Origin of the sequence: Streptomyces sp. WAC05374 (genome assembly GCF_004353505.1) — a bacterium.
Lineage (GTDB): Bacteria > Actinomycetota > Actinomycetes > Streptomycetales > Streptomycetaceae > Streptomyces.
In genome coordinates this window covers 506020-560764 of sequence record NZ_SMNQ01000003.1, presented here as the reverse complement: position 1 = coordinate 560764, position 54745 = coordinate 506020, and the positions used below count along the sequence as shown (strand labels likewise).

The window sequence follows — 54745 nt, the reverse complement described above, 5'->3', positions numbered from 1 at the left end:
GCCGGCCCGGTGCCGTCCTCCGTGACCGGAAGGCCGGCCGCCTCGGTGGTCGTCATCGCGTCCTCCCGTTGTCCGTAAGGGCTGCTATACCCCTCGTGGGTATAGGGTACCGATCCTGTGCCGAAGGTGGCGGGGCCCGGTTCTGTTCACTGTGCCTGATGGGCGACACTGAATGACGCCGGTTAGCCGTGGCCGGATGATGCGCCTAGCATCAGCCTGACCGAACCCATGCACCTAGAGGACCCCACGTGCGCTTTCGTCTGACCCCCAGGGAGACGAGCTTCTACGACATGTTCTCCGCTTCCGCGGACAACATCGTCACGGGCTCCAAGCTCCTGATGGAACTGCTCGGAGCGGAGCCTTCCGCCCGGGCCGAGATCGCGGAGCGGATGCGGGCAGCGGAGCACGCGGGCGACGACGCGACCCACGCGATCTTCCACCAGCTCAACTCCTCTTTCATCACGCCGTTCGACCGTGAGGACATCTACTCCCTCGCGTCGTCGCTCGACGACATCATGGACTTCATGGAGGAGGCCGTCGACCTCGTCGTCCTCTACAACGTGGAGGAGCTGCCGAAGGGTGTCGAGCAGCAGATCGAGGTGCTGGCGCGGGCTGCCGAGCTGACCGCCGAGGCGATGCCGCACCTGCGCACGATGGAGAACCTCACCGAGTACTGGATCGAGGTCAACCGGCTGGAGAACCAGGCGGACCAGATCCACCGCAAGCTGCTCGCCCACCTCTTCAACGGCAAGTACGACGCCATCGAGGTGCTCAAGCTGAAGCAGATCGTGGACGTGCTGGAAGAGGCCGCCGACGCGTTCGAGCACGTGGCCAACACGGTGGAGACCATCGCGGTCAAGGAGTCCTGAGCTTCGTGGACACCTTCGCACTGGTCGTGACCATCGGTGTCGCGCTCGGTTTCACGTATACCAACGGCTTCCACGACTCGGCGAACGCCATCGCCACGTCCGTCTCCACCCGCGCGCTGACCCCGCGTGCGGCGCTCGCCATGGCGGCGGTCATGAACCTCGCCGGTGCCTTCCTCGGCAGCGGCGTCGCCAAGACCGTCAGCGAGGGCCTGATCGCCACGCCCGAGGGTTCCCGGGGCATGGGCATCCTCTTCGCGGCGCTGGTCGGCGCGATCGTCTGGAACCTGGTCACCTGGTACTTCGGCCTGCCGTCGTCGTCCTCGCACGCGCTGTTCGGCGGCATGGTGGGCGCGGCGCTGGCGGGCGGTACGCAGGTCATCTGGTCCGGTGTCGTCGACAAGATCGTCATCCCGATGTTCGTGTCGCCGGTGGTCGGCCTGCTGGTCGGCTACCTGGTGATGTGCGGGATCATGTGGCTCTTCCGCAAGGCGAACCCGCACAAGGCCAAGCGGGGCTTCCGTATCGCGCAGACGGTGTCGGCGGCGGGCATGGCGCTCGGTCACGGTCTCCAGGACGCCCAGAAGACGATGGGCATCGTGGTCATGGCCCTGGTCATCGCGGACGTCGAGCAGGCCGGTGACCCGATCCCGGTGTGGGTGAAGGTCGCCTGCGCGGTGATGCTCTCGCTGGGTACGTACGCGGGCGGCTGGCGCATCATGCGCACCCTGGGCCGCAAGATCATCGAGCTGGACCCGCCGCAGGGGTTCGCCGCGGAGACGACGGGCGCGTCGATCATGTTCGGTTCGGCGTTCCTGTTCCACGCGCCGATCTCGACCACGCACGTCATCACGTCGGCGATCATGGGCGTCGGCGCGACGAAGCGGGTGAACGCGGTGCGGTGGGGCGTCGCGAAGAACATCATCCTCGGCTGGTTCATCACCATGCCGGCGGCCGCGCTGGTCGCGGCGGCGAGCTTCTTCGTGGTGCGGTTGATCTTCGGATAGGCGGGAACGCCGCACGGCTGTGCTGGGGGTCCGGGGGTTATCCCCCGGGGGATGCGGTATCACCATGCCGGCGGCCGCGCTGGTCGCGGCGGCGAGCTTCTTCGTGGTGCGGTTGATCTTCGGATAGGCGGGAACGCCCCGGACATACGGAAGGGCCCGCCCCCTGGGAGAGGGGGCGGGCCCTTTGGCCTTGCGGTGGCACCGCCATGCAGCACCGCAAGGAGTTCCGGGTGGCGACTAGCCGAAGCGGCCGGAGATGTAGTCCTCCGTCGCCTGGACCGACGGGTTGGAGAAGATGCGCTCCGTGTCGTCGATCTCGACCAGCTTGCCGGGCTGGCCGACGGCCGCCAGGTTGAAGAAGGCCGTGCGGTCGGAGACGCGGGCGGCCTGCTGCATGTTGTGCGTGACGATGACGATCGTGAACCGTTCCTTCAGCTCGCTGATCAGGTCCTCGATGGCGAGCGTGGAGATCGGGTCGAGCGCCGAGCAGGGCTCGTCCATCAGCAGCACGTCCGGCTCGACCGCGATCGCGCGGGCGATGCACAGGCGCTGCTGCTGACCGCCGGAGAGGCCGGAGCCCGGCTTGTTGAGGCGGTCCTTGACCTCGTTCCAGAGGTTCGCGCCCTTGAGGGAGCGCTCGACGACCTCGGCGAGCTGGTTCTTCTTGTACGTGCCGTTGAGGCGCAGGCCCGCCGCCACGTTGTCGAAGATGGACATCGTGGGGAAGGGGTTCGGGCGCTGGAAGACCATGCCGACCGTGCGGCGCACGGCGACGGGGTCGACGTTCGAGCCGTACAGGTTCTCGTCGTCCAGCATCACCTTGCCCTCGACGCGGCCACCGGGGGTGACCTCGTGCATGCGGTTCAGGGTGCGCAGGAAGGTGGACTTGCCGCAGCCGGACGGGCCGATGAAGGCCGTCACGGAGCGGGGCTCGACGGTCATGGAGATGTCGTCGATCGCCTTGTGGGCGCCGTAGTAGGCGGTCAGGCCGCTGACGTCGATTCGCTTGGCCATTTCAATCACTTCCAGGTGGCCTCAGCGGCCGGTCTTCGGGGCCTTCCAGCGGGCGATGCCGCGGGCGACCAGGTTGAGGATCATGACGAAGGCGATCAGGACGAGGGCGGCGGCCCAGGCGCGGTCGTACGACGCCTCACTGCCGACCTTGTACTGCTCCCAGATGTAGAAGGGGAGCGAGGACTGGGCACCTTCGAACGGGTTGGTGTTGATCAACTGGCTGCCGAAGACCAGCAGCATGATCGGGGCGGTCTCACCGGCGATGCGGGCGATCGCGAGCATCACACCTGTCGTGATACCCCCGATCGCGGTCGGGATGACCACCTTCAGGATGACGCGCCACTTCGGTACGCCGAGGGCCAGCGCGGCCTCGCGCAGCTCGTTCGGAACGAGCTTGAGCATCTCCTCCGTGGAGCGGACCACCACCGGGATCATCAGGATCGCCAGCGCCAGGGCGCCCATCAGGCCGGACGGGGCCAGGCCGGCGATCAGCATGATCGAGAGGATGAACAGACCGGCGACGATCGACGGGATGCCCGTCATGACGTCGACGAAGAAGGTCACGGCCTTGGCGAGGGCGCCCTTGCCGTACTCGACGAGGTAGACGGCGGTCAGCAGGCCGATCGGCGCGGAGACCAGGGTGGCGAGGCCGACCTGCTGGAGCGTGCCGACCAGCGCGTGGTAGACACCGCCGCCGGCCTCGAAGCCGGGGACACCGGCCATCGAGTGGGTGAGGAAGTACGCGTCGAGGACCTTGATGCCCCGGCTGACCGTCGTCCAGATCAGGGACAGCAGCGGTACGACGGCGAGGACGAAGCACACCCAGACGACGCTGGTGGCGAGCCGGTCCTTGGCCTGGCGCCGGTTCTCGACGACCGTGGTGGCCGTGTAGGAGATGACGACGAACAGGGCGGCCGCGATCAGGCCCCACTGGATGCGGCTGTCCAGGCCGGCGGCCACGCCGATGCCGATGCCGAGGGCGAGGGACACGGCGGCGACGCCGGCCGGCGCCCAGCGCGGCAGGCGGCGCGCGCTCAGGCCTGCCGAGGGCAGGGAGTGGGAACGGACGGGCGTGGCGTCCTGGATCATGTTGCTCATCAGGCGTTCGCCCCCGAGTACTCCTTGCGGCGCGCGATGATCAGGCGGGCCGCGCCGTTGACCAGCAGGGTGAGGACGAAGAGCACCAGGCCGGAGGCGATCAGGGCGTCGCGCCCGAGCTCGTTGGCCTCGTCGAACTTCGCGGCGATGTTCTGGGCGAACGTGCCGCCGCCCGGGTTGAGCAGGTGCAGCGAGATCACGAAGCTCGGGGAGAGGACCGTGGCGACGGCCATCGTCTCGCCGAGCGCGCGGCCGAGGCCCAGCATCGAGGCGGAGATGACGCCGGAGCGGCCGAAGGGCAGCACGGAGAGGCGGATGACCTCCCAGCGGGTGGCGCCGAGGGCCAGGGCGGCCTCCTCGTTCATGCGCGGCACCTGGAGGAAGACCTCACGGCTGACGCTGGTCACGATCGGCAGGATCATGATCGCCAGCAGGATGCCGACGGTGAACAGCGAGCGGGCGACGCCGACCTCGGTCTTCTCGAAGATGTACGTCCAGCCGAGGAACTGGTCCAGCCAGAGGTTCAGGCCCTCGAGGTACGGGACGAGGAAGAGGGCGCCCCAGATGCCGTAGATGATCGACGGCACGGCGGCCAGCAGGTCGACCACGTACGCGAGGGGCGCGGCCAGCCTGCGGGGCGCGTAGTGCGAGATGAACAGCGCGATGCCGACGGCGATCGGGACCGCGATCACCATCGCGATGATCGAGCTCACGATCGTGCCGAAGAGCAGGACCGCGATGCCGAAGACGGGCGGGTCGCCGGCCGGGTTCCAGTCGAAGGTGGTGAGGAAGTTGCCCTCGTTCACGGAGAGGGCGAGCGTGGCCCGGTAGGTGAGGAACACGGCGATCGACGCCATGATCACCAGGAGCAGGATGCCCGAGCCCCGGGAGAGGCCGAGGAAGATCTTGTCGCCCGCGCGACCCGTGGAGGTGGCGCCCGGCTTCCCGGCGACCGGCGGAGCCGGTGCGTTGTCAGTCGTTATAGCCATGGTCTTTCCGGTCTGTGTGGGGGAAGTCCGCGGTCGGCGGCTCCCCTGGCGGCGGTGCACCGGATGGGGTGGAGGCCGGCCCGGCCAGTGGCCGGGCCGGCCTGGTGTGCGCTTAGGACAGGCCCTTGACGGTCTCGCGGACCTTGGCGTTGATCTCGGCCGGGATCGGGGCGTAGCCCGCCTCGGACAGGACCTTCTGGCCCTCCTCGGAGGAGGTGTAGGCCAGGAAGGACTTGACCGTGCCGAGGGTCTCGGCCTTGTTGCCGCTGTCGCAGACGACCTCGTAGGTCACCAGGACGATCGGGTACGCGCCCTCGGCCTTGGTGGCGTAGTCCAGCTCGAGCGCCAGGTCCTTGCCGGTGCCCTTGACCTTGGCGGCGGCGATGGCCTTGGAGGCGTTCTCCGAGGTGGCCGCGACGGGGGCGGAGGCGCCGGTGTTGATCTGGACCGTCGGGATGTTCTGCGAGGTGGCGTAGCTGAGCTCGAAGTAGCCGATCGCGCCCTCGGACTGCTTCACCTGGGCGGCGACACCGGAGGAGCCGGACGCGGCCTGGCCGCCGGGGGCGGGCCACTTCTTCTCGGCCTCGTAGGGCCAGTCCGCCTTGGCGGCCTTGCCGAGGTACTTGCCGAGGTTCTGGGTGGTGCCGGAGTCCTCGGAGCGGTGGAACGCCTGGATGGCGGTGCTCGGGAGCTTGGCGCCCGGGTTGAGCTTGGCGATCGCCGGGTCGTCCCACTTCTTGATCTTGTCGTTGAAGATCTTGGCGATCGTGGGCGCGTCGAGGACCAGGTCCTTCACGCCGGGCACGTTGTAGCCGATGGCGATCGGGCCGCCGACCATCGGGAGGTTGATGCCCTGGCCGGTCTTGCAGATCTTCTTGGACTCGGCGACCTCGTCCGGCTTCAGCGCGGAGTCGGAGCCGGCGAAGCCGACCGTGCCCTGGTTGAACGCGACGATGCCCTCACCGGAGGAGGAGGACTTGTAGTTGATCTCCACGCCCGGGCAGGCGGCCATGTAGTTCTTGACCCACAGGTCCATGGCGTTCTTCTGTGCGGAGGAGCCGGAGGCCAGGAGCTGGCCCTTGGCCTCGGCGCACGCGATGTTCGACGCTGCCCCGGTCTTCTTGCCGCCGTCGGTGGCGCCGGTGTTGTCGTCCGAACCACACGCCGTGAGGACCAGGGCGCCGGAGACGGCGAGGGCGCCGAGCGCGGTGGCGCGAAGCCCGTTCTTGCGCTGAAGCTTCACTTTCGGGTGTTCCTTCCAGGAGCCGCCGCGGTGTCTGTCTGCCGGTTTTCTGGTGGCGGCGTGTGTCGGTTGGATGGTGGGGCGCGCGGCGCGGAGCCGGTCACCTTGTACGGCCGAAATTAGGCAGGACAGGTGACATGGCCGACGGGGGAGAGTGAACGGCAGGTGAACCGTGACGGAAGCCGTGGTGAGCCACCGTGCGGCTCATTGTCCTGCGGCGCCGCGCGTGGGAGCGGTGCACCTTGTGCGGGGCGGAGCGGTGTGCTGCCCGGCCCGTGGGGCGCCGCGTCGCACCGGGCGCGGGGCGTACGCCGGTGCGTGCGGCACACGGGGCGAAGCCTGGACCACCCGCACGGGGGGCGAGCCGGTGGCCGGGGAGTAACCCGGGCGTGTGACGCGGACGCGTGGCCCCTGCGGGGTGCCGTGCGGCGCGGTCACCGGTGGGTCGGCTGATGCCGGTGGGCAAGGGTCGGGGCGGGTGCCGTGCGGCGCGGTCACCGGTGGGTCGGCTGATGCCGGTGGGCAAGGGTCGGGGCCCCTCCGGGCTCGCCTCCTCGCCGTTGGCGGGGTGCCGAGCCAGTCTCGTAGCCGTTTCACGCCGCCAATCGGCTGCGGGGGCGACCCTGCACGGCCCCTCCTCGCCGTCTCTTCACACTTGCCGGCCGCCGTCGGCGTACGACAGGAGGACCGCCGTCCCCACACACCCACCGGCCCGCGGACGGCGTACGGCCGGGGTGGGGCCGTGCAGGGTCGCCCCCGCAGAGGTTGGCGGCAACGGAAGGGCTCCCTTGTGTGAGAGCCAAGGCCGCCGGCCTCGAGGAGGCGAGCCCGGAGGGGCCACGCCCCCCACCCACCGGCTCCGGCCGCACCACCGACCGGCCGGCGGGCAAGACAGAAGGGGGCCACGCCCTACCACCACCCGGGGGTGACACCAGGGGCGTCAGTGGGCCGGGCGGGTGGCCAGGAACGCCGTGACGAGTTCCTTGTCCTGGTCGTACGAGAGGCGTGCCCGCGCGGCCGCGGGGGGCAGCCAGAGCAGTTCGTCCACCTCCTTGTTGCGGACGAAGGCCCCGCCCGTGGCCTCGGCCGCCCAGTAGACGACCTCCTTGAGGCGGCCGCCGGCCTTGTAGCGGGCGGTGGGGAGCGGGGCGCCCAGGGTGCACGTCATGCCGGTCTCCTCCAGCACCTCGCGTACCGCCGCGTGCCGTGAGTCCTCGCCGGGCTCGAGCTTGCCCTTGGGCAGGGACCAGTCCCCGTGCTTGGGGCGGTGGATCACGGCCAGTTCGACCCCGTCGCCGCCGGGCGCGCGGCGCCACAGCACGCAGCCCGCCGCGCGGATCACGTGGTCACCGCCGTGCGCTGCCAGGCGCGGTGGAAGGCGTGCCGTGCCGCCTCCACGTCGTGCCGCTGGTCGGCGTGGAGCACCCCGAGCGCGTACGCCGTCGCGGGCGCGATGCGCGGCGTCCGCGCGGCGGTCGCGGCGGCGGCGGCCGCCTCGGCGGCGTCCCGGTGGCGGTCCAGCGCCCGCCCCGCCTCGTACAGAGGCGGCTCCGCGTCCCGCACCTCGCCCGCGTACCGGTGCAGCCGCAGCAGCAGCCGCACCTGGTGCCACGGCCCGTCGAGCTGCTCGCCGCCCACCGCGGGGGCCATGGGCAGGGCGGCCACGGCGTCCAGCAGGCGCCGCTCGACGACCTCCGCGGGCGGGCCGAGCACCTCGGAGGCCGGCGCTGCGGCGGCGGGGCCCAGCGGTACCTCCGAGGCGAGCAGCGCCACGGCGTCGGCGACCGCGTGGAACCGGGAGGAGCCCATCGCCTGGAGCGCGGCCGAGTGGGCGCGGGTACGGGCCAGGGTGAGCTGGCGCTCCAGCAGCGCGCCCGCCCGCGCGGCGCCCACGGCCAGGGCTTCCGCCCCGGAGCCGGCGGAGCCGTCCGCTCCGCCGCGCCGGGGCGCCGGGACGGTCGCCGTGCCGCCGGACAGCCGGGACAGCGCGTCGACGAGCCGGACGAGCCGTGACGTACAGGCGTGCTCGGCGGCCAGGGTGCCCGACAGCCAGGCCAGCTCGGCGCGGAGCTGGTCCGCCCAGGCGGTGTCCAGCAGTGGCCGGTAGGTGTGCAGCGTGCCGCCGATGCGGCGGGCGGCGGCGCGCAGGGCCCGGGCGGCCGCCTCGGCTCCCGCCGCGTTCGGGCCGGGGTCGGTGTGGAGCCGGAGGGCGCGGAGGAAGTCCGCCGCCCGGGCGTGGAGGTAGGGCGACAGGACCTCGCCGGCGGTCGCCTGGTCAGGTTTGAGCACGTCGGCGCCTCCGCGCGTCGATCAGCATCTCCTGGACGTGCCGCAGCGGCTGGCCGTCGTGGTCGTGGGCGTGGCGCGTCCAGTCCCCGTCCGGGCCGAGGTGCCAGGAGGAGGTGGTGTCGGCCATGCCGGTGTCCAGCAGCCGGTTGAGTGCGGCGCGGTGGGCGGGGTCGGAGACCCGTACCAGTGCCTCTATGCGCCGGTCGAGGTTGCGGTGCATCATGTCCGCGCTGCCGAACCAGACTTCGGGCTCGCCGCCGTTCCCGAAGGCGAAGATGCGGGAGTGTTCGAGGAAGCGGCCGAGGATCGAGCGGACCCGGATGTTCTCCGACAGGCCCGCGACGCCCGGCCGGACGGCGCAGATGCCGCGCACCCAGATGTCCACCGGCACGCCGGCCTGCGAGGCGCGGTAGCAGGCGTCGATGACGGCCTCGTCGACCATCGAGTTGACCTTGATGCGGACGTGGGCGGGCCGCCCGGCACGGTGGTGGACGACCTCCTTGTTGATCCGTGAGACCAGGCCGTCGCGCAGCGACTTGGGCGCGACGAGCAGGCGGCGGTACGTCTCCCGGCGCGAGTAGCCCGACAGCCGGTTGAACAGGTCGGACAGGTCCGCGCCGACCTGCGGGTCGGCGGTGAGCAGGCCCAGGTCCTCGTACAGCCGGGCGGTCTTGGGGTGGTAGTTGCCGGTGCCGACGTGGCTGTAGCGGCGCAGCGTCTCGCCCTCCTGGCGGACGACGAGCGACAGCTTGCAGTGGGTCTTCAGGCCGACCAGCCCGTAGACGACGTGGCAGCCCGCCTCCTCCAGCTTGCGCGCCCACTTGATGTTGGCCTGCTCGTCGAAGCGGGCCTTGATCTCGACGAGGACGAGGACCTGCTTGCCGGACTCGGCCGCGTCGATGAGGGCGTCGACTATGGGGGAGTCGCCGGAGGTCCGGTACAGGGTCTGCTTGATCGCCAGGACGTCGGGGTCGCCCGCCGCCTGCTCCAGGAAGGCCTGTACGGAGGTGGAGAAGGAGTCGTACGGGTGGTGCAGCAGCACGTCCCGTTCGCGCAGCGCCGCGAAGATGTCGGGCGCGGACGCCGACTCGACCTCGGCGAGGTCGCGGTGGGTGCCGGCGACGAACTTGGGGTACTTCAGCTCCGGCCGGTCGAGGGCGGAGATGCCGAACAGGCCGGTCAGGTCGAGCGGGCCGGGCAGCGGGTAGACCTCGGCGTCGGAGACCTTCAGCTCGCGCACGAGGAGGTCGAGGACGTACGGGTCGATCGACTCCTCGACCTCCAGGCGCACGGGCGGGCCGAAGCGGCGCCGCATGAGCTCCTTCTCCAGGGCCTGGAGGAGGTTCTCGGCGTCGTCCTCCTCGACCTCCAGGTCCTCGTTGCGGGTCACCCGGAACATGTGGTGCGCCAGCACCTCCATGCCGGGGAACAGCTCCTCCAGGTGCGCGGCGATGACGTCCTCGAGCGGGACGTACCGCTGCGGGGAGGCTTCGAGGAAGCGCGAGAGCAGCGGCGGGACCTTCACGCGTGCGAAGTGGCGGTGGCCGCTGACGGGGTTGCGGACGACGACGGCCAGGTTGAGGGAGAGGCCGGAGATGTACGGGAAGGGGTGCGCGGGGTCGACGGCGAGCGGGGTGAGGACCGGGAAGATCTGCTGGCGGAACAGGGTGAACAGCCGCGCCTGCTCCTTCTCGGTCAGGTCGGGCCAGCGGATGAGGTGGATGCCCTCGTCGGCCAGGGCGGGGGCGATGTCCTGCTGGAAGCAGGCCGCGTGGCGGGCCATGAGCTCCCGGGACCGGGTCCAGATCAGGTCGAGGACTTCGCGGGGCTGGAGCCCGGAGGCGGAGCGGGTGGCCACGCCGGTGGCGATCCGGCGCTTGAGGCCGGCGACCCGGACCATGAAGAACTCGTCCAGGTTGGAGGCGAAGATCGCGAGGAAGTTCGCCCGTTCGAGGAGCGGGGTCGCCGGGTCCTCGGCGAGCTCCAGCACCCGCTCGTTGAACGCCAGCCAACTGCGCTCCCGGTCCAGGAACCGGCCGGCCGGCAGCTCGGCGCCGGTGCCGTCGTCCTCGTACGAGTCGAGATCGGCGTCGAGATCCCGCGCCAGGTCGGACACGGGCACGTGTGCCACGGTGTGCGGCCGGTGCGCGGCTATGGAGCCGACGGACGGCTGGGACTGCGGGACCTGGACCTCGGCGGGCTGCTGGCTCATGGCACCATTCTTCCGCGCGATGGGCTGGTCAAGCGCGTCGGAGCGGGCCGCGGACACGGCGGGCTTCATTGAGCGAGCGTCGCAAGCGTGTCTGAATGGTCGGTAACGGTTACGTGACGTGCTGGGGGCGGACGGCCGGACCCCCGTCCGGGCCGTCCGCCCCCGGGCGCCGGTTACGCGTGGTGGCGGCGCAGCACCCGGAAGGCCAGCACTGTGGCCAGTGCGGCGAGGGCGAGGACGATGCCGGTCTCGACGAGCTGGATGGGCCAGAAGTGGTCGCCGGGGTGGTGGTCGAGGTAGTGGGTCACCTTGCCGCCCCTGACGCCGCACAGCGCGGGCATCTGGGAGATGTCGCCGTAGCAGTCCGCCGTGGACACGCGCTCGCCGGACGGTCCGATGACGCCGGCGTCCACCCGCCACACCCGCGAGATCGGGAGTTCCGGGAGGTCGTGGCCGGTGAGGGTGCGGACCGGCCAGAGGTGGGCGCGTGTCTGGGCCAGGACGGCGAGGACCGTGCCGGTGACCAGGGCGGTGACGCCCATGGCGACGACGGTCCGGCGCACCAGCAGGCCGATGAGCGTGCCCACCGCGACGCCCATCACGGCGGAGGCCGTCGGTACGGCTCCGATGGAGGCGTACATCGTGGGCTCGTACCAGTACGTGGGAAAGGCGTGGGCGGGGCCCGTCGACCACGCCCAGCGGAAGAGCTGGGCCAGCAGCACCGTGCCCGCGACGACGGCCACCAGAGGGACGGAGAGCTTGGCCGCCAGCCAGCGGGCCGGGGACACGGACTGGCTCCACGCCACCAGGTACGTGCCGGTCTCCATCTCCCTGGCGATCATCGGCCCGGCCATGAAGGCCCCGACGACGACGGGCAGCGCGATCATGCCGAGCGCGGTGTACTCGATGAGGTGGCGGGCCGCCCAGATCGAGTCGGTGTACTCGCGGGCCGCCTGGAAGCAGCGCGGGCCCGGGGAGTCGACGGCGCAGCCCGTGGTCCGCAGAGCCTCCACCGCGGCGTCCGCCCAGAGGCGGGAGCCGAGCATCATCCCGACGGCGACGAGGAGCAGGCCCAGTGCGGTCCACAGCGGCCGCCGGTGCTGGCGCACCGCGACCCAGCGCGGCCCCGCCAGAAGGTTCGCGCTCACGCCGCCACCGTCCCGTCCGTGTCGGTGGACGCGCTCGGGATGAGGAGCGGCGGGGCGTCGGGGGAGCGGAGGTGGGCGAGCAAGAGGTCCTCCAGGGACGGCTGCGTGGGGTGCCAGGCGCGGGTGTCGACCGGGCCGTCGTGGCGGACCAGCGCGGTGAGCTGGCGGCCGGTGACGCGGGACTCCACGACCGTGTGCGGGCCGAGGTCGCCGGCCGGGCCGGTGAGCAGGGTGTGGGCGGCGAGGAGGTCGTCGATGTCGCCGCCGAGGCGGATCCGGCCGCCGGCGACCAGGAGCAGGTGGTCGCAGGCGCCCTCCAGCTCGGTGAGGATGTGCGACGACATCACGACGGTGGTGCCGCGTTCGGCCGCGTCCGCCATGAGCGCGCCCATGAGCTGGTGGCGGGCGAGCGGGTCGAGGTCGGCCATCGGCTCGTCGAGCAGGAGCAGTTCGGGCCGCTTGCCGAGCGCGAGGGCGAGCGCGACGCGGGTGCGCTGGCCGCCGGAGAGGGTGCGGACGCGGGCGGCGCGGTCCAGGGGGCCGGCGATCCGGTCGGCGGTCCCGGCGTCCCAGCGGCCGGGGTTGAGCTCTGCGCCCATGCGGAGGGTTTCGGCGACGGTGAGCTGGGTGTACAGCGGCTTGTCCTGGGCGACGTACGCCACGCGATCGCGGGCGGAGGCCGGGTCGGTGCCGAGGACCCCGAGCGTGCCGGCGGTGGGCCGCAGGAGGCCGGCGGCCAGGGCGAGGAGCGTGGACTTGCCGGCTCCGTTGGGGCCGACGAGGGCGCAGATCCGCCCCTCGGGGAGCCGGAAGGCGCAGTCCTGGAGCGCGGTCTTCCGCCGTCCGTAGCGTTGGGTGAGGCCCCGGGCCTCCAGCGCGCTGGTCATGAGTCGTCCCCCTCGTAGAGCTGGTCCAGTACGGAGGTGAACAGCGCCGTCACGTCGTCCCGCTCCAGTCCGGCCGCGCGGGCGCGGGCGGCCCAGTCGGCGAGTTCGCCGCGCAGGGGGGAGTCGGCGGGGGCGCTGCCCAGGGTCTTCCGTACGAAGGTGCCGAGGCCCCGGCGGGCCTCGACGAGGCCCTCCCGTTCCAGCTCGCGGTAGGCCTTGAGCACCGTGTTCGGGTTGATGGCGGTGGCTTCGACGACCTCGCGGGCCGTCGGCAGCCTGTCTCCGGGTTCCAGCAGGCCCAGGCGGAGGGCCTGTTTGGTCTGCTGGACGATCTGGAGGTAGGTGGCGACGCCGCTGCGCCGGTCGATGCGGTACGCGACCACGTCCCTGCACCACCCTTTCACTAATCAAGTAGTGAAAGGGTGGTGCAGAAGAGGGCGGGGTGTCAACACCCCGCCCTCCTCGGTCGTCGCGGCTCAGGTCTCCGAGCGGTACATCAGGTCCACCTCGTGCGTGGTGAAGCCCATCCCCTCGTACACCCGCACCGCCGCCGTGTTGTCGGCGTCCACGTACAGCATCGCCGTCGGCAGGCCCTCCGCCGCCAGGTGCCGCAGCCCGATGGCGGTCAGCGCCTTGCCGAGGCCGCCGCCCTGCGCCTCGGGGCCGACCCCGACCACGTACACCTCGCCGAGCTGCTCCTCGGCGTGCACCTTGGTCCAGTGGAAGCCCACGATCTCGCCGTCCGGCTCCCGTACGGCGAGGAAGAAGCCCTTCGGGTCGAACCACGGCTCGGCCTTGCGGTCGTCCAGGTCCCGCTGGGTCAGCGAGCCCTGCTCCGGGTGGTGCGCGAAGGCGGCGGCGTTGACGGCCAGCCAGGCCGCGTCGTCCTGGCCGGGCACGAACGTGCGGACGGTGATGCCGGGCGGCAGCACCGGTTCGGGGATGTCCGCCAGGTCGGTGAGCGGCCGGCGCATCTGCCGCAGCTCGCGGAACAGGGTCAGCCCGAGCACCTGGGACAGGTGGCGGGCGGCCGACTTGCCGCCGTGCGCCCACACGCGCAGCCGCTTGCCGGACGCGGCCAGCAGCGCGGAGCCGAGCGCCCGGCCGTGGCCCCGGCCGCGCTGCGCGGGGTGGACGACCAGCTCGGCGGCCGGGGCCTCCACGGGGTCGGTGTCCTCGAGCTGGGCGTAGCCGACGAGGTCGCCGCGCACGGTGAGCAGCAGGTGGGACACGCCTTCGCGCCGCCCGCCGCGCAACTGGAGCCGTCCCTGTTCGGAGACGGCCTGCATCCCGTCCACGCGGGCGGCTTCGGCGAGGAGGGCGAGGACGTCCTGGGCCTGCTCGTGGGTGAGCTCGTCGAAGGTCTCGATACGGCGGCCGGGCTCAAGGGCCGGTCCGGGGGCGTCAGTCGTCATGCGTACGAGCCTACGGCGGGGGATGGCAACCGGCTTGTAACCCTCCACCCCCTGTTGCGCTACGCGCGTTGACCCTAGGCTGCGCTGGGCCGTACAGAACTTGTTGACCAAACGAGGGGACAGATGTCAGCCACACCCAAGAAGAACCGGGCGGGGCGGCGCATACTCGCCACCGCCGCCGGCCTGGCCACCGTCGGCGCGATGGTCGCCGCCCTTCCCGCCGGCGCCGGCGAGCGGACCACGACCACGGGGTACCACCCGGGCCGCACCGTCGACGTGCAGCTCCTCTCCTTCAACGACCTGCACGGCAACCTGGAGCCGCCGGCCGGCTCGTCCGGTGAGGTCGCCCACACGCACGCGGACGGCTCGGTCGAGAAGATCAAGGCGGGTGGCGTCGAGTACCTCGCCACGCACCTGCGCACCGCGCGCCAGGGCAACCCGTACTCCATCACCGCCGCCGCGGGCGACATGATCGGCGCCTCGCCGCTGATGTCCGGGCTCTTCCACGACGAGCCGACCATCGAGGCGCTGAACAAGCTGAAGCTGGACGTCTCGTCCGTGGGCAACCACGAGTTCGACGAGGGCGCCAAGGAACTGGCCCGCATGCAGGACGGCGGCTGCCACCCGACCGGCGGCTGCTACGAGGAGGGCAAGACCTTCCCCGGTGCCGCCTTCCCGTACCTCGCGGCGAACGTGACGGACGAGAAGACGGGCAAGCCGATCCTGGACCCGTACTTCATCTGGGAGCGCAAGGGCGTCAAGATCGGTTTCATCGGGGTGACCCTGGAGGGCACGCCGAACATCGTCACGGCCGAGGGCGTCAAGGGCCTGAAGTTCGGTGACGAGGTCGAGACGATCAACAAGTACACCAAGGTCCTGGAGCGCAAGGGCGTCAAGTCGGTCGTCGCCCTGATCCACGAGGGCGGGGCGCCGGCCTCGTCGTCGTACAACTACGACTGCGACAGCCCGGGCGCGGGCGACGGGATCTCCGGTCCGGTCGTCGACATCGCGAAGAAGCTGAGCCCGCAGGTCGACGCGCTGGTGACGGGCCACACCCACCAGGCCTACGTGTGCACGATCCCGGACCCGGCCGGCAAGCCGCGCATGGTCACCTCGGCGTCCTCGTACGGCAAGCTCTACACCGACACGACCCTGACGTACGACCGCCGGACCAAGGACATCGTCCGGACGTCGGTGGAGTCGGCGAACCGCGTGGTCTCGCGCGACGTGCCGAAGGCCGCCGACATGACCTCGCTGATCGAGCGGTGGAACAAGCTCGCCGCGCCTATCGCCAACCGGCCGCAGGGCTACATCTCCGCCGACATCAACGGCCGTGGTTCCACGGACTACGAGAAGCCGCTCGGCGACCTGATCACCGACGCGCAGCTCGCCGGGCTCGCCCCCGCCGACAAGGGCGGCGCGCAGATCGCGCTGATGAACCCGGGCGGCATCCGCTCGGACCTGGTGTACAAGGCGTCAGGCGCCGAGGGCGACGGGGTGGTGACCTACGGCGAGGCGTTCACCGTGCAGCCGTTCACCAACATGATGAACGTGGTCGACCTGACCGGCGCCCAGCTCATCGCGGGTCTCCAGCAGCAGGTCAGCGGCTCGAACGAGGCGTCGCCGAAGATCCTCCAGGTCTCCAAGGGCTTCACGTACACCCTGGACATGACGAAGACGGGCGCGGCCCGGGTCGTGGTGGACTCGGTGAAGCTGAACGGTGAGCCGATCGACCCGGCGAAGACCTACCGCGTCGCGATGAACGAGTTCCTCGCGGGCGGCGGCGACGGCTTCCCGGCCCTGGCGCAGGGCAAGAACAAGCTCGTCGGCGCGTCCGACCTGGACGTCTTCAACGCCTACCTGGCGGCCAACTCCTCGGCGACCGCGCCGATCACGCCGCCGAAGGCCGAGCGGATCACCGTCATCAAGTAACGGAAGGCGAGTGAGCCGAAGGGGCGCGTGGGTGCCGAGAGGGAGAGCGCGCGGAGGGTCGTGAGGAACGAGCGACCCGAGCACGATCGACCGTCGGGGCCCGCTGAGGCGCCCCGGAGGTGAACCGAGCCCTGAAGGGGGCGCTGCGCGGGGCGGTGGACCGGTGAAACGGTTCGCCGCCCCGCGTCCGTCCGCGTCCGCCCCGCGTCCGTTCCGCCGCGGTGCCCCGCCACTCCCCGCGCATCCCTGGCAACGATGTCGTGTACGCGTCATACTCCGGCGCATGAACCCGGACCTGAGCCGACGCGGCTTCCTCGCGGCCACCGCCGCCCTGTCCACCACCGCCCTGCTGGGCACCCCCGCCCGCGCCCGCACCCGGGTGCTCGGCACCCAGGACTGGATGGCCCGCTTCCCCGGCGACACCCCGCTGCGGGCCCTGACCATCCCCGGCACCCACAACTCCGCCGCACCCGCCGGAGGGCTGTGGGTCGCCTGCCAGAACACCACCGTCGCCCAGCAACTGAACAGCGGCATCCGCTACCTGGACGTCCGCTGCCGGGTGACCGGCGACTCCTTCGCCATCCACCACGGGGCGTACTACCAGAACCAGATGTTCGGCGACGTCCTCGTCGCCTGCCGCGACTTCCTCGCCGCGCACCCCTCCGAGACCGTGCTGATGCGGGTCAAGCAGGAGTACTCCGAGGACTCCGACGCCACCTTCCGGCGGATCTTCGACCTCTACCTGGACGCCAAGGGCTGGCGCCCCCTGTTCCGCATCGGCGACGGCCTGCCCGCGCTCGGCGAGGCACGCGGCAAGGTGGTCCTCCTCGCCGACAACGGCGGACTGCCCGGCGTGCGGTACGGGGACGGCGCGCTGTTCGACGTCCAGGACGACTACATGGCCGAGCCCTCCGCCAAGTACCCCAAGATCGAGGCCCACTTCCGCAAGGCCGCCGCCCAGCCCGGGAAGCTATACGTCAACCACGTCTCCACCGCCGCGCTGCTGCCGCCCCGCTGGAACGCCGAGCGGCTCAACCCGCGCGTCCACGGCTTCCTCGACGGCGAGGCGAGCGACTGGAAGGGACTCGGCATCGTTCCCATGGACTTCCCCAACGTCCGGGCCGGGCTCGTCGAGTCCCTCGTCCGCCACAACGCATGAGATTTTCCGCCCCTGGGTTCCCTCGGCCACCGGTGAAAAACGTCATGGCGAGGACCGGCCATTTCGGTTTGCGCCACGGGATCACGGCCGGATAGCTATGAACGCACACGCCCGGCCGGGGCCGGGGGGGAACCGGCCCCGGCCGGGCACCTCACCCTCCCGGGGCGGCCGGCGGCGGCGTCGGCGCGCCCGGCAGCCGGATCACCGCCCGGGTACCGCCGCCCTCCGCGGCCGTCAGCGCCACCTCACCGCCCGCCTGCCGCACCGTGCGCGCCACGATCGACAGGCCCAGTCCCGAACCGGGCAGACTGCGCGCCGACGGCGACCGCCAGAACCGCTCGAACACGTGCGGCAGCTCCTCGGGCGCGATGCCCGGCCCGTGGTCCCGCACGGTCACCTCGCCGTCCACCAGCGCCACCTCGACCGTGCCGCCCGGGGAGGAGAACTTCACCGCGTTGTCCAGGACGTTCACCAGTGCGCGCTCCAGCCCGGCGGGCTCCGCCCGTACGTACCAGGGCCGCACGTCCACCGCCGAGACCGTCAGCTCGGGGCCCCGCAACCGCGCCCGCGCCAGCGCCGTGCCGAGCAGGTCGTGCAGCGCGACCACCTCCAGCTTCCCGGGGGCCGCCGCGTCCGGCCGGGCCAGCTCCTGCAAGTCACCGATCAGCGCCGCCAGTTCCGTCATCTGCGCCTTCACCGACGCCATCAGGGCCCGCCGGTCCTCCGGCGGGATCGCCCGGCCCGTCTCCTCGCTGCGCGCCAGCAGCTCCACGTTCGTCCGCAGCGACGTCAGCGGCGTGCGCAGCTCGTGGCCCGCGTCGGCGATGAGCTGGGCCTGCCGGTCCCGGGAGGACGCCAGGGCGGCCGTCATCGCGTTGAACGACCGCGACAGGCGGGCGATCTCGTCCTCGCCCTCCACGGGGATGCGCACGGTCAGGTCCTCCGTCCGCGCCACGTGCTCCACCGCCCCGGTCAGCCGGTCCACCGGCTTCAGCCCGGTGCGGGCCACCCACAGACCGGCCGCCCCGGCCCCGACGACCCCGATGCCGGCCAGCACGGCGAGCACCAGCGCGAGCTGGTTCAGCGCGCCGTCCACCTCCGTCAGCGGCCGGGAGATGGACACCGTGTACCGGGTCTCGGCGTCGGTGCGGGTGAGCACCCGCACGGGCTGCCCGCCGGTGGTGACGCCGTCGTGCAGCGACTCGGCCCGCAGCCCCGCCGCGACCTCGGCGTCGGACCGCTCGACGACCACGGGCGGGGTGCCGGCCCCCACGCAGCGGCTGCCGTCGGGCCGCACGATCTGCACGTACGCCGTGCCCGGCGCCGTGTTGCCCTGGGCGGGGCCGCCGGACGGCCGGCAGGCGAAGGCGAGCAGCCGCTGGTAGTCGTCCTGCACCGACAGGCCGTGCAGCGAGGCGTCCAGCTCGTCCCGGAGCTGCGCCCGGGTCAGCAGCCAGCACGCCACCGACACCGCGGCCACCGCCACCGCCACGGCCGTGGCCGTCAGCAGGGCGAGGCGCGAGCGCAGCGGCAGCGCGCGGAAGCGGGCGACCGGTCCGCTCATCCCTCACCCCCGCCGCGCAGCACGTACCCCACGCCCCGCACCGTGTGCACCAGGCGGGGCTCTCCGCCCGCCTCCGTCTTGCGGCGCAGGTACATCACGTACACGTCCAGGGAGTTGGAGCTCGGTTCGAAGTCGAAGCCCCAGACCGACTTGAGGATCTGCTCCCGGGTGAGCACCTGCCGGGGGTGCGACAGGAACATCTCCAGCAGCGTGAACTCCGTACGGGTCAGCTCCACCGGCCGCCCGCCCCGCGTCACCTCACGGGTCGCCAGGTCCATCCTGAGGTCCGCGAACGTCAGCGCGTCCGCCTCCGGCTGCTCGCCGAGCGTGCGCGCGTAGGAGCTGCGCCGCAGCAGGGCCCGGATGCGGGCGAACAGCTCGTCCAGCTCGAACGGCTTCACCAGGTAGTCGTCCGCGCCCGCGTCCAGCCCGGTCACGCGGTCGCCGACCGTGTCGCGGGCGGTGAGCATCAGGATCGGGACGGTCGAACCGGTGGCGCGGACGCGCCGGGCGGCGGTCAGGCCGTCCATGCGGGGCATCTGGACGTCGAGGACGACGAGGTCGGGAGCGTACGCCTCCATCTTCGCCAGCGCGTCCACGCCGTCGACGGCGACGTCCGTCCCGTACCCCTCGAAGGCGAGGCTGCGCCGGAGCGCCTCGCGGACGGCGGGCTCGTCGTCGACGATCAGGATGCGGTCGGCGTCAGTGTTCATGGGGCCAGCGTCGCACGCGTCACGATCCCGACCCGGACCGCAGAGCGTCCAGGTCCGCCTTGACCGTGTCGATCGGGATGGCGAAGCCCAGGCCCACGCTGCCGGCCGTGGAGCCGGTGGCGGCGTTCGGCGCGTACATGGCGGAGTTGATGCCGATGATCTCGCCGTCCATGTCGATCAGCGCGCCGCCGGAGTTGCCGGGGTTGAGCGAGGCGTCGGTCTGGATGGCCTTGTACGTGGTCTTCGAGTCGCCCGTGTCGCCGTTGAACTCCTGCCCACCGAACTCGAAGGGCCAGCCCTGGCCCGGGTCGGGCCGCTGCTGCCGCCCCTCGTCCTTGGCGACCGTCACGTCCCGGTCGAGCGCGGAGACGATGCCGCTGGTGACGGTGCCGGTCAGGCCCTCCGGCGACCCGATGGCGACGACCTGGTCGCCGACCTCGACCGTGGAGGAGTCGCCGAGCGTGGCGGCCTTCAGCCCGGACGCGCCCCGGAGCTTGATCAGGGCCAGGTCCTTGCCGGGGTCGGTGCCGGTGACCTCGGCGGTGTACGTCCTGCCGTCGCTGAGCCGGACCTTGATCTCGGAGGCGCCCGCGATGACGTGGTTGTTGGTGACGATCTCGCCGTCACCGGTGATGATCACACCCGACCCGGTCGACGCGCCCGAGCCGGCCGTGGCGTTGATCTCGACGATGCTCGGTGAGACCGCCTGGGCGACCCCGGCGACGGTGCCCTTGCTGGACCGCGACACCTGGGTGCCGGTCACGGCTCCGGTGCCGGTGCCGGTCCCCGCGCCGTCGCGGGTGAGCTCCTGGACCAGGGCGGAGGCACCGCCGCCCACCAGGGCCGCGACGAGGGCGACCGCGGCGACCAGGGCCACCGGCCGCCCGGTGCGGCGGTGCGCCGTGGGCGGATGCGCCGGGGGCGGGGGGTGGCCGAACGTCTGCTGCGGGTCACCGTGGGAGTAGTCCGTCATGGGTACGACTCTCACGGCCGTACATGAGAGCCGCCTGAGGACGTCCTGAGAGTCCGGGCAGAGTTCGTGTGCCCGACTTTCCGGGCTCGGGGTGGGCGGGGGCAGGCCTCGTGGGCCGCGGTGGCCGGCGGGCCCCCGGGGGAACCGGGACTACTGGCCGTCGCAGCCGCAGGACCGGCGCACTATCAGCGCGGACGGGAACTGCCTGACCCGCTCCCGGCGCGATCCCGCCACCCGCAGTCCGTCGTCCAGGACCAGGTCCACCGCCGCGCGGGCCATCGCCGGGCGGTCGGAGGAGACCGTCGTCAGCGGCGGGTCCGTCAGCGCGGCTTCCTTCACGTCGTCGAAGCCCGCGACCGCCAGGTCGCCCGGCACGTCCAGGCGCAGCTCGCGCGCCGCGCGCAGGACGCCGATCGCCTGGTCGTCGGTGGAGCAGAAGATCGCCGGCGGCCGGTCGGGGCCCGCGAGGATCTTCAGGGCCACCTGGTAGGCGTCGTAGCGGTTGTACGGGGCCTGGAACAGCCGGCCCTCCACCGAGCGGCCGGACTCCAGCATCGCCCGGCGCCAGCCCTCCTCGTGGTCGGCGACCGGGTCGCCGACGGCGGGGGTGTTCTCGACACCGCCGAGGCAGGCGACGTACTCGTGGCCGTGCTCGAGGAGGTGGCGGGTGGCGAGCTGGGCGCCACCGATGTCGTCCGTGACCACGGCGACGTCGTCGAGGGCCTCGGGCCGCTCGTGGAGGAGGACCACCCGGGCGTCCCACGCCTCGATCTCCTGGGCGGCCCGCTCGCTCATGCCCTGGCTGACGAGGATCAGCCCGGCGACCCGCATCCCGAGGAAGGCCCGCAGGTAGTGGATCTCCCGCTCGTCGCGGTAGTCGGAGTTGCCGACCAGGACCATCTTCCCGCGGTCGGCGGCGGCCCTCTCGACCGCGTGCGCCATCTCGGCGAAGAACGGCTGCCGGGCATCGGGGACGATCATGCCTATGAGGTCCGTCCGCCGCGAGGCCATGGCCTGCGCGACGCGGTCGGGCCGGTATCCCAGCGTCTTGATCGCGGCGAGTACGCGCTCGCGCGTGGCCGGGGCGACCGGCCGGGGTCCGTTGTTGATGACGTAGCTCACGACCGCGGTAGAAGTACCCGCCAGTCGCGCCACATCGTCCCGCGTCACCTTGGCCACGCGCGGCAGTCTACGCGGGGTGACCTACCTCTGGGCAGGTCGTACGGCGGCTTCCTCCGCCTCTTCGGTGCGGCCGGCGCGCGCCGGTGCGGCCTTTTCGGCCTCTTTCGTCCGGGCTTCCTCGGCCGCCCGCTCGACCTTCTCCGGGGTCACGAAGCGGTAGCCGACGTTGCGCACGGTGCCGATCAGCGACTCGTGCTCGGGGCCCAGCTTGGCGCGCAGCCGCCGCACGTGGACGTCGACCGTGCGCGTACCGCCGAAGTAGTCGTACCCCCACACCTCCTGGAGGAGCTGGGCGCGGGTGAAGACCCGGCCCGGGTGCTGGGCGAGGTACTTCAGCAGCTCGAACTCCTTGAAGGTCAGGTCCAGGACCCGGCCCTTGAGCTTGGCGCTGTACGTCGCCTCGTCGACCGACAGGTCGCCGTTGCGGATCTCCATGGGGGAGTCGTCGGCGGTGATCTGCTGGCGGCCCATCGCGAGCCGCAGCCGTGCCTCGACCTCGGCCGGGCCGGCCGTGTCCAGCAGGACGTCGTCGATGCCCCAGTCGGCGGTGACGGCGGCGAGACCGCCCTCGGTGACGACCAGGACCAGCGGGCAGCCGGGCCCGGTGGAGCGCAGGAGCTGGCACAGCGACCGCACCTGCGGCAGGTCGCGGCGGCCGTCGACGAGGATCACGTCCGCGCCGGGGGTGTCCACGAGGGCCGGGCCCTCGGCGGGGGCCACGCGCACGTTGTGCAGCAGCAGTCCGAGGGCGGGGAGCACCTCCGTCGACGGCTGGAGGGCGTTGGTCAGGAGGAGCAGAGAGCTCATCGCGCTCCCCCTGCCCGGGTGGTCGTCCTATGGTCGTGCACGGTTCGCTGGCCCATAACGTCGGTTCCTCCTCGGTCCCTGCGAGGACGTTGCGGCACTGCTTCGTACGAGGCTCCCCGCGCCCTGAGAGCCTTTGTTCACCTGCCTGTAACAACGGGCGGGAAACACAAAAGGACCCGGGGGCTGCGTCGCCCAGGTCCTTCGCCGAGCAGAATAGCCCACATGAGTGCCGAGGCAGAGGGCGTACGTCACATCGTGGACGCTTCCGCGGTCACGCGCGGCCCCCTGCGCGCCACCCTCCGTACACCGGACGGTGTGCGTATCGAGGCGGTTCATTCTCCGCGGGCTGCACCGCATACGGACAGTGTCCCGGACACGGCCGTCGTTGTCGCCCACGGGTTCACGGGCTCGGTGGACCGGCCCGCGGTGCGGCGTGCGGCGCGGGTGTTCGCGCGCCGGGCCGGGGTGGTGACCTTCTCCTTCCGCGGGCACGGCAGGTCGGGCGGCCGTTCCACGGTCGGCGACCGGGAGGTGCTGGACCTGGCGGCGGCGGTGCGCTGGGCGCGTGAGCTGGGGTACGCGCGCGTGGCGACGGTCGGGTTCTCCATGGGCGGCTCGGTGGTGCTGCGGCACGCGGCGCTGTACCGGGACGTGGGGGAGGCGCGCACGGACGCGGTGGTCGCGGTGAGTGCCCCCGCGCGCTGGTACTACCGGGGTACGGCGCCGATGCGGCGGCTGCACTGGGTGGTGACCCGGCCCGCCGGGCGGCTGGTGGGGCGCTACGGGCTGCGCACCCGCATCCACGACCGCGCCTGGGACCCGGTGCCGATGTCGCCGGTCGAGGCGGTGCCGCTGATCGCCCCGGTGCCGCTGCTGGTCGTGCACGGCGACCGCGACCCGTACTTCCCGGTGGACCACCCGCGGATGCTGGCGGCGGCCGGGCCGGCCGAACTGTGGCTGGAGGAGGGCATGGGGCACGCCGAGAACGCGGCCGGCGACGCCCTGCTCGCCCGCATCGCGGACTGGCTGTCGGCGCCATAGCCCATGATGGATGCCGACGAGGCCGACGAAAGGAGAGCCGCCATGGCAGCGGGGACCATCCGCTACTGGGCCGCGGCCAAGGCCGCGGCCGGGACCGCCGAGGAGCCGTACAGCGCGGAGAACCTGGCCGAGGCGCTGGACGCCGTGCGCGAGCGGCACCCGGGGGAGCTGACCGCGGTGCTCCGGCGGTGTTCGTTCCTGGTCGACGGTGATCCCGTCGGGACCCGGAGCCATGAGACCGTACGCCTTGCCGAGGGCGGCACGGTCGAGGTGCTCCCGCCGTTCGCAGGAGGGTGAACCGCACAGCATGAGCAGCGATCAGCAGTACCCGTACGGGAACGGGTACCCGTACCAGGACCCGAACGTCGCGCAGACGTGGGAGGGCCAGACCTGGGACACCCAGTACCAGCCGGCCGTGCAGCCCGCCCAGCAGCCGGCCCCGCCGGTGGCCGCCGCCGACACCGCCCACCTGCCCGCGCAGGGCGCTTCGGGCGCGTACCCGCTGCCGCCCGAGGTCCCGTACGACACCCCGACCACCCATCTGCGGGCGGTCACCCCGGACCCCGCGCCCGCCGCGCCGGCCCCCGCGCCGGCCCAGCCGGGGTACGGCGCTCCCACCACGTCCGGGCACGTGCGGCTGACCGACGCCCAGCGGGCCCGGGCCGAGGGCCGTTCGCCGATCATCGAGCCGGGCATGCAGCCGGCCGTGCTGACCGCCGCCCTCGGCGGCCTGCTCGCGGCGGGTGCCGCCCTCGGGCCGTACGGACTGCTGGTCCCGCTGGTCCTGCTCCAGGCCGTCACCGCCGCCGGCTGGTTCCGGCTCAACGGCATGTGGCCCGCCCGCCAGGGCATCGCGCTCGCCTTCGCGGGCGGCCTGACGGCGGACGTCGCACTGCTGGCCGCCGGCCGGGAGCACGCGCCGGCCGCCATCCTCGGCACGCTCGGGGTGTGGGTGCTGCTGGTCCTGGTGCTCCAGCTCCGCAGTCACGCCGGCTCCGACGAGCGGCAGTACGGCCTGATGGCCACGGTGGCCTCGTCCGCGCTCGCCGTGCTCGCGGCCGGGCACCTGGCCGCCGTGCCGGACGCGGTCGTCGTGGGGGGCCTCGCGGTCGCCGTCACCGTGGTGGCCCGCGCGCTGCCGCTGCCCGGCGCCGTGACGCTCGTGGTGGCGCTGCTCGCGGCCGCCGGGGCGGGTGTCGCCGCCGGCGGGATGACCGGCATGGGGGCGCGGGGTGCGCTGCTCGGGCTGGGCGCCGGGGTGTGTGCCCTGGTCGGGCACCGGGTGGCGAGCTACGACTACCCGTCCCGTTTCGTCCACATGACGGCCGGGGTGGCCCTGCCGCTCGCGGTCGCCGCGCCCGCCGTCTACGTGCTGGGGCGGGCGCTGGCCTGAGTGACGCGGGTGACGTGGGGGGAACCAACGAGTGGCTTCGGACGTCGATCATGACGTGACGGGGGCCGGTCGCGAACAGGGTGGGGGAACACCGAGCAATGCGAGCACTGCGAATACTGCTGGTCACCGCTGTGATCCTCGGTGGTCTGTTCACCATCGCGGACCGCCTGGCGGTGAACTACGCGGAGTCCGAGGCGGCCGAGCGCATACGGGCCAACCAGGGCCTGGCCGGCACCCCGGACGTCTCGATCAAGGGCTTTCCCTTCCTGACCCAGGTCATGGGCAAGGAACTGGAGCAGGTCGACGTCACCCTCACCGGCGTGGAGGCGTCGGCCGGCGGCCGCAAGGTCCGCGTCGCCGAGATGACGGCGGCCCTGAAGGACGTCCGGCTGGAGAACAACTTCTCCACCGCCGTGGCCGCCTCCGCCTCCGGCACGGCGCGGATCTCCTACGCCGATCTCGCGCAGGCCTCCCGTGAGGAGGTCACCCTCGGCTACGGCGGCAACGGCAAGGTCAAGGTCACCGGCAGCGTCGAGGTCCCGGTCCTGGGCAAGGTCACCCGCAGCGTCCTGTCCTCGGTCAGCCTGGTGGGCGGCGACACCATCCGGGTACGCGCCGACAAGGTGCCCGGCGAGGGCATCCCCGGGCTGGAGGAGCGCATCCGGGAGCGCACCGACTTCGACCGGCAGGTCGGCGGGCTGCCGGCCGGCCTGAAGCTGAGCAAGGTGGAGGCGACGCCCGAGGGCCTCGCGATCACCGTCACCGGCACGAACGTCGTACTGGCGGGCTGAAGCCCCCGTACGCCGAAACCCCCGTACGGCCCTGCCGGGCCCCGTTCGGTCACATCGTGAGACGGGGCCGTCCGCTCCGCAGATGGCGAGCGGCGAAGCCCGTCCCGGCGGGGGTCCGACCCTCTTCCGGGCGATCTTCCATCTCGTATCGCGGACGATCGCGTCTCATCATGCGACACGCCGGTGACACGGCCGCCCGTCCGTCCCTACGATCGGCTGCATGAAGCGACAGGCGGATCTCACGAAGCGGCGGGCAGTAGACCTGTGCCGCGTCGCCGCCATGCTCTGTCGCTCCGTCTGAGCGGGAGCCCGACCTCCCGTATCCCAGGGCCCGTCTTCCCTCGAGGCCCGCACCCGTGCCGCATCCCCGTGAGACCCGTACCCCCGTACGCGACGACGCGAAGCGCATCCGGCACCACCCCGCCACACCCCGCCGCAGACTGCCCCGGAGGAGAAACAGCATGAGCCGCAGCGACGTCCTGGTAGACGCCGACTGGGTCGAGGCCCACATCGACGACCCGAAGGTCGTCATCGTCGAGGTCGACGAGGACACGTCGGCGTACGACAAGAACCACATCAAGAACGCCGTCCGGATCGACTGGAAGAAGGACCTCCAGGACCCGGTCCGCCGCGACTTCGTCGACCAGGAGGGCTTCGAGAAGCTCCTCTCCGCGAAGGGCATCGCCAACGACGACACCGTCGTCCTCTACGGCGGCAACAACAACTGGTTCGCGTCCTACGCCTACTGGTACTTCAAGCTGTACGGCCACGAGAGCGTCAAGCTCCTCGACGGCGGCCGCAAGAAGTGGGAGCTCGACTCCCGCGACCTGGTCGACGGCTCCGAGGTCCCGAGCCGCCCGGCCACCGAGTACAAGGCCAAGGCCCAGGACACCTCGATCCGCGCCTTCCGCGACGACGTCGTGGCCGCCATCGGCAGCCTGAACCTGGTCGACGTGCGCTCCCCCGACGAGTTCAGCGGCAAGCTGCTCGCCCCGGCGCACCTCCCGCAGGAGCAGTCGCAGCGCCCCGGCCACGTGCCGAGCGCCCGCAACATCCCGTGGTCGAAGAACGCCAACGACGACGGCACCTTCAAGTCGGACGAGGAGCTCAAGGCCCTCTACGCCGAGGAGCAGGTCGACCTGTCCAAGGACACCATCGCCTACTGCCGCATCGGTGAGCGTTCGGCCCTGACCTGGTTCGTCCTGCACGAGCTGCTCGGCCAGGAGAACGTCAAGAACTACGACGGCTCGTGGACCGAGTACGGCTCCCTCGTCGGCGTGCCGATCGAGCTCGGCGCCAACAAGTAGTCCCGGACCTCCCGTCCCTCCCCTCCCCCGAAGACCCCTCAGGAGTACCCATGTGTGGAGCACAGGCCGGCGGCCCGGACGCTTCGACGATCAAGCCCGGTGAGACCACGATCCAGGGCCAGGTGACCAAGGACGGCGAGCCCGTCGTCGGTTACGTGCGCCTGCTGGACTCGACCGGCGAGTTCACCGCCGAGGTCCCGACCTCCGCGACCGGCCAGTTCCGCTTCTACGCGGCCGAGGGCACGTGGACCGTCCGCGCCCTCGTCCCGGGCGGCACGGCCGACCGCACGGTCGTCGCCCAGCAGGGCGGCCTGGCCGAGGTCGCCATCGCCGTCTGACGTCACGGCGCGCATACCGGCCGAAGGGCCGCACCTCCTGGGGGTTGGACGCTTACCGGGACCGAGGTGCGGCCCTTCGGTCGTACGCTGAAGACATGTACGCCCGGCGTCGGCACATCTACTTCGGGATGATGACGGCCTGCCTGGTGCTCTTCGTGGGCGCCTGGGCCGTCGTACGGCTGTGGTCCACGCCCGCCGCCGTCGCGATGTGCTTCGTCGCCATGGTCATCCCGCCGGTCGCCGCGATGGTCGCGAACCGGCGGGGGCCGGAGGACCGCTGGTGGGACGACCCCAGCGGCGACCCGCAGTCCGACGAGTGGTGGGACGAGCTCGACGGCAGGAAGCGCCGCCGTCAGTAGACGAGCGCCTGCGTGCCGTCGGCCATCGACTCGCTGACGAAGACCTGCGCCCCCGCGATCCGCACGCCCTCCAGCACGTCCTTCTCCGTGATCTCCCGCCGGGCCGCGCACTGGGTGCACAGCGTGATCCGGCCGCCCGCCAGGATCGAGTCGATCAGGTCCGGCAGCGGCGCCGCGTGCGGCAGCTCGAACTGCGCCGCCCGCCCCGGCAGCGCGAACCACGACGACTCGCCGGTCAGCCAGAGCGACACCTCCACCCCACTGGCCACGGCGACCGCCGCCACCGTGAATGCCTGCGAGCAGCGCTCGGGGGCGTCGGCCCCTGCGGTCACCTTGATCACGAGCTTCTTCGCCATGCCCGGAACTGTAGTGCGCGCCCGTGGGCCGAACCTCACACGGAGGGGCCGGTCGCCACCCATTACGCTGGGACCCGGCCCCTTTTCTTCGCCCACACCGCTCACCGAGGAGCACCCTGTGCTTGAGGCTTTCTTCTCCGCCCTGCTGGTCCTGGTCTGCGTCGGCGTGCTCGGCTTCGCCGTGCTGACCGTGAAGAAGCTGTACCAGGGCCAGCGCTGACCACTCCTACAGATCGACAGAGCTGCTCATGATCGAGATTCCGTCCGACCTGAACCCCGACCTCGTCCCCCTCGCGTTCCTCCTCGGTACGTGGGAGGGCGCGGGTGTCTCCGACTTCCCCGGCGCCGAGAAGTGCAACTTCGGCCAGTCCGTGACCTTCAGCCACGACGGCCGGGACTTCATCGAGTACACCTCCCGCACCTGGGTCCTGGACGCCGAGGGCAACAAGGTCAAGCCCCTGGAGTCCGAGAGCGGCTACTGGCGCATCGACAAGGAGCGCAAGGTCGAGATCGTGATGGTGCGCGACCAGGGCATCGTCGAGGTCTGGTACGGCGAGCTCGCCGACCAGAAGCCGCAGATCGACCTCGTCACGGACGCCGTCGCGCGCACCGCCGCCTCCGGCCCCTACAGCGGCGGCAAGCGGCTGTACGGCTATGTGAAGGGCGACCTGATGTGGGTCGGCGAGAAGTCGACGCCCGAGGTGCCGCTGCGTCCGTACATGTCGGCCCACCTGAAGAAGGTCGTCACGCCCGAGCAGGTCGAGGCGTGGGCCAAGGATCTGGGCGACCTGCCCGACGACGGCATCGCCTTCTTCAAGTAGGCCGGGGGATCGAGGGTCGGTGCTCCTACACTGGACGGCGTGGTGAGCACCGACTGGAAGAGCGATCTGCGGCAGCGCGGCTACCGGCTGACTCCCCAGCGCCAGCTTGTCCTGGAAGCGGTGGACGTGCTGGAGCACGCGACGCCCGACGACATCCTCACCGAGGTCCGCAAGACGGCCTCGGGAGTGAACATCTCCACCGTCTACCGGACGCTGGAGCTCCTGGAGGAGCTCGGCCTCGTCAGCCACGCCCATCTGGGCCACGGCGCGCCGACGTACCACCTCGCGGACCGGCACCACCACCTGCACCTGGTGTGCCGCGACTGCACGAACGTCATCGAGGCCGACGTGTCGGTGGCCGCCGAGTTCACCGGCAAGCTGCGCGAGACCTTCGGCTTCGACACCGACCTGAAGCACTTCGCGATCTTCGGCCGGTGCGAGGACTGCACAGCGAAAGGTACGACTAACGGGTCGTAGGCTTGCTGCCATGAAGAGCCCTCTGCTGTCCCTGCCCGGCGCCGTGCCCGCCGAGGGGCACGACGAAGGTGTCGCCGCCCATTACGGCGACCTGTTCCGCGAGCAGCGCGCCCTCGCCGCCGGCACCGGCCTGGTCGACCTGAGCCACCGCGGTGTCGTCACCGTCAGCGGCGACGACCGGCTGAGCTGGCTGCACCTGCTGCTGACGCAGGCCGTCAGCGACCTGCCGACCGGGCACGCCACCGACGCGCTGATCCTCTCCGCCAACGGGCACATCGAGCACGCCCTGTACCTCGTCGACGACGGCGAGACGGTCTGGGCGCACGTCGAGCCCGGCACGCAGGAGGCGCTGATCGGCTACCTGGAGTCGATGAAGTTCTTCTACCGCGTCGAGGTCGCCGACCGGACCGGCGACATCGCCGTCGTCCACCTCCCGGCCGGCTCCATCGCCGAGGTGCCGGAGGGCGTCGTCGTGCGCGAGACCCCGCACGGCCGGGACCTGTTCCTGCCGCGCGGCGACCTGGAGGCCTACGCGGCGGACCACGGGCCGCTCGCCGGGATCTGGGCGTACGAGGCGCTGCGCGTGGAGGCGCACCGCCCCCGGCTCGGCTTCGAGACCGACCACCGCACCATCCCGCACGAGATCGGCCTGATCGGCAGCGCCGTCCACCTCCAGAAGGGCTGCTACCGGGGCCAGGAGACCGTGGCGCGCGTCCACAACCTGGGGAAGCCGCCGCGCCGGATGGTCTTCCTGCACCTCGACGGCAGTGAGGTCCACCTGCCCCCGCACGGCACGCCGGTCCGGCTGAAGGCCGACGGGGACGAGGGGCGGCAGCTCGGCTTCGTCACCACCTCGGTACGCCACCACGAGCTCGGCCCCATCGCGCTCGCGCTGGTCAAGCGCAACGTTCCGGTGGACGCGGAGCTGATGGCCGGTGGCACGGCCGCCGCCCAGGAGGTCGTGGTCGAGCCGTAGGCGCGTGCGCCGGCCGACTCAGACGTCCACGACGATGGTGAACGGGCCGTGGTTGGTGAGCGAGACCCGCATGTCCGCGCCGAACCGGCCCGTCGCCACCGTCGCCCCCAGCTCCCGCAGGCGGGCCACCACCTCGTCCACCAGCGGCTCGGCCACCTCGCCGGGCGCCGCCGCGTTCCAGGTCGGGCGGCGGCCCTTGCGGGCGTCCCCGTAGAGGGTGAACTGCGAGATCACCAGCAAGGGTGCGTTCACGTCCGAGCAGGACTTCTCGCCCTCCAGGATCCGCACCGACCACAGCTTCCGGGCGAGCTGGGCGGCCTGCTCGGCCGTGTCCTCGTGGGTCACCCCCACGAGCACGCACAGGCCCTCGCCGACGATTTCCCCGACGGTCTCTCCCGCGACGACGACCTTGGCCCCGTCGACCCTCTGTACCACTGCACGCATACAGACCAACCTATCCGCGTCCGAACGGGTGCAGGCGCCTGCATCGGCAGTGGCACAAATGGCACCATGCCTCTCAGGCGGTGCTTTCCGCACCGGTCGAGGGGACGGATTCCTATGAGTACACCTGGCGCCGGGCAGACGCCACATCCCGTACCGATGACATGTGCCGGTGGCAGAGGGCCGCTGCGGCCACCGGCCCAGCGGACCGGCGACGCCGTCCTGCCGGAGGCGCGGCCGCACGACCTGACGGCCATGCGGCTGCCGGAGCTGCGCGCGCTGCGCCGGGACTCGCACGGCGACGAGGCGGACCTGAGCTACATCCGCAGACTCCTCCAGGGCCGCATCGACATCCTCCGCGCCGAGCTGGCGCGGCGGGGCGGGACGCAGGTCCCGGTCGTGGACCGGCTCTCGGAGATCCTCGCCGACACCCCGTCGCGCCACCGCTCCTCGGCCCGTCACGTGACCGTGTCGACGCCGCGCGGCGAGGAGTACCGGAGGCTGGCCGCCGAGATGCTCGCGGAGGTCGAGCTGTCGGACCTCACCGCCCGAACGGACGAAGAGCTGCACGCCGCGATGGGACGGCTCGCACGCTACGAACAGCAGGTCTCCCGGCGTCGCCAGCAGCTCCAGCGGACGGCCGACGACTGTAGCGCCGAGATCGCCCGCAGGTACCGTGAGGGTGAAGCCCAAGTAGACGATCTGCTCCGCTGAGCACGCCTGCGGGCGGGTCCCGTCCCGGAAGGTGGGCGTCATTGCAACCTCCGCCACCACCGTCATTCCCCCGGTCCTCGCCGAGGTGGTCCGTTCCGGCTTCGTCGAGGGTCACCACCGGGGGTCACTGGTCGTGCTGGCCCCGGACGGCACCGTCGAGGTGTCGGCCGGTGACCCGGCGGCGCCGGTCTTCCCCCGCTCGTCCCTCAAGCCCCTCCAGGCCGCCGCCGTGCTGCGCGCGGGCCTGGAGCTGTCGGGGGAGCGGCTGGCGCTGGCCACGTCGAGCCACTCGGGCGAGCCGTTCCACCTCGACCTCGCCCGCAAGATGCTCGCCGACCACGGGTTCACCGAGGCCGACCTCGCCACGCCGCCCGGCCTGCCGCTGGACCCGGTGGAGGCCGAGGCGTACCTGGCCGCCGGCAGGGTCCGGGACCGGATCGCCATGAACTGTTCCGGCAAGCACGCGGCGATGCTGGGGGCCTGCGCGGTCAACGGCTGGGACCCGCGCTCCTACCCGGACCGGCGGCACCCGCTCCAGCGGCTGGTCCTCGAGGAGGTGGAGGCCGCGTCCGGCGAGAGCGTGGCGGTGGTCGGCACGGACGGGTGCGGTACGCCGCTGACGGCGATCAGCCTGGTGGGGCTGGCCCGGGCGTTCCGCTCGTACGTGCTGGCCGAGCAGGGGACGCCGCAGCGGCTGGTCGCCGACGCGATGCGGGCGCACCCCGAGTACGTGGCGGGCACCCGGCGCTCGGACACCTGGCTGATGCGGGAGGTGCCGGGGGCGCTGGCGAAGGTGGGCGCGGAGGCGGTGCAGGCGGTCGCCCTCGCGGACGGCCGGGCGCTCGCCTTCAAGATCGACGACGGTTCCTCGCGGGCCGTGGGCCCGGTGCTGGCGCGGGCGCTGGGGATGCTGGGCGTCGACGGGCCGGTGGTCGGCCGCATCGCGGACGCACCGCTGCTGGGCGGCGGGGAGCGGGTGGGCGAGGTCCGGGCGGCGTTCTGACCCGCGCGCGGGCGGTCGGGCGGGCGGGCGGCGGTGGCGCGGTCCGCGTGGGCGGCCCGGGCTGCGGGGCGGAAAACCGGGTGCGGGCGCCGGGGGGCGCCGCCTAGCGTGGCGCCCATGAGCGTCGACGTCCGCACGGTCACCGCGTCCGAGTTCCCCGACTGGCTGCGCGCCCGGCGCACCGGGTTCATGCAGCCGCCCGTGGTGCCGGACGACGAGGTGCGGCAGAGACTGCCGTACGTCGACCTCGGCCGCACCCAGGGGGCGTTCGACAACGGCCGCTGCGTCGCCACCTTCCGTTCGTTCGCGCAGGAGTTGACCGTCCCCGGCGGTGCCCGGCTCGTCGCCAGCGCGGTGTCCAATGTGACCGTCTCGCCGACGCACCGGCGGCGCGGGCTGCTCAGCCGCATGATGGCGGCGGACCTCGCGGCGGCCAAGGAGCGCGGGGAGGCCGTCTCGACCCTGATCGCGGCCGAGTACCCGATCTACGGGCGGTACGGGTACGGCCCGGCCACCTGGACCACCGAGTGGACGGTCGACGTGCGGCGCGCCGGGCTCGACCCGCGCTGGTCGGGCCCGGGCGACGGCGGCCGCGTCGACCTGGTGGACGGCGAGGAGATCCGCAAGCTCGGCCCCGACGTCCACGACCGGCTGCGGGCCGTCCGGCACGGTGTGGTCAGCCGCGACCAGCGGGTGTGGGACGTCGCCACGGGCGCCGCGCGCTTGCCCGACCAGCCCTGGTCGGAGCCGTTCTACGCCACGTACCGCTCGGCGGCGGGGGAGCTGGAGGGGTACGTCTGCTACGCCGCGGACGACACCTGGGAGGCCAAGCGGCCCGAGTGCCGGGGCACCGTGCGTGAACTGCTCGCCCTGACCCCGGCCGCCGAGCGGGCGCTGTGGCGCTTCGTCTGCTCCGTGGACTGGATGACCACGGTCACGACCGGTCTGCGCGCCCCCGACGACCTGCTGCCGCTGCTGCTGCCCGACCCCCGGGCGGCGCTCGTGACCACGCACGCCGACTTCCTGTGGGTGCGGATCGTCGACGCCGTACGGGCCCTGGAGGCGCGTACGTATGCCGGCAGCGGCCGTCTGGTGCTGGAGCTGCGCGACGCGGCGGGCCTGGCGGGCGGCCGGTTCCGGCTGGACGCCTCGCCCGAGGGCGCGTCGTGCGCGCCGACCACCGCGTCGCCGGACCTGGCCATGGACGTGGCGGAGTTGGGGACGCTGTACCTGGGTGACGAGTCGGTGTCGCGGCTGGTGGAGCTGGGGCGGGTGGAGGAGGCGGCGCCGGGCGCGGCGGCGGTGGCCGACGTACTCCTGCGCACCGCGCGCCGGCCGTGGTGCCCGGACATCTTCTAGACCCGGGCCCTTCCGGCCCCTGTGCGGGCCGTCCCCGGTCTGGCACCCTCGTCGTACCCCTGGCCCCGGCCCCCTGGTGGCGACTGTGTGCGACGACGACCTCATCGATGTCCTCGGCGGTACCGAGCACGTGCTGTTCGGCTTCGAGGGCACCCTGCTGCGCGCGGGTGCGACCGCCTGGCCCACGCCCTACGCCGACCCGCTGGTGCGCACCCTGGCTGCGGTCGGCACGGGGCTCGTCGTGGTCACCGGCACCCCGCGGGAGGTGGTGGCCCGCTACCTGGCCGCCCGGGGCCTGTCGGGCTGTTTCGGCCCGCACGTCCACGCCGGTGCGGGGGACGCCCTGGCGTCGCTGGACGCGGCGCCCGCCACGTGCCTGATGATCGGTGCCACGCCCGCCGACCTGGCCGCCGCCCGGGAGGCGGGCGTGCCGTTCCTGGGCTACGGCCGGGCCGAGCGGACCGCCGAGCTGCTGCGCGCGGCGGGGGCGGACCGGGTGGTGCCGTCCCTGGAGCCGGTGCTGGCCGCCGTACGCGAGGCCGCTCACCGCTCAGCGCGTACGCACACGGAACAGCGCGCCTGACAGACCCACCGCGACCGCGAGGAGTCCGGCGCACCAGGCGAGGGCGACGGCGGGCGCGGTGCCGACCGGCTGGTCCAGCAGGAGGCCCCGGAGGGATTCGATCACCGGGGTGACCGGCTGGTGGTCGGCGAAGCCGTGGAGCCAGGTGGGCATCGTCTCGATGGGGACGAAGGCGCTGCTCGGGTAGGGCAGAAACATCATCAGGAAGGTGAAGCCGCTCGCCGCCTCGGGGGTGCGGGCCAGCAGTCCGACGGCCGCCGAGAGCCAGGAGATCGCCACGACGAAGGCGAGCAGGATGCCGAGTGCGGCGAGCCAGCCGGCCGCGGAGGCGGAGGGGCGGAAGCCGATCAGGAAGGCGGCGCCGAGGACGAGCGCGGTCGACAGCAGGTTGCGGGCGGTGCTGGCGGCGACGTGGGAGGCGAGGATCGGGGTCGCGCCGACGTCGAGGGAGCGGAAGCGGTCGACGATGCCCTCCTTCATGTCCTCGCTCACGCGCACGGCGGTGGCCGACGAGCCGAAGCCGGCGCAGAGCAGCAGGACGCCGGGGACGACGTAGGTGACGTACCGGGTCCCGGTGTCGATGGCGCCGCCGAAGAAGTAGACGAAGATCAGCATCAGCATGACCGGCAGCGCCAGCGCGGTGATGACGGCGTCGACGTTGCGACGGCTGAGGCGGATGCCGCGGCCGGTCAGCGTCAGGGCGTGGGTGAGGGTGTCAGGCATGGGCCCGCTCCTTGGCGGTCAGGGCGAGGAAGACGTCGTCGAGCGTGGCGCTGTGCAGGCTGAAGCGGGCGATGTCGGTGCGGCCGGGGTCGAGCTCGTCGAGCAGGGCGCGCACCTGGGCGGCGGTGCCGTCCGTGGGGATGCCGAGCGTGAGCGTCTCGGGGGCGTGGTGCACGGCGCGGGCGGCCAGACGCCGGTAGGCGGTCTCGTGGTGGAGGACGACGTCGAGGCGGTGGCCCCGGACGCGCGTCTTGAGCTGCTCGGCGGTGCCTTCGGCGACCAGTTGTCCGGCGTTCAGCACGCCGATGCGGTCGGCCAGCCGGTCGGCCTCCTCCAGGTACTGGGTGGTGAGCAGGACCGTGGTGCCGCGTGCCGCCACTTCGGTGACCACCTGCCACAGCTCCCGCCGGCTGCGGGGGTCGAGCCCGGTCGTGGGCTCGTCGAGGAAGACCACCTCGGGTTCGCCGACCAGGCCGGCGGCGAGGTCGAGGCGGCGCCGCATGCCGCCGGAGTAGGTGCCGGCGAGGCGGCGCCGGGCGTCGGTGAGCCGGAAGCGTTCGAGCAGTTCGCCGGCGCGGCGGGCGGCGGCGGCGCGGGACAGGCCGGTCAGGCGGGCCATCATGCGCAGGTTCTCCTCGCCGGTCTGCATGGCGTCGACCGCCGCGAACTGGCCGGTCAGGCTGATGGCGCGGCGCACCCGGGGGCGGTCGGTGACCACGTCGTACCCGGCGACGCGGGCGTGTCCGGCGTCGGCGCGGCTGAGGGTGGCGAGGATGCGGACGGTGGTGGTCTTGCCGGCGCCGTTGGGGCCGAGCAGGGCGTGCACGGTGCCGCGCTCCACCCGCAGGTCGATGCCGTCGAGCACGGGGACGTCCCCGTAGGACTTGCGGAGGCCGGTGGCCTCGATGGCCGGTGGCGGTGTCATGGCGCTCCCCCTTCTGCGTATGGCATACGCGTCACTGTGTAAGGGTTACGCATTACTAGGATGGGCGTCAACCAGAGGGAGGCCGGCGGATGAGCGACAGTGACGGCACGGGGCTGCCCGCGAGCATCGAGGCCGCCTGGGGCCTGCGGGAACGTCCCGCCAAGGGCCCGAAGCCGGGACTCAGCCTGGAGCGGATCGTCGACGCGGCGGCCGGCCTCGCCGCGACCGAGGGCCTGGCGGCCGTCTCCATGGGCCGCATCGCCAAGGAACTGGGCGTCTCGACGATGTCCCTGTACCGGTACGTCGGCGCCAAGGACGAGCTGTACGTGCTGATGGTGGACCGGTCGCTCGGCGCCCCGCCGCCGCTGCCCGCCCCCGGCACCGGCTGGCGCGAGGCGCTCGCCACCTGGGCCTGGGAGCAGCGGGCGGCCCTCCAGCGGAACCTGTGGGCGCTGCGCGTACCGATCTCCGGGCCGCCCGTCACGCCCAATTCGGTGGCGTGGTGGGAATGGGGGCTGGTCGCCCTCGAGGGCACCGGGCTCGACGAGGGCACCAAGATCTCGGTGATCCTGCTGGTCAGCGGGTACGTGCGCAACGAGGCCGGGCTCATGGCCGACATCGACGCGGCGATCCGCGCGACCGGCGGCACCCCCCAGGAGGTCATGTCCCGCTACGCCCGCACCCTCCAGCGGCTGGCCGACCCCGCCCGTTACCCGGCCGTCGCGCGGATGCTCGCCGCCGGGGTGATCGACCAGCCGGACGACCCCGACGCCGAGTTCCGCTTCGGCCTGGACCGCGTGCTCGACGGCGTCCAGGCACTGGTGGACCGGGTCAGACCGTGACGACCACCTTGCCCAGCAGGCTCCGGTCCTCGATCGCCGCATGGGCCTGCGCCGCCCGCTCCAGGGGGAAGGTCCCGCCGACCACCGGGCGCACCAGCCCCGCGGCCGCCGCGTCCAGCGCCCGGCCCGCGAGCCGGGCGTGGTCCGCCTCCGAGAGCTGGACGTCGCCGATGCCCAGCACCCGTACGCCCCGCCGCTCCGCCTCCGCCGTGTCGACCCGCGCGAAGTCGCCGGTCGGCGCGCCGTGCGCGGAGAACCGCCCGCCGTCCGCCACGAGCGCGAACGCCGCCAGGCCCACCTGACCGCCCACCCCGTCCAGGACGACGTCCGCCCCGGCGGGGCCGAGGGCCTCGCGGGCGCGCCCGACCCAGTCGGGGGCGGCCGTGTCGACCACCGCGTCGGCGCCCAACTCGCGTACGAGCGCCGCCTTGCGCGCCCCGCGCACGGTGCCCACCACCCGGGCGCCCGCCGCCCTCGCGAGCTGCACCAGCACGGTGCCCATGCCGCCCGACGCCCCGACGATCAGCACCGACTCACCGGGCTTGAGCTCCGTGGCGTCCAGCAGCGCGGTGGCCGTGACACCGTCGTGGACCAGCGCGGCGGCGTCCGTGAACGCCAGCCCGTCCGGGACCGGCACCAGCGAGGCCACGCCGGCCACGGCCCGCTCCGCGTACCCGCCGGTCAGGCCCAGGGAGGCGACCACGCGGCGGCCCAGCCACCGCGCCGCGTCCACCCCGGGGCCCACGGCCCGTACCGTCCCGGCGATGCCCCCGCCGGGGACGAACGGCGGCTGGAGCGGGAACCACTGGCCGGCCCGGCCCGCCCGGAGCTGGGTGTCCAGGAAGATCGTGTCCACCGCCGCGACGTCCACGAGCACCTGGCCCCGCCCCGCCACCGGCTCCGGGGCCTCGGCCGGTACCAGGACCTCCGGTCCGCCGAACACCCTCACCTGAGTCACGCGCATCGCGCTCACACCCCTCCCGTCACGCGGGCAGGTTCCGGTCCGCCCGGGCCCGCTCGGACGAGTCTCGAACCTCAAGTTCGCTCGAGGTCAAGCGGTGCGTAGGCTCGTCGGCATGAGCGGGTTGCGCGAACGCAAGAAGCGGCAGACGTACGAGGCGATCTCGGAGGCGGCGATCGCCCTCTTCCTGGAGAAGGGCTTCGACCGCGTCCCGGTCGCCGAGGTCGCCGCCGCGGCGGAGGTCTCCAAGCCGACGCTCTTCCGCTACTTCCCGGCCAAGGAGGACCTGGTCCTGCACCGGTTCGCCGACCACCGCGAGGAGGCGGCCCGCGTGGTCCTGGCGCGGCCGGACGGCACCGGGCCGCTGGCGGCGCTGCACCGCCACTTCACCGGCGGCCTCGCCCGCCGCGACCCGGTGACCGGGCTGAACGACGACCCGGAGGTGCTCGCCTTCCAGCGCCTGCTGTACGGCACGCCCAGCCTGGTCGCGCGGCTGTACGCGTACCAGGGCGCGTCCGAGCGGGCGCTGGCCGACGCGCTGGGCGGCGGTGTCCGCGAGCGCCTGGCGGCGGGTCAGATCATCGCCGTACAGCGCGTCCTGGCGGAGGAGAACTGGCGGCGCATCGAGGCGGGCGAGAGCGCCGGCGCGGTGGAGCCGGACGCGGTGGCCGCCGCGGACCTGGCCTTCCGGCAGCTCGCGGAGGGGCTGCCGCTCTGAGGGCACCGGCGGTGGCGGACCGCCGCCCCCTCCTCCGGAGAGCGGCGGTCCGGTATTCCGGGCGCCCGGTCACCACATGACGGGCAGCCGCTCCGGAATCCGCTTCATGAATCCGGTGCGCCACACCAGTTGCTCGATCGGGACCGCGAGCTGGAAGCCGGGCATCCGGTCGAGCAGGGTCTCCAGGGCGATCTCCGCGTGCTTCTTGCCCAGCGCGGTCGCCGGGCAGTAGTGCCGGCCGCCGCCGAAGGAGAGGTGAGCCGTGTTGTTCTCCCGCGTGAGGTCCACGGTGTGCGGGTCGGTGAACACCTCGGGGTCGAAGTTGGCGCCCTCGACCAGTACCAGGACCAGTTCGCCCTTCCTCACCTCCACGTCGCCGAGCGTCACGTCCTCCATGGCCAGGCGCGGCAGGCCGTCACCGATGGAGAGGTTGATCCGCAGCAGCTCGTCGACGGCCGCCGGGATCTTCGTACGGTCGGCGAGGAGTTCGGCCGTGAGCTCCGGGTGCTGGATGAGGGAGACGAGGGCCATGGTCAGGAAGCCGGCGGTGGAGATGACCCCGGCGCCGAACATGGTCACGCCGACCGTCGCCAGCATCTCGTCCGTGAGGTGGCCGTACTCGGCGTCCTCGCGCAGCGCCGCCAGCTCCGCCATCAGCCCCGTGGTGGCCGGGTCGTCCAGGCGCTCCACCATGTAGGCGATGTCGCGGTCCCAGTTGAGCCTGGCGCCCGCGACGGGGCAGGCCGAGTTCATGAACGCGATGTCCAGGCTGCGCATCAGCCGGGGCGCGTCCGCCTGCGGGATGCCGAGGATGTGGCAGTGCATGGCGGCGGAGTACGGGTCGGCGAAGGAGCCGCGCAGGTCGGCCGGGGCGCCCTCGGCCATCAGCGCGTCGACCAGCTCGGCGGCGTTCGCCCGCATCCACTCGGCGAGGCCGGGCGCCTTCGGGTTGAGCGCCTTGAGCACCGCCTTGCGCAGTCCGGCCCCGGTGATGTTGCCCATGTTGTTGACGACCTCGGGCGGGATCGTCAGCGCGTACTGCCGCGGCACGCCCGGCGCCGAGGTGTCCTTGAGGCTGAACCGCTGGTCCTCCAGGACCTGCTTGCACAGGGCGTGGGAGGACACCAGCCACGCCTCGTCACCGGCGATGGTCCGCACCCGCTTGACCGGCTCCTCGCGCAGCATGCCGATCTCGGCGGGCAGTTGGTCGCCCCGCCAGGAGAACGGGAAGCCGGGGAGCTCGCCGGACGGTGCGGACGGTGCGGGCGGCGTCTCAACGGACATGGGTGGTGTCTCCTTCGGCGGCGTGCTGCGCGGGCTGGGCGGGGGTCACGATCGCGTGGCCCTGGTTGCGGGACGCGCGCAGTCCTGAGCCGCGCGAGTAGAGCAGCTCGGCCATCGGCAGGAGCTGGTGGTAGCAGTTGAGGGAGGAGGGAACGCCCAGGATGGCCGGGGTGTCCAGGAACAGCGGGGCCTCGGCGCACACGTACTCCAGGCACACCGCGCGCTGCCGCTCGGTGGCGGCCCGGCCGCCCAGCACCTTGGAGGACAGGAAGGCGTCGATCAGCGCCTCGCACGTCGCCCGGAACTCGGCGTCCACATCCAGTCGGCGGAGGAGGTGGTCGTGGAGGGCCCGGTACGCGGGGTTGTCCTGGAACGCCGACATCGGGTGGGCGCGCAGGCGCCGCCCGTCGGGGTCGACGGCCGCGACGGCGTTGGTGACCTTGGCCCGTACGCCGCGCAGGTTCTTCACCGCCTTGCGGCGGGCGTCGTCGGCGGTGTAGCCGGACGCCTCGTACATCTCGGCCACGTGGAGGTCGGTATAGACGAAGTCCACCTGGTCGAAGTGGGCCGTGCCCCAGCGGGCCAGGTCGGTGACGCGCTGGGCGGAGAAGTAGCTGTTGCCGGGTGACACGCCGATCACGGCGTGGGCGCCCTCGGCGCAGATCACCTGGCAGTGGGCGGTGTAGGGCCGGAGGGTGAACAGTGCGGCGGCCGGGTCGGGAGGGGTGAAGGGCTGGATCTCGAAGACGGTCTCAGTCGTCAACTGGGAGGAGTCCTTCGCGTCGCTAGTCCCGGAGGAGCCTCGTGCTCCTGGTGTGGCGACGACGGCGAAAAGTTAGCTTCCGGCCACGGAGAGTGTCAACGAGAGTCCGAGCGTTTCCGTTGCGTACACGCAGAAGTACGGTCCGTGTAACCAACCGTTCATATTGAGCTTGGGCAAAAAACGTTACTCGGTTACGTTATTCTGGGTGGAATGACGTCACTCGACCATGAACTCAGCAAGGAACGGGCCCACCACGACACCTGCCGCGCCGCCCTCGACCGCATGGTCGACGGCGCCGCCCACCACGTCGTCACCGGGGAGGACGTCTCCGCGTCGGGCGCCGACGCCGAAGCCCTCGGGTACCACCTCCGCAGCCACGCCAAGGAGATGCGCGAGGAGCCGCGCGGCCCGCTGTTCTTCGGCCGCCTCGACCTCGAGGACGGCCACCGCCACCACATCGGGCGCCGCCGCATCGGCGAACACCCGGCCGCCCCGCCCCTCGTCGTCGACTGGCGCGCCCCCGTCGCCCGGCCCTTCTACCAGGCGAGCGCCCGCGACCCGCTGGGCGTGCGGGTGCGGCGGCGGTTCGGCTGGGCGCCGCTGTCCGACGGCGACTCGGCCGACCTGACGGGGCTGGAGGACGAGCACCTGACCGCCGGGGAGGGCGGCGGACCCGGCGCGCTCCTCACCGGCGAGATCGAACGCCCCCGCGTGGGGCCGATGCGGGACATCGCGGCCACTATCCGGCCCGAGCAGGACGACCTCGTGCGCGCCGGGCTCACCGAGTCCCTCTGCGTCCAGGGCGCCCCGGGCACCGGGAAGACCGCCGTCGGCCTGCACCGGGCCGCGTACCTGCTCTACACCCACCCGCAGCGCATCCGGCGGGGCGGGCTGCTGATCCTCGGGCCGAACCGCACCTTCCTGTCCTACATCGCCGAAGTCCTGCCCGCGCTCGGCGAGTCGGACGTGCGGCAGTGCACCCTCGAGGACGAGATCGACCGGGGCCACCCGGTACGGGCCGAGGACGCTCCCGCGGCCGAGGCGGTCAAGCACGACGCCCGCATGGCCGGCGTCCTGCACCGCGCCCTGTACGCCCGGACCGCCCTGCCCACCGGGCCGCTGGAGGTGCCCGACGGCTCGTACCGGTGGCGGGTTCCGGCGGACGAACTCGCCGGGATCGTCGCGGACGTACGGGCGGAGGCGCCGCCCTACGCGGTGGGGCGCGAGCGGGTGCGCAGCCGGGTGGTGCGGGCGGTACGGCTGCGGGCGGAGCGGCGGGCCGGGCCCAGGAGCGGGGCGTGGGAGCAGCGGACCGGGCGGTCGAGGGCGGTGGCGGCGCTGCTGGACGCGTGCTGGCCCAGGGTCACGCCCGAGGAGGTCCTCGCCGGGGTGCTGGCCGACCCGTGCGACCCGGCGCTCACCGCGGCGGAACGGGACGCGATCCGGTGGGCGAGGCCGCCGCGTTCGTACCGCTCCGCCCGGTGGAGCGCGGCCGACCTGGTCCTGCTCGACGAACTGGCCGGGCTCGTCGAACGGCCCCCCGGCTACGGGCACATCGTGGTGGACGAGGCGCAGGACCTCTCCCCGATGCAGTGCCGCGCCATCGCCCGGCGCGCCGGCTCCGGCTCCCTGACCGTGCTCGGGGACCTGGCGCAGGGAACCACCCCCTGGGCCGCCCGCGACTGGTCCGAGCACCTCGCCCACCTGGGGCGGACATCGGTGCCCGTGGTCGCCCTGACGACCGGGTACCGCGCCCCGGCGGGTGTCGTCGCGCTCGCCAACCGACTGCTCGCCGCGCTGGACGTGGACGTGCCGCCCGGCCGGTCGCTGCGCCGGGACGGCGAGGTGACGGTCCGTGAGGTGCGGGACGTCCGTGAGGCCGTGTGCGGTGCCGTGCGGGCTGCGCTCGCCCGCGAGGGCTCCATCGGCGTGATCGCCGCGGCGCGGGCGGTGCCCGGGCTGCGCGCCGCGCTGGAGGCGGCGGGCCTGGCCGGGCACCGGGTGACGGTGCTGCCCGCCGCGCTCGCCAAGGGCCTGGAGTACGACCACGTCGTGGTGGCCGAGCCCGCCGACATCGTGGCGGCCGAACCGCGCGGGCTGAACCGGCTGTACGTGGTCCTCACCCGCGCGGTGTCGCGGCTGGACGTCCTGCACGCCCGTCCGCTGCCCGGACCGCTGCGGCGGGGCTGACCGTCTCGCGGGGCGCGGGCCGGGGCGCGGGGGTGCGGCGCAGCACGGTGGCGGCGACGGCGAGGGCGGCGGCGAGGAGTCCCGTACCGACGGCGAAGGCCAGTCGGTAGCCGCCGGTCAGCGCCTCGGCCCGGCCGCTGCCGCCCGCCAGCAGGGCGTCCGTGCGGGCGGCGGCCAGGGTGGACAGGACGGCGACGCCGAGCGCCATGCCGACCTGCTGGGTGGTGTTGAACAGCCCGGACGCCAGCCCGGCGTCGTCCTCGCCCGCGTCCGACATGCCGAGCGTGGTGAGGGCGGGCAGGGCGAGTCCGAACCCGGCGGCGAGCAGCATCACGGGCAGCAGGTCGACGGCGTAGTTCGCCTGGACGGGAAGGCGGGTGAGCAGTCCGAGGACGCCGGTCAGCAGCACCAGCCCGGTCAGCAGGACGGCGCGCTCGCCGAACCGGCCGATGAGGCGGGCGGAGACGCCCAGGGAGACGGCGCCGATCACGGCGGCGGCCGGGAGCATGGCGAGGCCGGTGGCGGCGGCGCCGTACCCGAGCACCTTCTGGAGGTAGAGCGCGACGAGGACCTGGAACGAGAACAGTGCGGCCACCATGAGCACTTGGACCACATTGGCCCCGGCGACGCTGCGCGAGCGCAGGACGCGCAGCGGCATCAGGGGGGTGGCGGCGGTGGCCTGGCGCACGGCGAAGGCGGCGAGCAGGGCGAGGGCGAGGGTGCCGAGGCCCAGCGTGTGCGGCGAGGTCCAGCCGTACGTCTCGACCTCCACCACCGTGTAGATGCCGGTCATCAGCCCGCCGGTGACCAGCGCGGCGCCGATGACGTCGGCGCCGGCGGCGAGCCCCCGGCCGCGGTCGGCGGGGAGCACGGGCACCGCGACGGCGAGGGCGGCCAGCCCGATCGGCAGGTTGATGAAGAAGATCCAGTGCCAGTCCAGGGCGTCGGTCAGGACTCCGCCGAGCACCTGCCCGAGCGACGCCCCGGCCGCGCCGGTGAAGCTGAACACGGCGATGGCCCTCGCCCGTTCACGGGGTTCGGTGTACAGCGTGATGAGGATGCCGAGGCTGACCGCGGAGGCCATCGCGCTGCCGGCGCCCTGGAGGAAGCGGGCGGCGATCAGTACGGCGGGCGAGCCCGCCACCCCGGCCAGCAGCGAGGCGGCGGTGAACAGGCCCGTGCCGGCGAGGAACATCCGCTTGCGGCCGATCAGGTCGCCGAGCCGTCCGGCCAGGAGGAGCAGGCTGCCGAAGGCGATCAGGTAGGCGTTGACGACCCAGCTCAGCGCGGCGGGGGAGAAGCCGAGGTCGTTCTGGATGGCCGGCAGGGCGACGGTGACGATGCTGCCGTCGAGCACGGTCATCAGCATGCCGGTGGCGATGACACCGAGGGCGAGAGTGCGTGGTGCGAGGGACATGGCGGTCTCTCCTGTCAGGGGACGCGAGGGTGCGCCGACAGGAGAGACCGTAGCAGATAGTTTTGTTGCAGACGATCTGTCGCAGACCTTTATCGGGGGCGGGGTGGTGGTTCGTGGCGGTCACTTCTCGCGCTGGCGGGCCCGCCGGGCCGGCCGCGGCCCCTCGACCGGGGTGGCCAGATGCCCTTCGGCCAGACGGTTGAGCGCGCGCAGCAGCGCCTCGCGGTCACCCTTGGGGAGGCCGGCCAGCGCCTCCGCGTGGACCCGGTCGACGACCTCCTGGCTGCGCCGGGCCACCCGCGCGCCCTCCTCGGTGACGGCGATGATCCGTGCGCGCCGGTCGGTGCTGGAGGGGCGGCGCTCGGCGAGCCCGGCCTGCTCCAGGGCGTCCACCGTGACCACCATGGTGGTCTTGTCCATGTCGCCGATCTCGGCGAGCTGGATCTGGGTGCGCTCCTCCTCCAGGGCGTGGACGAGGACGCAGTGCATGCGTGCCGTGAGTCCGATCTCCGCGAGCGCGGCCGACATCCGGGTCCGCAGGACGTGGCTGGTGTGGTCGAGAAGGAAGGAGAGGTCGGGCTCGGTGCGCGTGGGCGACATGGCGGTCATGCCCCCCAGCGTAGCCATTGGGTCCGTACTGGATTATCCGAAAGGGGACATTCGGAGGGGGAGGGGCTCAGAGCAGGGTGCAGGGGCGGGGCTCAGGCGGCCGGAGCGATGTTCTGGTTGGAGCGGAGGACGTTGGCGGGGTCGTAGTGCCGCTTCAGGGCCCGCAGGCGGCGCAGCTTGTCCTCGCCGTACGCCTGCCCGACGCGCCCGGCGCCCTCCTCCATGAGGAAGTTCACGTAGACGCCGGTGTGGTACGGCTCCAGCGCCGACCAGGTGCCGCGCACCCACGCGCGTTCCTCGTCGAAGCCGTCGGCGGACGTGCGGTTGCCGTTGATGTTGTACGTGTGGCCCGCCCCCCGCCCGCTGAACGCGGTCTCGTCGTCGCCGACACGGGCGACGGCTCCGCCGAGGTGGAAGATCCCGCACGTGGACAGCGGTGAGGCGATCCGCAGCGCGTGCTCGGCGGTGATGTCGACGACCTCGTCACCGAGCCGGCCGACGTCGCAGGCCCGGAAGTAGTACCACCAGCCGGACGGGAACGACGGGTCGAACATCGCCTGGTGCCGTACGAACGGCTTGGGCACGCACAGGTCCAGCAGCGGCCTGCCGAACTCCCGCATCGGCCGCACCACCTCCTGGCCGGTCTCGACGTCCCCGGCGTAGCAGCCGATCACCGTGACGACGCGGCGGCCGTGCAGCTCCGGCGGGATGGCGGGCAGCGGCGGCGCCTTGCGGAGGACGACCACGGTCGTCAGCTCGTCCGGTACGGCGGTGATCCAGTCCCGGTAGAAGCGCAGCACCTCGGGCGCGTCCTCCATGGGCCACAGCAGGGGCCCGGCGAGCACGGTCGGCCCCACCGGGTTCAGCCGGAACTCGAACTCCGTGACGACGCCGAAGTTGCTCCCGGCCCCGCGCACCGCCCAGAAGAGCTCGGGTTCGCGGTCCGCGCTCGCCGTGAGGAAGGTGCCGTCGGCCGTGACGAGGTCCACCGACAGGAGCTGGTCGACCGTGAGCCCGTACTTGCGCATCAGCCAGCCGATGCCACCGCCCAGGGTCAGCCCCGCGATGCCCGTGTGCGTGACGATCCCGGCGGGGACGGCCATGCCGAAGTGCTGGGTCTCCCGGTCCAGCGCCCCGAGCCGCACCCCGGCCTGGGCCCTGACCGTGCGGTTCTCCGGGTCCACGCGGATGCCGTTCATCGCCGACAGGTCGATGACGAGCCCGTCCTCGCACAGCGACTGCCCGGGGAAGCTGTGGCCCCCGCTGCGCACGGCGACCGGCAGCCCGGTGTTCCTCGCCCACCGCAGTGCCGCGACGACGTCCGTGACGCCGGTGCAGTACGCGATGAGGGCCGGGTACTTGTCGATCGACCCGTTCCAGATCCGCCGTGCCTCGTCCTAGCCGGCCTCGCCCCGCCGGACGAGCGCGCCGGCGAAGGAACCGGCCAGCTCCCGGTAGGCCGCTTCGTCCACTCTCGTGGCTTCGGTGAGCGCACCCATGGCCACTCCTCGCGCGAGTCGCCCCGCTCCCCAGTCTCCCACCGGGGGCGTGGCCCGGGCCAGGGCGTAACACTTTTGCAAGCGCCTGCTTGCAAAAGTTAGCAAGTGCGTGCACCATCGAGGCATGGCATCACTCAACGTCGGCAATCTCGGGGAGTACCTGCGCGAGCAGCGGCGCACCGCGCAACTGTCGCTGCGTCAGCTCGCCGAAGCCGCCGGGGTGTCCAATCCGTATCTGAGCCAGATCGAGCGCGGGCTGCGCAAGCCGAGCGCGGAGGTGCTCCAGCAGGTCGCCAAGGCGCTGCGCATCTCCGCCGAGACGCTGTACGTGCGGGCCGGAATCCTGGACGAGCGCGAGCGCGAGGAGCTGGAGACGCGCGCCGTCATCCTCGCGGACCCGTCGATCAACGAGCGGCAGAAGCAGGTGCTGCTCCAGATCTACGACTCGTTCCGCAAGGAGAACGGACTCGATACGGAGCCGAAGGATGCCGATCACACCACTGAGGACGGCATCTCACCCGAACTCTGACTCTGCGATCCGGGAGGACCACAGTCGTGGCCATCATCGAAGAACTCCGCACGCCCCTCTACTTCGCCGCCGGTACGGCGGACCTCGCCGTGCAGCAGGCGAAGAAGGTCCCCGGCCTGATCGAGCAGCTCGCCGCCGAGGCGCCCGCCCGCATCGACGCGGTGCGCAACACCGACCCCAAGGCCGTGCAGGAGAAGGTGAGCGCCCAGGCCAAGGAGGCCCAGGCCACCGTGCAGGCCAAGGTCACCGAGGTGCTCGGCTCCCTGGACACGGACCTGAAGAAGCTGGGCGAGAACGCGCAGCACCTGGCGCTGCGGAGCGTCGGCGTGGCCGCCGAGTACGCGGTCAGGGCGCGGGAGACGTACGAGAAGGTCGCCGAGCACGGTGAGCAGGCCGTGAAGCAGTGGCGCGGCGAGGCCGCCGAGGAGATCAACGAGATCGCCATCGCCGTCGAGCCGGACCCGGAGCCGAAGACCGCTCCCGCCGCGACCGCTCCCGCAGCGGCCGCGCCGGCCGCCAAGAAGGCCGCCCCGGCGAAGAAGGCGCCCGCGCCGCGCAAGCCGGCCGCGAAGAAGACCGCCTCGCCGGACGCCTGACCGGCGGGTCCCCGACCGGCCGTCCCCGCGCCTGGCCGGCCGGGTGCCCTTCGTGCTCCTGCCGGCTGGGTCCCCGTGCCCGCGCCGACCGGCCGGGTGGCCGACCGTCTGTGCCCGTGACCGCCCCGGCCGCCCGGTGCGGGGCGGGCGGGCACGGGGCGGGGTCGGGCGTAGGTGATCGGCGTGCGGGCCGTGGGCACGTTCGGGGGTGCCGGGGCGTTGTACGGGTACCTTGGCCGCGAGGCGCTTCACTCACTGACTAGGCGGTGCTCAGCATGTTGCTCGCAGGATTCAGCACGTTCCTCTTTCTGCTCAACCTCGCCATGCTCCTGATCGCCGTGGTCGCCCTGTTCATCGCGGTGACGGCACGCGAGGACGCCTACCGCGCCGCCGACAAGCAGACCAAGATGTTCTGGCTGATCATCCTGGGCGTCACGGTCGCGGTGAACCTGCTGGTGCCGATGTTGTTCCTCCAGATCGCCGGTCTCGTCGCCTCGATCGTCTTCATGGTCGACGTCCGGCCGGCCCTCCAGCAGGTGTCCGGGGGCGGCCGCGGCGGCCGGCGCGGCGGGTCCAGCAGCGACGGTCCGTACGGCCCCTACAACGGCGGCCGCTGACGGCGGCCCCGCCATGGCGGGCCCCGCCGCACGGCGGCCCGGCCGGGCGGCCCGCCGCCGCTAGCGGCGCTGCCCGCGGCGGCTCCGGGACGGGCGCCCGGCCGTGGGGTCCCCGGCCGTGCGCTCACGCGCGAGCAGCAGCACGGCCACGTCGTCCGTCAGCTCGCCGCCGTTCAGCTCCCGCACCTCGGCCACCGCCGCCTCCAGCAGCTCCTCGCCGCCCAGCCCCGAGGCGAGCTGGCGGTTGATCATCTCGACCATGCCGTCCTGGCCCAGCCGGGGCGAGTCCGGCCCCGCCGACCGGCCCTCGATCAGGCCGTCCGTGTACATCATCAGGCTCCACGCACCGCCCAGCTCCACCTGGCGGCGCGGCCAGCGGGCGCGCGGCAGCAGCCCCAGGGCGGGGCCGCCGTCCTCGTACGGCAGGAGCTGCGCCGCCCGACCGTGCCGGGCGATCAGGGGCGAGGGGTGCCCCGCCAGGCACAGCCCGGCCCGGCGCCCGTCCGGCGCGATGTCGACCGTGCACAGGGTCGCGAAGATCTCCTCGTTGTCCCGCTCGTGCTCCAGCACCTGCTGAAGCGTCGAGAGCAGTTCGTCGCCGCACAGCCCCGCCAGCGTCAGCGCCCGCCACGCGATGCGCAGCTCCACGCCGAGCGCCGCCTCGTCCGGACCGTGCCCGCACACGTCGCCGATCATGGCGTGCACGGTCCCGTCCGGCGTCCGCACGGTGTCGTAGAAGTCACCGCCCAGCAGTGCGCGCGAGCGCCCCGGCCGGTAGCGGGCGGCGAAGCGCAGGTCGGAGCCCTGGAGCAGCGGCGTGGGCAGCAGGCCCCGCTCCAGGCGGGCGTTCTCCTGCGCCCGCAGCCGGGACTCGGCCAGCTTGACCTGCACCGAGTCGGCCCGCTTGCGCTCCACGGCGTACCGGATGGCGCGGCTGAGCAGCGGTCCGTCCAGCTCCTCGCGGCACAGGTGGTCCTGGGCCCCGGCGCTCACCGCGGCCGCCGCCAGTTCGGCGTCGCCGGACGTGGTCAGGGCCAGGACGGCGTGGCGCGGCGCCAGGCGCAGTACGTGGTGCAGGGGCGCCAGCCGGTCGTCGCCCGGCTTGCCGGGGGCGAGGGCGAGGTCGACGAGCACGCAGTGCACGTCGTCGGTGAGGAGCCGCTCGGCCTCGGTGAGGTTGCGGGCGGTACGGATGCGGACCCGGCCGCCGGACGCGTCGACCAGCTCCGGAACGGTGAAGGTGCCCGCCGGGTCGTCCTCGATCACCAGGAGGGTGAGGTCCGTGCCGACGGCTGCGGTCGCGGCGACCGCGGTCTGGCTCGGCGTGTTCACCCTCTGGCGCGGTACGGGTACGGGCATCGGTTCGGTTTCCTTCCCTCCCCCCGAGGGCACGGCGGCCTCTCGGGCGAGAGACCACCGACGGGGACCATAGCGGTCCGCGGTGTCCGAACGGAATGGCGATCAGCGAAGAGCCGATGGCATATGCCGCGCAGCGGGAGGTAGTTGGGCACCGCGTCATGACGAACGTCACGCGCTGTGTGTTGGGCCGGTCACATCCCGGGACGTAACCGCCAGTAACGGCAGTGGCTCACATCACCGGGTGTACGGCTCACGCGTCCGGGCCGACGGCTCACGCGTCCGCGCGGACGGACGCGGACCGGGTGTACGGCCCACCCGGACCGGCCGCACCGCTCACTTGTCCGGGCGGACGACTCCGAGGATCGCCATGGAGCCCGCGCCCGCCACCGTGACGTTCCGTCCCGGCCGGGGGGCGTGGATGATCGCCCCGTCGCCGATGTACAGGCCGACGTGGCTGGCGTCCGCGTGGTAGATGATCAGGTCGCCCGGCCGCATGTCCTTGACGTCGACCCGGGGCAGCAGCCGCCACTGCTCCTGCGAGGTGCGCGGGATGCCCGTACCGGCCGACGCCCACGCCTGTGACGTCAGCCCCGAGCAGTCGAACGACCCCGGGCCCTCCGCGCCCCACACGTACGGCTTGCCGAGCTGGGCCGTGGCGTACGCGATCGCCTTCTTGCCCTGCGGGCTCGCGCTGCCGCCGATCCCGTCGAGGGCGCCGGAGCCGAGCCAGGCCGTCTGGGCCCTGGCCTGCTCGTCCCGCTCCAGTTGGAGCAGCCGCTCGCGCTCGGCGGCCTCCAGCCGCGACTCCAGCTTCTCGGCGGCAGCGATCTTGGTCTCGATCTGCTTCTTGGTCCTGGCCTGCTGGACGCGGTTGGCCTCCAGCCGGTTCCAGTGGGCGCCCGCGTCCTTGGTGTACGTCTCCAAGTCGGCCTGCCGCTGCGCCAGTTCGGCGAGGAGGTCCTTGGTCGCCTTCTGGCCCTGCCGGAGGCGGCCGACGCCGCTGAGGAAGAGCTGCGGGTCGTCGGTGAGGACGAGTTTGGCCTCGTCGGGTATGCCGCCGTTGCGGTACTGGGCGCGGGCGGCGGCGCCGGCCCGGTTCTTCAGGTCCGCGATGCGGGCCTGGCCCTCCACGATGGCCCGGGCCAGTCTGACGATCTCGGCCGACTGCTTCTTGGCCCGCTCGTCGGCGAGGTTGTACGCGTCGGTGGCGGAGGCGGCCTGGCGGTAGAGGGCGTCGATCTCCCGGCGCACCTCCTCCAGGCTCCGGTCCGGGGCGGGCGGTGCCGACGCGGGCGGCGCGGTGGCGGGCGGGGGCGGGACGGGCGCCGCGTACGCCGCCTGGACCGGTGACGCCAGCACGGTCAGGGCGCAGACCACGGTGATCGCGGCGGTGGCGCAGCGGCGTCGGTTCACGGACTCCCCCATCTCCCCATCTGATTTACCGTCAGTAACTTCGGGTGTCGATCGAGATGGTGCCATGAGGCCCGCGAAAACGACAGAGTCACACCCACCCATGGGGGACGAAAGATCGCGGAGCGCCGTTCCACGCGACGGGCACCGCCTCCGCGCCCCTTGCCGGTCCGCTCAGTACGCGCCCGGTGCCAGCGCCGCCCACCGGACCGTCACCTCGCCCTGCCGCCACCGGCGTCGGGCGTCCACCAGCGGCCAGTCGGCCGCCAGGTCCCGCGCCGTCCTGATCCACCGCTGCCGGGCGCCCAGCGAGGCGTACGGGGCCGCCGCCGCCCACGCGCGGTCGAAGTCCCGCAGGAAGGCGTGCACCGGCTCACCCGGCACGTTCCGGTGGATCAGCGCCTTCGGCAGGCGCTCCGCCAGGTCGGAGGGGCGCTCCAGCGACCCGAGCCGCGTCGCGAAGGTCACCGTGCGCGGGCCCTCCGGGCCCAGGGCCACCCACACGTGCCGGCGCCCGATCTCGTCGCACGTCCCCTCCACCAGCAGCCCGCCCGGCGCGAGCCGTGCGCACAGCCGCGCCCACACCGCCGCGACCTCGTCCTCGTCGTACTGCCGCAGCACGTTCGCCGCCCGGATCAGCGCCGGGGAGCCGTCCACCGGGACCTCGAAGCCGCCGTGCACGAAGGTCAGGCCGTCCCGGGCGTACGGCAGGGCCGCCGCCACCCGGTCCGGTTCGATCTCGACGCCCACCACCCGGGTGCGGGGATCGGCGTCGGCGCGCAGCCGGTGCAGCAGTTCCACGGCGGTCCAGGGAGCCGCCCCGTACCCCAGGTCGACGGCGACCGGCGCCGTGCGGGCGCGGCGGAGCTGCGCGCCGTGGACGGCGGCGATCCAGCGGTCCATGCGGCGCAGGCGGTTGGGGTTGGTGGTCCCGCGGGTCGGTGTGCCGACGGGGCGGGTCCCGGTCGGGCGGGTGGTGCGCGGGGCCATGGGGACGAGGGTAAGCGGTCCGCGGGCCGCACCCGTACGTGTCATGAACCCGCCCCAACGCGCGTCCGGGTCCCCCCCGCGCGTCACGCGCCCGGCCCCGTGCGCGTCCGGGGCCCCCGCGCGTCAGCGCCCGCCCCGCAGCGCGTCCGGGTCCCCCCCCCGCGCGTCACGCGCCCGCCCCGTGCGCGTCCGGGTCCGCCTCTTACGCGGTCACGCGCCCGGCCCCGTGCGCGTAATGAATTGGCAAAGCGGAAATGCGCAGGGCCGGCCCGCTGTTGTCGCTGACAGGAGGGCCGTACGCACTGGCGCGCGCGTGTCCTCCGCTTGCCATGCCCGCACAGCGGAAGGACGCCGACGTGAGCCAGTACGTGTCCCGGTTCGCCGGCAGTCTGGCGACGCCGCACCGGCTCGGCCCGCCGCACCGCCTCCGCCTGCCCGGGCGGGCCCGTGTGCCGCGCCGGGTCGCCATGCTCAGCGTCCACACCTCGCCGCTGCACCAGCCGGGCACGGGCGACGCGGGCGGCATGAACGTCTACATCGTCGAGCTGGCCAAGCGCCTCGCCGCGATCAACATCGAGGTCGAGATCTTCACGCGGGCCACGGCCGGGGGGCTGCCCCCGGCGGTGGAACTGGCGCCGGGCGTCCTCGTCCGGCACGTGGACGCCGGACCCTACGAGGGGCTCGCCAAGGAGGAGCTGCCCGCCCAGCTCTGCGCCTTCACGCACGGCGTCATGCGGGCCTGGGCGGGGCACCGGCCCGGCCACTACGACCTGGTCCACTCGCACTACTGGCTCTCCGGCCACGTCGGCTGGCTCGCCGCCGAGCGGTGGGGCGTGCCGCTGGTGCACGCCATGCACACCATGGCCAAGGTCAAGAACGCGGCGCTCGCGGAGGGCGACACCCCCGAGCCGGCCGCGCGGGTGATCGGCGAGACCCAGATCGTGCGCGCGGCCGACCGGCTGATCGCCAACACCGCCGAGGAGGCGGACGAGCTGGTCCGCTTCTACGAGGCCGAGCCGTCGAAGGTCGCGGTCGTGCACCCGGGCGTGAACCTCGACCGGTTCCGGCCGGCGGACGGGCGGGCCGCCGCCCGCGCCCGGCTCGGGCTGCCCGCCGACGCGTTCATCCCCGTCTTCGCGGGGCGCATACAGCCCCTGAAGGCCCCCGACATCCTGCTGCGCGCCGCCGCCCTGCTGCTGGAGCGGGACCCCTCGCTGCGGTCCCGGATGCTCGTGCCCGTCGTCGGCGGGCCCAGCGGCAGCGGCCTCGCCAAGCCGGAGGGGCTCCAGAAGCTCGCCGCGAAGCTGGGCATCGCGGACGTGGTGCGCTTCCACCCGCCGGTGCGCCAGGACGCGCTCGCCGACTGGTTCCGGGCGGCGTCGGTGCTGGTCATGCCCTCGTACAGCGAGTCGTTCGGGCTGGTCGCCATCGAGGCGCAGGCGGCGGGCACCCCGGTCGTCGCCGCGTCGGTGGGCGGGCTGCCGGTCGCGGTGCGGGACGGCTCGACCGGCTTCCTGGTGGATGGGCACGATCCGGCGGACTACGCGGACGCGCTGCGCCGGTTCGTCGCCGACCCGTCGCTGACCGCCCGCCTGGGCGCGGCGGCGGCGCGGCACGCCGAGTCGTTCGGCTGGGACACGGCGGCGTCGGGGACGGCGGACGTGTACACCGCGGCGATGCACGAACATCGCCGTGCCGTACGCTCGCGTCATGGCTGACGCCCGGAAGATCATCGAGTCCGCGCTGACCGACGCCGAGCTGACCTGGGAGTCCCCGGAGCCCGGCTCGTACGTCGTCACCCTCCCCGGTACGCGCAAGCTGTCCACCACGCTGTCGCTGCGCCTGGGCCGCCACTCGCTGTCGCTGAACGCGTTCGTGATCCGGCACCCCGACGAGAACCAGGCGGGGGTCCACCGCTGGCTGCTGGAGCGGAACCTGCGGCTGTACGGGGTGGCGTACGCGGTCGACAGCCTCGGCGACATCTACCTGACCGGCAAGCTGCCGCTGTCGGCGGTCACCCCGGAGGAGCTGGACCGGGTGCTCGGCTCGGTCCTGGAGGCGGCGGACGGGGCGTTCAACACGCTGCTGGAGCTGGGGTTCGCCACGGCGATCCGCAAGGAGTACGCCTGGCGCGTCGCACGTGGGGAGTCCACGCGCAACCTGGACGCGTTCAGCCACCTGACCCGCCCGGAGAAGTAACCACCCCGGCCGCCGCCGGGAGTTCGGCCAGATCGACGTCCCGGACTTCGCCGGCCCGCTCCACACACGGCTGGGGGCGTACGGCACCCCCGTGTCCGTACGCCCCCAGAATCTGTACGAGGCCCAGCGCGCCCTCGTCAGGCGGTGACCGCCTCCCGGTCCGGCGCCGGCGCGGCGGCCCCGGTCGCCTCCCGCTCCTCCGGCAGGGTCCGCATCAGCAGCCAGTAGCCGAGCCCGGCCACCGTCCCGAGGACCGCGCACGCGCCCCACAGCCACTCCGCGCCGAACCGGTCGATCACCCAGCCGGACATCAGCGGGGCGATCAGCGCGGCGGCCGACCACGACATGGTGTACACGCCCTGGTAGCGGCCCCGCCCGTGGACCGGCGAGAGCCGCACCACCAGGCCCGTCTGGGTCGGGGCGTTGACGATCTCGGCGAGCGTCCAGACGCAGACGGTCAGCGCGTAGACGGCGACCGACCCGGCGAAGGCGGTGAGCCCGAAGCCGTACCCGGCCAGCAGCGACGAGAGGATCAGCAGCCGGCGCGGGTCACGGTGCTCGATGTACCGGGTGACCGGGAGCTGGAGTGCCACGATCAGCACGCCGTTCACCGCCATCGCCAGCCCGAAGTCGGCCGCGCTGAACCCGTCCGCGCCC

58 protein-coding genes (2 of these 58 running past the window's edge) are annotated in these 54745 nt (G+C 72.9%); 27 read left to right on the top strand and 31 right to left on the bottom strand.

Annotation, left to right across the window (positions count from 1 at the left end; all coding sequences use genetic code 11):
• Nucleotides 1-56 carry the beginning of a metal-sensitive transcriptional regulator gene (locus E2B92_RS10270; protein WP_126884677.1) on the bottom strand. Its footprint begins 301 nt before the window's first position, so only the first 56 of its 357 coding nucleotides appear in the window; its start codon is at nucleotides 54-56; its stop codon lies off the left edge, out of view.
• A 192-nt stretch (nucleotides 57-248) separates the two neighbouring features.
• On the opposite strand from E2B92_RS10270, the gene E2B92_RS10265 reads away from it, so the two are divergent.
• On the top strand, nucleotides 249-869 hold the full coding sequence (locus E2B92_RS10265; RefSeq protein WP_126884676.1) for a DUF47 domain-containing protein: 621 nt from the start codon (nucleotides 249-251) through the stop codon (nucleotides 867-869).
• 5 nt (nucleotides 870-874) lie between these two features.
• Nucleotides 875-1873: an inorganic phosphate transporter gene (locus tag E2B92_RS10260; RefSeq protein ID WP_126884675.1), complete on the top strand. Its 999-nt coding sequence runs from the start codon at nucleotides 875-877 to the stop codon at nucleotides 1871-1873.
• A 237-nt stretch (nucleotides 1874-2110) separates the two neighbouring features.
• Here the strand turns inward: E2B92_RS10260 and pstB are convergent, their stop codons facing one another.
• From pstB to mshD, 11 genes are all read right to left on the bottom strand, one after another.
• Nucleotides 2111-2887, bottom strand: a complete 777-nt coding sequence (gene pstB, locus E2B92_RS10255) for a phosphate ABC transporter ATP-binding protein PstB (protein ID WP_126884674.1) — start codon at nucleotides 2885-2887, stop codon at nucleotides 2111-2113.
• Nucleotides 2888-2908: 21 nt separating this feature from the next.
• Complete coding sequence (pstA, locus tag E2B92_RS10250) at nucleotides 2909-3985, bottom strand: phosphate ABC transporter permease PstA (protein ID WP_126884673.1); 1077 nt, start codon at nucleotides 3983-3985, stop codon at nucleotides 2909-2911.
• A complete protein-coding gene (gene pstC / locus E2B92_RS10245; protein WP_126884672.1) occupies nucleotides 3985-4974 on the bottom strand; it encodes a phosphate ABC transporter permease subunit PstC in 990 nt (329 codons plus the stop codon). The genes pstA and pstC overlap by 1 nt, the downstream gene beginning before the upstream one ends.
• Nucleotides 4975-5086: 112 nt before the next feature.
• Nucleotides 5087-6217, bottom strand: a complete 1131-nt coding sequence (pstS, locus tag E2B92_RS10240) for a phosphate ABC transporter substrate-binding protein PstS (protein ID WP_126884671.1) — start codon at nucleotides 6215-6217, stop codon at nucleotides 5087-5089.
• A gap of 940 nt (nucleotides 6218-7157) precedes the next feature.
• The gene (locus E2B92_RS10235; RefSeq protein WP_312846054.1) at nucleotides 7158-7559 is read right to left on the bottom strand and encodes an NUDIX hydrolase; all 402 of its coding nucleotides are present in this window, start codon (nucleotides 7557-7559) and stop codon (nucleotides 7158-7160) included.
• Nucleotides 7556-8506 carry a CHAD domain-containing protein gene (locus tag E2B92_RS10230; RefSeq protein ID WP_126884670.1) on the bottom strand — a complete coding sequence of 317 codons (951 nt, stop codon included), beginning with the start codon at nucleotides 8504-8506 and terminating at the stop codon, nucleotides 7556-7558. The genes E2B92_RS10235 and E2B92_RS10230 overlap by 4 nt, the downstream gene beginning before the upstream one ends.
• Nucleotides 8493-10718, bottom strand: coding sequence for an RNA degradosome polyphosphate kinase (locus tag E2B92_RS10225; RefSeq protein WP_126884669.1), 2226 nt, complete (start codon nucleotides 10716-10718; stop codon nucleotides 8493-8495). The genes E2B92_RS10230 and E2B92_RS10225 overlap by 14 nt, the downstream gene beginning before the upstream one ends.
• Nucleotides 10719-10891: 173 nt before the next feature.
• The gene (locus E2B92_RS10220; RefSeq protein ID WP_235023752.1) at nucleotides 10892-11866 is read right to left on the bottom strand and encodes an ABC transporter permease; all 975 of its coding nucleotides are present in this window, start codon (nucleotides 11864-11866) and stop codon (nucleotides 10892-10894) included.
• Nucleotides 11863-12753 carry an ABC transporter ATP-binding protein gene (locus tag E2B92_RS10215; protein ID WP_126884668.1) on the bottom strand — a complete coding sequence of 297 codons (891 nt, stop codon included), beginning with the start codon at nucleotides 12751-12753 and terminating at the stop codon, nucleotides 11863-11865. The genes E2B92_RS10220 and E2B92_RS10215 overlap by 4 nt, the downstream gene beginning before the upstream one ends.
• Nucleotides 12750-13136, bottom strand: a complete 387-nt coding sequence (locus E2B92_RS10210) for a GntR family transcriptional regulator (RefSeq protein WP_126884667.1) — start codon at nucleotides 13134-13136, stop codon at nucleotides 12750-12752. Before E2B92_RS10210 ends, E2B92_RS10215 begins: the two co-directional genes overlap by 4 nt.
• 93 nt (nucleotides 13137-13229) lie before the next feature.
• The gene (gene mshD / locus E2B92_RS10205) at nucleotides 13230-14168 is read right to left on the bottom strand and encodes a mycothiol synthase (protein ID WP_126884666.1); all 939 of its coding nucleotides are present in this window, start codon (nucleotides 14166-14168) and stop codon (nucleotides 13230-13232) included.
• 123 nt (nucleotides 14169-14291) lie between these two features.
• Between mshD and E2B92_RS10200 the strand changes: the two genes are divergently transcribed.
• Nucleotides 14292-16100, top strand: coding sequence for a bifunctional metallophosphatase/5'-nucleotidase (locus E2B92_RS10200; protein WP_126884665.1), 1809 nt, complete (start codon nucleotides 14292-14294; stop codon nucleotides 16098-16100).
• A 283-nt stretch (nucleotides 16101-16383) separates the two neighbouring features.
• Nucleotides 16384-17259 (top strand): phosphatidylinositol-specific phospholipase C, encoded by an 876-nt coding sequence (locus E2B92_RS10195; RefSeq protein ID WP_126884664.1) that lies wholly within the window; start codon nucleotides 16384-16386, stop codon nucleotides 17257-17259.
• A 151-nt stretch (nucleotides 17260-17410) separates the two neighbouring features.
• On the opposite strand, the gene E2B92_RS10190 is transcribed toward E2B92_RS10195, so the two are convergent.
• From E2B92_RS10190 to E2B92_RS10170, 5 genes are all read right to left on the bottom strand, one after another.
• Complete coding sequence (locus E2B92_RS10190; RefSeq protein ID WP_126884663.1) at nucleotides 17411-18823, bottom strand: sensor histidine kinase; 1413 nt, start codon at nucleotides 18821-18823, stop codon at nucleotides 17411-17413.
• Nucleotides 18820-19536 (bottom strand): response regulator transcription factor, encoded by a 717-nt coding sequence (locus E2B92_RS10185; protein WP_126884662.1) that lies wholly within the window; start codon nucleotides 19534-19536, stop codon nucleotides 18820-18822. Before E2B92_RS10185 ends, E2B92_RS10190 begins: the two co-directional genes overlap by 4 nt.
• A gap of 19 nt (nucleotides 19537-19555) precedes the next feature.
• On the bottom strand, nucleotides 19556-20524 hold the full coding sequence (locus E2B92_RS10180) for a S1C family serine protease (RefSeq protein WP_399431304.1): 969 nt from the start codon (nucleotides 20522-20524) through the stop codon (nucleotides 19556-19558).
• Between the two features lie 135 nt (nucleotides 20525-20659).
• Entirely contained in the window at nucleotides 20660-21688 is a 1029-nt protein-coding gene (locus E2B92_RS10175; RefSeq protein ID WP_126884660.1) for a LacI family DNA-binding transcriptional regulator, read from the bottom strand.
• A 24-nt stretch (nucleotides 21689-21712) separates the two neighbouring features.
• Nucleotides 21713-22498: a winged helix-turn-helix transcriptional regulator gene (locus E2B92_RS10170; protein ID WP_126884659.1), complete on the bottom strand. Its 786-nt coding sequence runs from the start codon at nucleotides 22496-22498 to the stop codon at nucleotides 21713-21715.
• Between the two features lie 222 nt (nucleotides 22499-22720).
• On the opposite strand from E2B92_RS10170, the gene E2B92_RS10165 reads away from it, so the two are divergent.
• The 8 genes from E2B92_RS10165 to E2B92_RS10130 all read left to right on the top strand — a co-directional run bounded on the left by E2B92_RS10165 (nucleotide 22721) and on the right by E2B92_RS10130 (nucleotide 27727).
• Entirely contained in the window at nucleotides 22721-23539 is an 819-nt protein-coding gene (locus tag E2B92_RS10165; RefSeq protein WP_126884658.1) for an alpha/beta hydrolase, read from the top strand.
• Between the two features lie 42 nt (nucleotides 23540-23581).
• Nucleotides 23582-23836 carry a MoaD/ThiS family protein gene (locus E2B92_RS10160; RefSeq protein WP_126884657.1) on the top strand — a complete coding sequence of 85 codons (255 nt, stop codon included), beginning with the start codon at nucleotides 23582-23584 and terminating at the stop codon, nucleotides 23834-23836.
• Complete coding sequence (locus tag E2B92_RS10155) at nucleotides 23772-24932, top strand: hypothetical protein (protein ID WP_185923553.1); 1161 nt, start codon at nucleotides 23772-23774, stop codon at nucleotides 24930-24932. The genes E2B92_RS10160 and E2B92_RS10155 overlap by 65 nt, the downstream gene beginning before the upstream one ends.
• A 98-nt stretch (nucleotides 24933-25030) precedes the next feature.
• Nucleotides 25031-25723, top strand: a complete 693-nt coding sequence (locus E2B92_RS10150) for an LmeA family phospholipid-binding protein (RefSeq protein WP_126884656.1) — start codon at nucleotides 25031-25033, stop codon at nucleotides 25721-25723.
• Between the two features lie 220 nt (nucleotides 25724-25943).
• Nucleotides 25944-26024 carry a putative leader peptide gene (locus E2B92_RS34095; protein ID WP_350497993.1) on the top strand — a complete coding sequence of 27 codons (81 nt, stop codon included), beginning with the start codon at nucleotides 25944-25946 and terminating at the stop codon, nucleotides 26022-26024.
• A 160-nt stretch (nucleotides 26025-26184) separates the two neighbouring features.
• Nucleotides 26185-27030 carry a sulfurtransferase gene (locus E2B92_RS10140; RefSeq protein ID WP_126884655.1) on the top strand — a complete coding sequence of 282 codons (846 nt, stop codon included), beginning with the start codon at nucleotides 26185-26187 and terminating at the stop codon, nucleotides 27028-27030.
• 50 nt (nucleotides 27031-27080) lie between these two features.
• Nucleotides 27081-27368: a DUF1416 domain-containing protein gene (locus E2B92_RS10135; protein ID WP_064067594.1), complete on the top strand. Its 288-nt coding sequence runs from the start codon at nucleotides 27081-27083 to the stop codon at nucleotides 27366-27368.
• A 44-nt stretch (nucleotides 27369-27412) separates the two neighbouring features.
• Entirely contained in the window at nucleotides 27413-27727 is a 315-nt protein-coding gene (locus E2B92_RS10130) for a DUF3099 domain-containing protein (RefSeq protein WP_126884654.1), read from the top strand.
• On the opposite strand, the gene E2B92_RS10125 is transcribed toward E2B92_RS10130, so the two are convergent.
• Nucleotides 27721-28083, bottom strand: coding sequence for a DsrE family protein (locus E2B92_RS10125; RefSeq protein ID WP_126884653.1), 363 nt, complete (start codon nucleotides 28081-28083; stop codon nucleotides 27721-27723). The two genes, E2B92_RS10130 and E2B92_RS10125, sit on opposite strands and share 7 nt — an antisense overlap.
• Nucleotides 28084-28331: 248 nt before the next feature.
• Between E2B92_RS10125 and E2B92_RS10115 the strand changes: the two genes are divergently transcribed.
• From E2B92_RS10115 to ygfZ, 3 genes are read left to right on the top strand one after another with little or no spacing between them, the layout of a single operon-like run.
• Complete coding sequence (locus tag E2B92_RS10115; protein WP_064067591.1) at nucleotides 28332-28904, top strand: FABP family protein; 573 nt, start codon at nucleotides 28332-28334, stop codon at nucleotides 28902-28904.
• A 39-nt stretch (nucleotides 28905-28943) separates the two neighbouring features.
• Nucleotides 28944-29381: a Fur family transcriptional regulator gene (locus tag E2B92_RS10110; protein ID WP_126884652.1), complete on the top strand. Its 438-nt coding sequence runs from the start codon at nucleotides 28944-28946 to the stop codon at nucleotides 29379-29381.
• 10 nt (nucleotides 29382-29391) lie between these two features.
• Nucleotides 29392-30357 (top strand): CAF17-like 4Fe-4S cluster assembly/insertion protein YgfZ, encoded by a 966-nt coding sequence (ygfZ, locus tag E2B92_RS10105; RefSeq protein WP_126884651.1) that lies wholly within the window; start codon nucleotides 29392-29394, stop codon nucleotides 30355-30357.
• An 18-nt stretch (nucleotides 30358-30375) separates the two neighbouring features.
• Here the strand turns inward: ygfZ and dtd are convergent, their stop codons facing one another.
• Nucleotides 30376-30801: a D-aminoacyl-tRNA deacylase gene (gene dtd / locus E2B92_RS10100; RefSeq protein ID WP_126884650.1), complete on the bottom strand. Its 426-nt coding sequence runs from the start codon at nucleotides 30799-30801 to the stop codon at nucleotides 30376-30378.
• 114 nt (nucleotides 30802-30915) lie between these two features.
• Between dtd and E2B92_RS10095 the strand changes: the two genes are divergently transcribed.
• The 4 genes from E2B92_RS10095 (at nucleotide 30916) to E2B92_RS10080 (ending at nucleotide 34457) form a co-directional block, all read left to right on the top strand.
• Nucleotides 30916-31512 carry an RsiG family protein gene (locus E2B92_RS10095; RefSeq protein WP_126884649.1) on the top strand — a complete coding sequence of 199 codons (597 nt, stop codon included), beginning with the start codon at nucleotides 30916-30918 and terminating at the stop codon, nucleotides 31510-31512.
• A 31-nt stretch (nucleotides 31513-31543) separates the two neighbouring features.
• On the top strand, nucleotides 31544-32515 hold the full coding sequence (locus E2B92_RS10090) for an asparaginase (RefSeq protein ID WP_126884648.1): 972 nt from the start codon (nucleotides 31544-31546) through the stop codon (nucleotides 32513-32515).
• A gap of 117 nt (nucleotides 32516-32632) precedes the next feature.
• Nucleotides 32633-33874, top strand: coding sequence for a GNAT family N-acetyltransferase (locus E2B92_RS10085; protein ID WP_126884757.1), 1242 nt, complete (start codon nucleotides 32633-32635; stop codon nucleotides 33872-33874).
• An 85-nt stretch (nucleotides 33875-33959) separates the two neighbouring features.
• Nucleotides 33960-34457 carry an HAD family hydrolase gene (locus E2B92_RS10080; RefSeq protein WP_126884756.1) on the top strand — a complete coding sequence of 166 codons (498 nt, stop codon included), beginning with the start codon at nucleotides 33960-33962 and terminating at the stop codon, nucleotides 34455-34457.
• Here the strand turns inward: E2B92_RS10080 and E2B92_RS10075 are convergent.
• Together E2B92_RS10075 and E2B92_RS10070 are read right to left on the bottom strand one after the other, a co-directional pair.
• Nucleotides 34425-35180, bottom strand: coding sequence for an ABC transporter permease (locus E2B92_RS10075; protein WP_126884755.1), 756 nt, complete (start codon nucleotides 35178-35180; stop codon nucleotides 34425-34427). The genes E2B92_RS10080 and E2B92_RS10075 overlap by 33 nt on opposite strands.
• The gene (locus tag E2B92_RS10070; RefSeq protein WP_126884754.1) at nucleotides 35173-36105 is read right to left on the bottom strand and encodes an ATP-binding cassette domain-containing protein; all 933 of its coding nucleotides are present in this window, start codon (nucleotides 36103-36105) and stop codon (nucleotides 35173-35175) included. The genes E2B92_RS10075 and E2B92_RS10070 overlap by 8 nt, the downstream gene beginning before the upstream one ends.
• Before the next feature lie 89 nt (nucleotides 36106-36194).
• On the opposite strand from E2B92_RS10070, the gene E2B92_RS10065 reads away from it, so the two are divergent.
• Nucleotides 36195-36947, top strand: coding sequence for a TetR/AcrR family transcriptional regulator (locus tag E2B92_RS10065; protein ID WP_126884753.1), 753 nt, complete (start codon nucleotides 36195-36197; stop codon nucleotides 36945-36947).
• Here E2B92_RS10065 and E2B92_RS10060 read toward each other — a convergent pair.
• Nucleotides 36937-37911, bottom strand: coding sequence for a zinc-binding dehydrogenase (locus E2B92_RS10060; protein WP_185923560.1), 975 nt, complete (start codon nucleotides 37909-37911; stop codon nucleotides 36937-36939). The genes E2B92_RS10065 and E2B92_RS10060 overlap by 11 nt on opposite strands.
• 112 nt (nucleotides 37912-38023) lie before the next feature.
• Here E2B92_RS10060 and E2B92_RS10055 point away from each other — a divergent pair, with 112 nt between their 5' ends.
• Nucleotides 38024-38626, top strand: a complete 603-nt coding sequence (locus E2B92_RS10055; protein WP_126884751.1) for a TetR/AcrR family transcriptional regulator — start codon at nucleotides 38024-38026, stop codon at nucleotides 38624-38626.
• 69 nt (nucleotides 38627-38695) lie between these two features.
• On the opposite strand, the gene E2B92_RS10050 is transcribed toward E2B92_RS10055, so the two are convergent.
• Both E2B92_RS10050 and E2B92_RS10045 read right to left on the bottom strand, forming a co-directional pair.
• The gene (locus tag E2B92_RS10050; protein ID WP_126884750.1) at nucleotides 38696-39910 is read right to left on the bottom strand and encodes a cytochrome P450; all 1215 of its coding nucleotides are present in this window, start codon (nucleotides 39908-39910) and stop codon (nucleotides 38696-38698) included.
• Nucleotides 39900-40673, bottom strand: coding sequence for a tRNA-dependent cyclodipeptide synthase (locus E2B92_RS10045; RefSeq protein ID WP_126884749.1), 774 nt, complete (start codon nucleotides 40671-40673; stop codon nucleotides 39900-39902). The genes E2B92_RS10050 and E2B92_RS10045 overlap by 11 nt, the downstream gene beginning before the upstream one ends.
• Nucleotides 40674-40883: 210 nt before the next feature.
• On the opposite strand from E2B92_RS10045, the gene E2B92_RS10040 reads away from it, so the two are divergent.
• Nucleotides 40884-42863, top strand: coding sequence for a HelD family protein (locus E2B92_RS10040; protein WP_126884748.1), 1980 nt, complete (start codon nucleotides 40884-40886; stop codon nucleotides 42861-42863).
• Here E2B92_RS10040 and E2B92_RS10035 read toward each other — a convergent pair.
• From E2B92_RS10035 to E2B92_RS10025, 3 genes are all read right to left on the bottom strand, one after another.
• Complete coding sequence (locus tag E2B92_RS10035; protein WP_126884747.1) at nucleotides 42793-44280, bottom strand: MFS transporter; 1488 nt, start codon at nucleotides 44278-44280, stop codon at nucleotides 42793-42795. The genes E2B92_RS10040 and E2B92_RS10035 overlap by 71 nt on opposite strands.
• A gap of 120 nt (nucleotides 44281-44400) precedes the next feature.
• Nucleotides 44401-44889, bottom strand: coding sequence for a MarR family winged helix-turn-helix transcriptional regulator (locus tag E2B92_RS10030; RefSeq protein ID WP_126884746.1), 489 nt, complete (start codon nucleotides 44887-44889; stop codon nucleotides 44401-44403).
• 92 nt (nucleotides 44890-44981) lie between these two features.
• On the bottom strand, nucleotides 44982-46235 hold the full coding sequence (locus tag E2B92_RS10025) for an FAD-binding oxidoreductase (RefSeq protein ID WP_260604327.1): 1254 nt from the start codon (nucleotides 46233-46235) through the stop codon (nucleotides 44982-44984).
• Nucleotides 46236-46512: 277 nt separating this feature from the next.
• Here E2B92_RS10025 and E2B92_RS10020 point away from each other — a divergent pair, with 277 nt between their 5' ends.
• From E2B92_RS10020 to E2B92_RS10010, 3 genes are all read left to right on the top strand, one after another.
• The gene (locus E2B92_RS10020) at nucleotides 46513-46917 is read left to right on the top strand and encodes a helix-turn-helix domain-containing protein (RefSeq protein WP_126884744.1); all 405 of its coding nucleotides are present in this window, start codon (nucleotides 46513-46515) and stop codon (nucleotides 46915-46917) included.
• Between the two features lie 26 nt (nucleotides 46918-46943).
• Nucleotides 46944-47513, top strand: a complete 570-nt coding sequence (locus tag E2B92_RS10015; protein WP_126884743.1) for a hypothetical protein — start codon at nucleotides 46944-46946, stop codon at nucleotides 47511-47513.
• Between the two features lie 275 nt (nucleotides 47514-47788).
• On the top strand, nucleotides 47789-48130 hold the full coding sequence (locus E2B92_RS10010) for a DUF2516 family protein (protein WP_126884742.1): 342 nt from the start codon (nucleotides 47789-47791) through the stop codon (nucleotides 48128-48130).
• A gap of 60 nt (nucleotides 48131-48190) precedes the next feature.
• Here E2B92_RS10010 and E2B92_RS10005 read toward each other — a convergent pair whose 3' ends face one another.
• The 3 genes from E2B92_RS10005 to E2B92_RS09995 form a co-directional block, all read right to left on the bottom strand.
• The gene (locus tag E2B92_RS10005) at nucleotides 48191-49489 is read right to left on the bottom strand and encodes a PP2C family protein-serine/threonine phosphatase (RefSeq protein ID WP_126884741.1); all 1299 of its coding nucleotides are present in this window, start codon (nucleotides 49487-49489) and stop codon (nucleotides 48191-48193) included.
• Nucleotides 49490-49822: 333 nt separating this feature from the next.
• Nucleotides 49823-50902 carry a C40 family peptidase gene (locus tag E2B92_RS10000; RefSeq protein ID WP_133087474.1) on the bottom strand — a complete coding sequence of 360 codons (1080 nt, stop codon included), beginning with the start codon at nucleotides 50900-50902 and terminating at the stop codon, nucleotides 49823-49825.
• Nucleotides 50903-51073: 171 nt separating this feature from the next.
• Nucleotides 51074-51889 carry a class I SAM-dependent methyltransferase gene (locus E2B92_RS09995; RefSeq protein WP_133087473.1) on the bottom strand — a complete coding sequence of 272 codons (816 nt, stop codon included), beginning with the start codon at nucleotides 51887-51889 and terminating at the stop codon, nucleotides 51074-51076.
• A 356-nt stretch (nucleotides 51890-52245) separates the two neighbouring features.
• Here E2B92_RS09995 and mshA point away from each other — a divergent pair, with 356 nt between their 5' ends.
• Both mshA and E2B92_RS09985 read left to right on the top strand, forming a co-directional pair.
• Nucleotides 52246-53607: a D-inositol-3-phosphate glycosyltransferase gene (gene mshA / locus E2B92_RS09990; RefSeq protein WP_126884739.1), complete on the top strand. Its 1362-nt coding sequence runs from the start codon at nucleotides 52246-52248 to the stop codon at nucleotides 53605-53607.
• The gene (locus E2B92_RS09985) at nucleotides 53600-54088 is read left to right on the top strand and encodes a YbjN domain-containing protein (RefSeq protein WP_126884738.1); all 489 of its coding nucleotides are present in this window, start codon (nucleotides 53600-53602) and stop codon (nucleotides 54086-54088) included. Before mshA ends, E2B92_RS09985 begins: the two co-directional genes overlap by 8 nt.
• A gap of 137 nt (nucleotides 54089-54225) precedes the next feature.
• On the opposite strand, the gene E2B92_RS09980 is transcribed toward E2B92_RS09985, so the two are convergent.
• On the bottom strand, nucleotides 54226-54745 hold the end of the coding sequence (locus E2B92_RS09980; protein WP_126884737.1) for an MDR family MFS transporter. 746 nt of this gene lie beyond the right edge of the window; only the last 520 of its 1266 coding nucleotides appear in the window; its start codon lies beyond the right edge, outside the window; the stop codon is at nucleotides 54226-54228.

Bases quoted from the DNA above. Each gene is read 5' to 3' on its own strand.
- pstB (WP_126884674.1), bottom strand. From the start codon at position 2,887: ATGGCCAAGCGAATCGACGTCAGCGGCCTGACCGCCTACTACGGCGCC.
- pstA (WP_126884673.1), bottom strand. From the start codon at position 3,985: ATGAGCAACATGATCCAGGACGCCACGCCCGTCCGTTCCCACTCCCTG.
- pstC (WP_126884672.1), bottom strand. From the start codon at position 4,974: ATGGCTATAACGACTGACAACGCACCGGCTCCGCCGGTCGCCGGGAAG.
- E2B92_RS10225 (WP_126884669.1), bottom strand. From the start codon at position 10,718: ATGAGCCAGCAGCCCGCCGAGGTCCAGGTCCCGCAGTCCCAGCCGTCC.
- E2B92_RS10215 (WP_126884668.1), bottom strand. From the start codon at position 12,753: ATGACCAGCGCGCTGGAGGCCCGGGGCCTCACCCAACGCTACGGACGG.
- mshD (WP_126884666.1), bottom strand. From the start codon at position 14,168: ATGACGACTGACGCCCCCGGACCGGCCCTTGAGCCCGGCCGCCGTATC.
- E2B92_RS10200 (WP_126884665.1), top strand. From the start codon at position 14,292: ATGTCAGCCACACCCAAGAAGAACCGGGCGGGGCGGCGCATACTCGCC.
- E2B92_RS10195 (WP_126884664.1), top strand. From the start codon at position 16,384: ATGAACCCGGACCTGAGCCGACGCGGCTTCCTCGCGGCCACCGCCGCC.
- E2B92_RS10190 (WP_126884663.1), bottom strand. From the start codon at position 18,823: ATGAGCGGACCGGTCGCCCGCTTCCGCGCGCTGCCGCTGCGCTCGCGC.
- E2B92_RS10185 (WP_126884662.1), bottom strand. From the start codon at position 19,536: ATGAACACTGACGCCGACCGCATCCTGATCGTCGACGACGAGCCCGCC.
- E2B92_RS10170 (WP_126884659.1), bottom strand. From the start codon at position 22,498: ATGAGCTCTCTGCTCCTCCTGACCAACGCCCTCCAGCCGTCGACGGAG.
- E2B92_RS10165 (WP_126884658.1), top strand. From the start codon at position 22,721: ATGAGTGCCGAGGCAGAGGGCGTACGTCACATCGTGGACGCTTCCGCG.
- E2B92_RS10160 (WP_126884657.1), top strand. From the start codon at position 23,582: ATGGCAGCGGGGACCATCCGCTACTGGGCCGCGGCCAAGGCCGCGGCC.
- E2B92_RS10155 (WP_185923553.1), top strand. From the start codon at position 23,772: ATGAGACCGTACGCCTTGCCGAGGGCGGCACGGTCGAGGTGCTCCCGC.
- E2B92_RS10150 (WP_126884656.1), top strand. From the start codon at position 25,031: ATGCGAGCACTGCGAATACTGCTGGTCACCGCTGTGATCCTCGGTGGT.
- E2B92_RS34095 (WP_350497993.1), top strand. From the start codon at position 25,944: ATGAAGCGACAGGCGGATCTCACGAAGCGGCGGGCAGTAGACCTGTGC.
- E2B92_RS10140 (WP_126884655.1), top strand. From the start codon at position 26,185: ATGAGCCGCAGCGACGTCCTGGTAGACGCCGACTGGGTCGAGGCCCAC.
- E2B92_RS10135 (WP_064067594.1), top strand. From the start codon at position 27,081: ATGTGTGGAGCACAGGCCGGCGGCCCGGACGCTTCGACGATCAAGCCC.
- E2B92_RS10125 (WP_126884653.1), bottom strand. From the start codon at position 28,083: ATGGCGAAGAAGCTCGTGATCAAGGTGACCGCAGGGGCCGACGCCCCC.
- E2B92_RS10115 (WP_064067591.1), top strand. From the start codon at position 28,332: ATGATCGAGATTCCGTCCGACCTGAACCCCGACCTCGTCCCCCTCGCG.
- ygfZ (WP_126884651.1), top strand. From the start codon at position 29,392: ATGAAGAGCCCTCTGCTGTCCCTGCCCGGCGCCGTGCCCGCCGAGGGG.
- dtd (WP_126884650.1), bottom strand. From the start codon at position 30,801: ATGCGTGCAGTGGTACAGAGGGTCGACGGGGCCAAGGTCGTCGTCGCG.
- E2B92_RS10095 (WP_126884649.1), top strand. From the start codon at position 30,916: ATGAGTACACCTGGCGCCGGGCAGACGCCACATCCCGTACCGATGACA.
- E2B92_RS10085 (WP_126884757.1), top strand. From the start codon at position 32,633: ATGAGCGTCGACGTCCGCACGGTCACCGCGTCCGAGTTCCCCGACTGG.
- E2B92_RS10075 (WP_126884755.1), bottom strand. From the start codon at position 35,180: ATGCCTGACACCCTCACCCACGCCCTGACGCTGACCGGCCGCGGCATC.
- E2B92_RS10070 (WP_126884754.1), bottom strand. From the start codon at position 36,105: ATGACACCGCCACCGGCCATCGAGGCCACCGGCCTCCGCAAGTCCTAC.
- E2B92_RS10065 (WP_126884753.1), top strand. From the start codon at position 36,195: ATGAGCGACAGTGACGGCACGGGGCTGCCCGCGAGCATCGAGGCCGCC.
- E2B92_RS10060 (WP_185923560.1), bottom strand. From the start codon at position 37,911: ATGCGCGTGACTCAGGTGAGGGTGTTCGGCGGACCGGAGGTCCTGGTA.
- E2B92_RS10055 (WP_126884751.1), top strand. From the start codon at position 38,024: ATGAGCGGGTTGCGCGAACGCAAGAAGCGGCAGACGTACGAGGCGATC.
- E2B92_RS10050 (WP_126884750.1), bottom strand. From the start codon at position 39,910: ATGTCCGTTGAGACGCCGCCCGCACCGTCCGCACCGTCCGGCGAGCTC.
- E2B92_RS10040 (WP_126884748.1), top strand. From the start codon at position 40,884: ATGACGTCACTCGACCATGAACTCAGCAAGGAACGGGCCCACCACGAC.
- E2B92_RS10035 (WP_126884747.1), bottom strand. From the start codon at position 44,280: ATGTCCCTCGCACCACGCACTCTCGCCCTCGGTGTCATCGCCACCGGC.
- E2B92_RS10030 (WP_126884746.1), bottom strand. From the start codon at position 44,889: ATGACCGCCATGTCGCCCACGCGCACCGAGCCCGACCTCTCCTTCCTT.
- E2B92_RS10020 (WP_126884744.1), top strand. From the start codon at position 46,513: ATGGCATCACTCAACGTCGGCAATCTCGGGGAGTACCTGCGCGAGCAG.
- E2B92_RS10010 (WP_126884742.1), top strand. From the start codon at position 47,789: ATGTTGCTCGCAGGATTCAGCACGTTCCTCTTTCTGCTCAACCTCGCC.
- E2B92_RS10005 (WP_126884741.1), bottom strand. From the start codon at position 49,489: ATGCCCGTACCCGTACCGCGCCAGAGGGTGAACACGCCGAGCCAGACC.
- E2B92_RS09995 (WP_133087473.1), bottom strand. From the start codon at position 51,889: ATGGCCCCGCGCACCACCCGCCCGACCGGGACCCGCCCCGTCGGCACA.
- E2B92_RS09985 (WP_126884738.1), top strand. From the start codon at position 53,600: ATGGCTGACGCCCGGAAGATCATCGAGTCCGCGCTGACCGACGCCGAG.